This is a genomic window from Thermostichus sp. MS-CIW-40, assembly GCF_054058315.1.
This window is the reverse complement of record NZ_JBSSAC010000008.1, coordinates 1-57,671: the sequence shown is the minus strand read 5'-3', so window position 1 is coordinate 57,671 and position 57,671 is coordinate 1. Positions and strand designations below refer to the sequence as shown.

The 57,671-nt window shown below is 58.4% G+C and carries 45 protein-coding genes (1 of these 45 running past the window's edge); 24 read left to right on the top strand and 21 right to left on the bottom strand.

Features of this window, described 5'->3' with window-relative positions:
• The 4 genes from dnaK to rsgA all read left to right on the top strand — a co-directional run.
• Positions 1–588 carry the end of a molecular chaperone DnaK gene (gene dnaK, locus ACVWXF_RS04365; RefSeq protein ID WP_414329166.1) on the top strand. 1,221 nt of this gene lie to the left of the window's left edge, so the window shows 588 of its 1,809 coding nt (coding positions 1,222–1,809); the start codon falls outside the window, past its left edge; the stop codon is at positions 586–588.
• Between the two features lie 130 nt (positions 589–718).
• Positions 719–1,903 carry a molecular chaperone DnaJ gene (gene dnaJ, locus ACVWXF_RS04360; protein ID WP_011434470.1) on the top strand — a complete coding sequence of 395 codons (1,185 nt, stop codon included), beginning with the start codon at positions 719–721 and terminating at the stop codon, positions 1,901–1,903.
• On the top strand, positions 1,900–2,169 hold the full coding sequence (locus ACVWXF_RS04355) for a sulfurtransferase TusA family protein (protein ID WP_414329168.1): 270 nt from the start codon (positions 1,900–1,902) through the stop codon (positions 2,167–2,169). Before dnaJ ends, ACVWXF_RS04355 begins: the two co-directional genes overlap by 4 nt.
• On the top strand, positions 2,166–3,209 hold the full coding sequence (gene rsgA / locus ACVWXF_RS04350; protein ID WP_414398405.1) for a ribosome small subunit-dependent GTPase A: 1,044 nt from the start codon (positions 2,166–2,168) through the stop codon (positions 3,207–3,209). Before ACVWXF_RS04355 ends, rsgA begins: the two co-directional genes overlap by 4 nt.
• 170 nt (positions 3,210–3,379) lie before the next feature.
• Here the strand turns inward: rsgA and ACVWXF_RS04345 are convergent, their stop codons facing one another.
• The 7 genes from ACVWXF_RS04345 to rpmH form a co-directional block, all read right to left on the bottom strand.
• Complete coding sequence (locus tag ACVWXF_RS04345; protein WP_414382545.1) at positions 3,380–3,961, bottom strand: Uma2 family endonuclease; 582 nt, start codon at positions 3,959–3,961, stop codon at positions 3,380–3,382.
• Positions 3,962–4,146: 185 nt separating this feature from the next.
• A complete protein-coding gene (locus ACVWXF_RS04340; RefSeq protein ID WP_457473745.1) occupies positions 4,147–4,728 on the bottom strand; it encodes a Uma2 family endonuclease in 582 nt (193 codons plus the stop codon).
• A 103-nt stretch (positions 4,729–4,831) separates the two neighbouring features.
• Positions 4,832–5,278, bottom strand: coding sequence for a hypothetical protein (locus ACVWXF_RS04335; RefSeq protein WP_457473733.1), 447 nt, complete (start codon positions 5,276–5,278; stop codon positions 4,832–4,834).
• A gap of 27 nt (positions 5,279–5,305) precedes the next feature.
• Positions 5,306–5,968, bottom strand: a complete 663-nt coding sequence (locus ACVWXF_RS04330) for a hypothetical protein (protein ID WP_457473732.1) — start codon at positions 5,966–5,968, stop codon at positions 5,306–5,308.
• Positions 5,969–6,074: 106 nt separating this feature from the next.
• Entirely contained in the window at positions 6,075–9,617 is a 3,543-nt protein-coding gene (gene smc, locus ACVWXF_RS04325; protein WP_457473731.1) for a chromosome segregation protein SMC, read from the bottom strand.
• Positions 9,618–9,692: 75 nt separating this feature from the next.
• Complete coding sequence (gene rnpA, locus ACVWXF_RS04320) at positions 9,693–10,073, bottom strand: ribonuclease P protein component (protein ID WP_011431672.1); 381 nt, start codon at positions 10,071–10,073, stop codon at positions 9,693–9,695.
• Between the two features lie 90 nt (positions 10,074–10,163).
• Positions 10,164–10,304, bottom strand: a complete 141-nt coding sequence (gene rpmH, locus ACVWXF_RS04315; RefSeq protein ID WP_457473730.1) for a 50S ribosomal protein L34 — start codon at positions 10,302–10,304, stop codon at positions 10,164–10,166.
• Between the two features lie 241 nt (positions 10,305–10,545).
• On the opposite strand from rpmH, the gene dnaA reads away from it, so the two are divergent.
• On the top strand, positions 10,546–11,949 hold the full coding sequence (gene dnaA, locus ACVWXF_RS04310; RefSeq protein ID WP_457473729.1) for a chromosomal replication initiator protein DnaA: 1,404 nt from the start codon (positions 10,546–10,548) through the stop codon (positions 11,947–11,949).
• A 445-nt stretch (positions 11,950–12,394) separates the two neighbouring features.
• Positions 12,395–13,078: a hypothetical protein gene (locus ACVWXF_RS04305; protein WP_148202667.1), complete on the top strand. Its 684-nt coding sequence runs from the start codon at positions 12,395–12,397 to the stop codon at positions 13,076–13,078.
• Positions 13,079–13,206: 128 nt separating this feature from the next.
• Here the strand turns inward: ACVWXF_RS04305 and ACVWXF_RS04300 are convergent, their stop codons facing one another.
• From ACVWXF_RS04300 to ACVWXF_RS04290, 3 genes are all read right to left on the bottom strand, one after another.
• The gene (locus tag ACVWXF_RS04300) at positions 13,207–14,028 is read right to left on the bottom strand and encodes a class I SAM-dependent methyltransferase (RefSeq protein ID WP_457473728.1); all 822 of its coding nucleotides are present in this window, start codon (positions 14,026–14,028) and stop codon (positions 13,207–13,209) included.
• A 107-nt stretch (positions 14,029–14,135) separates the two neighbouring features.
• The gene (gene ftsH, locus ACVWXF_RS04295) at positions 14,136–16,058 is read right to left on the bottom strand and encodes an ATP-dependent zinc metalloprotease FtsH (RefSeq protein WP_457395727.1); all 1,923 of its coding nucleotides are present in this window, start codon (positions 16,056–16,058) and stop codon (positions 14,136–14,138) included.
• A gap of 154 nt (positions 16,059–16,212) precedes the next feature.
• On the bottom strand, positions 16,213–17,088 hold the full coding sequence (locus ACVWXF_RS04290) for an SDR family NAD(P)-dependent oxidoreductase (protein WP_457384989.1): 876 nt from the start codon (positions 17,086–17,088) through the stop codon (positions 16,213–16,215).
• A 226-nt stretch (positions 17,089–17,314) separates the two neighbouring features.
• Here ACVWXF_RS04290 and ACVWXF_RS04285 point away from each other — a divergent pair, with 226 nt between their 5' ends.
• A complete protein-coding gene (locus ACVWXF_RS04285; RefSeq protein WP_011431680.1) occupies positions 17,315–17,902 on the top strand; it encodes a hypothetical protein in 588 nt (195 codons plus the stop codon).
• Positions 17,903–17,924: 22 nt separating this feature from the next.
• On the opposite strand, the gene ACVWXF_RS04280 is transcribed toward ACVWXF_RS04285, so the two are convergent.
• Positions 17,925–20,450 carry a DNA gyrase/topoisomerase IV subunit A gene (locus ACVWXF_RS04280; protein WP_457473727.1) on the bottom strand — a complete coding sequence of 842 codons (2,526 nt, stop codon included), beginning with the start codon at positions 20,448–20,450 and terminating at the stop codon, positions 17,925–17,927.
• Positions 20,451–20,647: 197 nt separating this feature from the next.
• Between ACVWXF_RS04280 and ACVWXF_RS04275 the strand changes: the two genes are divergently transcribed.
• On the top strand, positions 20,648–22,042 hold the full coding sequence (locus tag ACVWXF_RS04275) for a phosphoglucomutase/phosphomannomutase family protein (RefSeq protein ID WP_457473726.1): 1,395 nt from the start codon (positions 20,648–20,650) through the stop codon (positions 22,040–22,042).
• Positions 22,043–22,107: 65 nt separating this feature from the next.
• Here ACVWXF_RS04275 and ACVWXF_RS04270 read toward each other — a convergent pair whose 3' ends face one another.
• A complete protein-coding gene (locus ACVWXF_RS04270) occupies positions 22,108–23,352 on the bottom strand; it encodes an RNA-guided endonuclease InsQ/TnpB family protein (protein WP_457473725.1) in 1,245 nt (414 codons plus the stop codon).
• Between the two features lie 57 nt (positions 23,353–23,409).
• On the opposite strand from ACVWXF_RS04270, the gene tnpA reads away from it, so the two are divergent.
• Complete coding sequence (gene tnpA / locus ACVWXF_RS04265) at positions 23,410–23,850, top strand: IS200/IS605 family transposase (protein WP_457473724.1); 441 nt, start codon at positions 23,410–23,412, stop codon at positions 23,848–23,850.
• Between the two features lie 336 nt (positions 23,851–24,186).
• Here the strand turns inward: tnpA and ACVWXF_RS04260 are convergent, their stop codons facing one another.
• Both ACVWXF_RS04260 and ACVWXF_RS04255 read right to left on the bottom strand, forming a co-directional pair.
• Positions 24,187–25,353, bottom strand: a complete 1,167-nt coding sequence (locus tag ACVWXF_RS04260) for a hypothetical protein (RefSeq protein WP_457473723.1) — start codon at positions 25,351–25,353, stop codon at positions 24,187–24,189.
• Between the two features lie 273 nt (positions 25,354–25,626).
• Positions 25,627–26,031, bottom strand: a complete 405-nt coding sequence (locus ACVWXF_RS04255) for a DUF7933 domain-containing protein (RefSeq protein WP_457473722.1) — start codon at positions 26,029–26,031, stop codon at positions 25,627–25,629.
• Positions 26,032–27,187: 1,156 nt separating this feature from the next.
• Between ACVWXF_RS04255 and ACVWXF_RS04250 the strand changes: the two genes are divergently transcribed.
• Entirely contained in the window at positions 27,188–28,612 is a 1,425-nt protein-coding gene (locus tag ACVWXF_RS04250) for a hypothetical protein (RefSeq protein ID WP_457473721.1), read from the top strand.
• A gap of 59 nt (positions 28,613–28,671) precedes the next feature.
• Here ACVWXF_RS04250 and ACVWXF_RS04245 read toward each other — a convergent pair whose 3' ends face one another.
• The 4 genes from ACVWXF_RS04245 to psaA all read right to left on the bottom strand — a co-directional run bounded on the left by ACVWXF_RS04245 (position 28,672) and on the right by psaA (position 35,522).
• The gene (locus ACVWXF_RS04245; RefSeq protein ID WP_099812798.1) at positions 28,672–30,228 is read right to left on the bottom strand and encodes a phytoene desaturase family protein; all 1,557 of its coding nucleotides are present in this window, start codon (positions 30,226–30,228) and stop codon (positions 28,672–28,674) included.
• A gap of 81 nt (positions 30,229–30,309) precedes the next feature.
• Positions 30,310–30,891: a Uma2 family endonuclease gene (locus tag ACVWXF_RS04240; RefSeq protein WP_457440285.1), complete on the bottom strand. Its 582-nt coding sequence runs from the start codon at positions 30,889–30,891 to the stop codon at positions 30,310–30,312.
• Positions 30,892–30,998: 107 nt separating this feature from the next.
• A complete protein-coding gene (psaB, locus tag ACVWXF_RS04235) occupies positions 30,999–33,233 on the bottom strand; it encodes a photosystem I core protein PsaB (RefSeq protein WP_457473720.1) in 2,235 nt (744 codons plus the stop codon).
• 21 nt (positions 33,234–33,254) lie between these two features.
• Positions 33,255–35,522, bottom strand: coding sequence for a photosystem I core protein PsaA (psaA, locus tag ACVWXF_RS04230; protein WP_457473719.1), 2,268 nt, complete (start codon positions 35,520–35,522; stop codon positions 33,255–33,257).
• Positions 35,523–35,849: 327 nt separating this feature from the next.
• Here psaA and ureC point away from each other — a divergent pair, with 327 nt between their 5' ends.
• From ureC to ACVWXF_RS04215, 3 genes are read left to right on the top strand one after another with little or no spacing between them, the layout of a single operon-like run.
• Positions 35,850–37,568, top strand: a complete 1,719-nt coding sequence (gene ureC / locus ACVWXF_RS04225) for an urease subunit alpha (RefSeq protein ID WP_457473718.1) — start codon at positions 35,850–35,852, stop codon at positions 37,566–37,568.
• Between the two features lie 50 nt (positions 37,569–37,618).
• The gene (locus ACVWXF_RS04220) at positions 37,619–38,725 is read left to right on the top strand and encodes an ABC transporter ATP-binding protein (protein WP_457473717.1); all 1,107 of its coding nucleotides are present in this window, start codon (positions 37,619–37,621) and stop codon (positions 38,723–38,725) included.
• Between the two features lie 45 nt (positions 38,726–38,770).
• Entirely contained in the window at positions 38,771–40,030 is a 1,260-nt protein-coding gene (locus ACVWXF_RS04215) for an ABC transporter substrate-binding protein (protein ID WP_457473716.1), read from the top strand.
• 3 nt (positions 40,031–40,033) lie between these two features.
• Here the strand turns inward: ACVWXF_RS04215 and ACVWXF_RS04210 are convergent, their stop codons facing one another.
• From ACVWXF_RS04210 to ACVWXF_RS04200, 3 genes are read right to left on the bottom strand one after another with little or no spacing between them, the layout of a single operon-like run.
• Positions 40,034–43,012, bottom strand: a complete 2,979-nt coding sequence (locus ACVWXF_RS04210; protein ID WP_457473715.1) for an ATP-binding protein — start codon at positions 43,010–43,012, stop codon at positions 40,034–40,036.
• 18 nt (positions 43,013–43,030) lie between these two features.
• Positions 43,031–43,672 (bottom strand): ABC transporter permease, encoded by a 642-nt coding sequence (locus ACVWXF_RS04205; RefSeq protein WP_414357695.1) that lies wholly within the window; start codon positions 43,670–43,672, stop codon positions 43,031–43,033.
• Positions 43,669–44,460 (bottom strand): hypothetical protein, encoded by a 792-nt coding sequence (locus ACVWXF_RS04200; RefSeq protein WP_457473714.1) that lies wholly within the window; start codon positions 44,458–44,460, stop codon positions 43,669–43,671. The genes ACVWXF_RS04205 and ACVWXF_RS04200 overlap by 4 nt, the downstream gene beginning before the upstream one ends.
• Before the next feature lie 215 nt (positions 44,461–44,675).
• On the opposite strand from ACVWXF_RS04200, the gene ACVWXF_RS04195 reads away from it, so the two are divergent.
• From ACVWXF_RS04195 to ACVWXF_RS04145, 11 genes are all read left to right on the top strand, one after another.
• The gene (locus ACVWXF_RS04195; RefSeq protein WP_011431703.1) at positions 44,676–45,161 is read left to right on the top strand and encodes an ureidoglycolate lyase; all 486 of its coding nucleotides are present in this window, start codon (positions 44,676–44,678) and stop codon (positions 45,159–45,161) included.
• Positions 45,162–45,741: 580 nt separating this feature from the next.
• Positions 45,742–45,888: a hypothetical protein gene (locus tag ACVWXF_RS04190; RefSeq protein WP_187147246.1), complete on the top strand. Its 147-nt coding sequence runs from the start codon at positions 45,742–45,744 to the stop codon at positions 45,886–45,888.
• 16 nt (positions 45,889–45,904) lie between these two features.
• Positions 45,905–47,044 carry a CAP domain-containing protein gene (locus tag ACVWXF_RS04185; protein ID WP_414330507.1) on the top strand — a complete coding sequence of 380 codons (1,140 nt, stop codon included), beginning with the start codon at positions 45,905–45,907 and terminating at the stop codon, positions 47,042–47,044.
• 192 nt (positions 47,045–47,236) lie between these two features.
• Positions 47,237–48,784: a ferredoxin--nitrite reductase gene (locus tag ACVWXF_RS04180; protein ID WP_457473713.1), complete on the top strand. Its 1,548-nt coding sequence runs from the start codon at positions 47,237–47,239 to the stop codon at positions 48,782–48,784.
• A gap of 61 nt (positions 48,785–48,845) precedes the next feature.
• On the top strand, positions 48,846–50,168 hold the full coding sequence (locus ACVWXF_RS04175) for a CmpA/NrtA family ABC transporter substrate-binding protein (protein WP_457473712.1): 1,323 nt from the start codon (positions 48,846–48,848) through the stop codon (positions 50,166–50,168).
• Between the two features lie 145 nt (positions 50,169–50,313).
• Complete coding sequence (ntrB, locus tag ACVWXF_RS04170) at positions 50,314–51,273, top strand: nitrate ABC transporter permease (RefSeq protein WP_457473711.1); 960 nt, start codon at positions 50,314–50,316, stop codon at positions 51,271–51,273.
• Positions 51,274–51,345: 72 nt separating this feature from the next.
• Complete coding sequence (locus ACVWXF_RS04165; RefSeq protein ID WP_457473710.1) at positions 51,346–53,337, top strand: nitrate ABC transporter ATP-binding protein; 1,992 nt, start codon at positions 51,346–51,348, stop codon at positions 53,335–53,337.
• 38 nt (positions 53,338–53,375) lie between these two features.
• Positions 53,376–54,218 carry an ABC transporter ATP-binding protein gene (locus tag ACVWXF_RS04160; protein WP_457473744.1) on the top strand — a complete coding sequence of 281 codons (843 nt, stop codon included), beginning with the start codon at positions 53,376–53,378 and terminating at the stop codon, positions 54,216–54,218.
• 33 nt (positions 54,219–54,251) lie between these two features.
• Entirely contained in the window at positions 54,252–54,833 is a 582-nt protein-coding gene (locus ACVWXF_RS04155) for a Uma2 family endonuclease (RefSeq protein WP_457473709.1), read from the top strand.
• A gap of 86 nt (positions 54,834–54,919) precedes the next feature.
• Entirely contained in the window at positions 54,920–57,055 is a 2,136-nt protein-coding gene (locus ACVWXF_RS04150; protein ID WP_457473743.1) for a molybdopterin oxidoreductase family protein, read from the top strand.
• A gap of 24 nt (positions 57,056–57,079) precedes the next feature.
• Positions 57,080–57,568 (top strand): nitrate reductase associated protein, encoded by a 489-nt coding sequence (locus ACVWXF_RS04145; RefSeq protein WP_457402830.1) that lies wholly within the window; start codon positions 57,080–57,082, stop codon positions 57,566–57,568.
• The last annotated feature ends 103 nt before the right edge of the window (positions 57,569–57,671 follow it).

Genomic DNA, 57,671 nt, shown 5'->3' with positions numbered 1-57,671 from the left:
CGCAACACCACCATTCCCACCAGTAAAACCCAGATTTTCTCCACTGCCACCGATGGCCAGAGTGTGGTGGAGATTCACGTCCTGCAGGGAGAGCGGGCCATGGCCAAAGACAACAAAACCTTGGGCCGCTTTCAGCTGACCGGGATCCCGCCGGCTCCCCGTGGGGTGCCCCAGATCGAAGTCTCTTTTGACATCGATGCCAACGGGATCTTGAAAGTCTCGGCTCGGGAAAAGGGGACAGGAATCGAGCAGAGCGTCAAGATCACCAACAACGGTGGCTTGAGCAGCAGCGAGATCGAGCGAATGCGTCGGGAAGCGGAGGCCTATGCCGAAGAAGATCAGCGCCGGCGGCAGTTGGTGGAAGCCCGCAACCAGTCAGATAGCCTGCTCTACAACTACGACAAAACCCTGCAGGAGCATGGCAATCGCCTCAGCGAAGCTCGAATCCAGCGGGGGGCTCAAGTGGCGGGCACATTGAGGGCATTGCTGGCAAATGATAACGTAGACTTAGCAACTTTACGGAACGCAATGGAAGAACTGCGGGCTGTCCTGCTGGAGATGGGTAGCGAGATCTATGGAGCTCGCTGAGGATTCTAGGCAACTGCTTGCTCTCCCCCAGCTCCGGTGCCTTGTAGGTCTGCTTCGGTTGTGCTGCCTGACAAGTTGCATCTCAAGTGTGTCTGATGTTTTGATCTTTAACCTCTTCTGAAGCGCTTCTATGGCTCGCGACTACTATGAAATCTTGGGGGTTAGCCGCGATAGCTCCAAAGAGGAGATCAAGCGCGCCTATCGACGGTTGGCTCGTAAGTACCACCCGGATGTCAACAAGGAGCCAGGCGCCGAGGAGCGCTTCAAGGAGATCAACCGTGCCTATGAGGTGCTCTCTGATAATGAGCTGAAAGCCCGCTACGATCGCTTTGGAGAGGCGGGTTTGAGTGGAGCTGCCGCGGCAGCAAGTGGATTCCAGGATTTTGCGGGGATGGGTGGCTTTGCCGACATTTTCGAGAGCTTTTTCACCAACTTTGCAGGGGCAGGAGCCAGCTATGCCCGCAGTCGCCAGGGGCCGGTACGGGGCGATGATCTGCGCTTTGACCTCAAACTGGAGTTTCTGGAAGCCATCTTCGGCGGCGAAAAGCAGATTCGCATCAGCCACTTGGAAGTCTGCAACGTCTGTGGAGGCAGCGGGGCTAAGCCCGGTACGGAGGTGAAAACTTGCCCCACCTGTGGGGGCAGTGGTCAGGTGCGGCGGGCAACCCGCACGCCGTTCGGCAACTTTACCCAGGTCTCGGTTTGTCCCACCTGTGGTGGCAGCGGTCAGGTGTTGGAGGAGCCCTGCTACAACTGCAATGGCGAGGGCTTGGCCCAAACCACGAAGAAACTGCGCATTAACATTCCAGCCGGCGTGGATAGTGGCACCCGTTTGCGGGTTTCTGGGGAAGGCGATGCCGGTCGACGCGGTGGCCCGCCCGGGGATCTCTACGTCTACCTATTCGTGGAGCCGGATCCCGACTTCCAGCGAGATGGCCTGACCATTCTCTCGGAGGTGCGGGTGAGCTATTTGCAGGCCATCTTGGGGGCCAAGGTCTCTGTGCCCACCGTGGACTCGAAAGCCGGCCTGGAGGAGGAGGTGGAGCTGACCATCCCAGCCGGATCCCAGCCGGGTACAGTGCTGACTCTGGAGGGCAAGGGGGTACCTCGCATTGGCAACCCGATGTCTCGGGGCGACCACCAAATCACGCTGGTGGTGGAGATCCCCACCCGCATCAGCTCAGAAGAGCGGGAATTGCTCATGCGCCTGGCTGAGCTGCACGGAGAACGCATCAACAAGCGGGATGGTTTCTTGGGCGGGTTGTTGCGGGGGCTGGCCCAGATGCCTGGCAACCGGGAGCGTGAGGAAGAATGACTGCAGAGGCTGTTTCGTCGGAAGAGGTCAAGTTTATCCTTGACCAGCGCGGGATCCCTTGCCCACTTAACTACGTGCGGGCGAAGCTGCGCCTGGAGCGCATGGCTCCTGGAGAATTGCTGGAGCTATGGCTGGATGCGGGAGAACCCCTGGAGCAGGTGCCCAACAGTCTAGCCATGGCCGGGCATCGGATTGAGGGACAGGCAGCTTCCCCCGAAGGCCATTACATTCTCTGGGTGCGTCGCGGCACGCCTGCGTCGCCATGAGCCCGGTGAAACCAGAAGGAAAGGGGGATCCGGGATCCAGTTGTACCGGCTGGGTGCGAGCAGCGCAGGCCAACTTTTATCGCGTGCGGATCGATCCGAGTTTGGCCGCCCTTTTTCCCGAGATCCCGGCTCGGTTTCCGGTTGAAAAGCCCACGCCGGCAGAGATTCTCTGTACCAGTCGGGCCAAGCTGAAAAAAATGGGTCAGCAGGTGATGGTGGGGGACTGGGTGGAGGTGCGCTTGCCGCCTGCTGCCGCCGACCTCTGGCCGGAGCGGGGGGTGATCGAGGCGATCCTGCCGCGGCGCACTCAGCTGCCTCGACCTGCTATTGCCAACGCAACCCAAGTTCTGGTGGTGGTGGCCCTAGCCGAGCCCGACCCTGAGCCCAATGCCCTCAGTCGTCTGCTGGTGCAAGCCGAGGCCAGCCAACTGCGGGTTCAGGTGGTGTTGAACAAATGCGACTGCGTGGATCCAGAAGTGGCGACAACTTGGGTGGAGCGTCTGCAGAGGTGGGGATATGAGCCTCTGTTGGTCAGTGCCCACACCCAAGCTGGGATCCCCCAGTTGCAACAGTGCTGTCGAGATCAGATCTCGGTGGTGATGGGCCCTTCCGGGGTGGGCAAATCCAGCTTGCTCAATCGGCTGCTGCCGGACGTTCGGCTGGCTACTCAGGCCGTCTCCAGACGTTTGGGCCATGGTCGGCACACCACCCGCCATGTGGAGCTGTTTCCTTTGCCGGAAGGCGGTTGGATCGCCGATTCGCCGGGATTCAATGCTGGCGAAGGGATCCCGCCGGTGCATCCTTTGCAGTTGATACGGTGCTTCCCCGAAGTAAGGGATCGCTTGGGCGCCTGTCAGTTTCGCGATTGCCTGCACCATCGAGAGCCGGGCTGTGGGCTCCGAGATCTGGATTGGGAACGACGGACTTTTTACTTGCAGCTTTTGCAAGAAGTCCAGCAGGTGCAAAAGGCATCGGTGGGCCTTATCCAGCCTGGCCAAGATCCCAGTCTCGCCAGAATTGCGCGAAAGACCCCAATCTGAGGACTATAGTCATTCCAAACTAGATTGAGACACTCCTCAAGCATTCCGTGCAGCTTCTGCGACCACTCCCAGCCCCTCTTCCTTTGGGAGAGGGGAGTTAGGAACCAATACACAATACAACAGAAATGTTTCATTCCTGTCTAAAATGACTATAAAACGACTGTAGAATGTCAGGTGGACCAGATCTTGCGGATGGGCAAGGTGAAGCCCGGCAGCACGTCCTCTCCCGATAAGGTTTCCGGATCTTCGACCAATTCCGGCGCTTGCCCTTGTCGGTAGATCATCACCCGCTTGGCCTTGGGATCCAGCAGCCACCCCAGCCGGCAGCCGTTGTCCATGTATTCTTGCATCTTGGCCTGAGTTTGAATCCAAGAGTCGGTGGGCGAGAGGATCTCCACCACAAAATCGGGGCACAGGGGCAAAAATCCTTGACGGACTGAGGGATCCAAAGCTTCCCACTTTTCAATCGGGATCCAGGCCAAATCAGGGGAGCGGTCGCTGCCTGAAGGCAAGGAAAATCCGGTGGAAGAATCAAAGCTTTTCCCTCGGCCCGATTGCCGATTCCAAACATAAACTTCCCCGGCAATTTCGAAGTTAAGATTGCCCGTTTCCCCACCGGTTGGAGACATGATGACCAATTCTCCTTGGGCAGTACGCTCCAGCTTCAGCTCAGGATTGGCGGCACAAAGCCGGATAAAATCTGCTCGGCTGAGGGTTATCAGGGGAGATAGATTCAGAGTCAGAGCAGCCATGGTAGTGTGACTCCGCCTGTTTTTGGCCTATCGCTCAACATTTTTACTGCAGCTGTTTCCAAGGTTGGGAGAGTTCTGCAATTGCGTGGGATCCCTGTCATGCAAGAGATCCATCAGAGTTGGCTGGGTTAAGGGTGTGGAAAAAAGCTGTATCAGGGATCGTAAATCCGTGAAAGCTACTCATATCAAGCCGACCAGATCTTGCGAATGGGCAAGGTGAAGCCCGGCAGCACGTCCTCTCCCGATAAGGTTTCCGGATCTTCGACCAATTCCGGCGCTTGCCCTTGTCGGTAGATCATCACCCGCTTGGCCTTGGGATCCAAAAGCCACCCCAAGCGACAGCCGTTGTCTATGTACTCCTGCATCTTGGCCTGGGCTTGAACCCAAGAATCGGTGGGCGAGAGGATCTCCACCACAAAGTCAGGACACAGGGGCAAGAATCCCTGGCGGGTCTGGGGATCCAGAGCTTCCCACTTTTCCAGCGGGATCCAGGCCAGGTCAGGAGAGCGGTCGCTGCCTGAAGGCAGAGAAAACCCCGTGGAAGAATCAAAGGTTTTGCCTCGGCCTGATTGGCGATTCCAGAGGGTTAGCTCTGTGGTGATCTCTGCATTCCAGTGGCCAACTTCACCGCCAGTGGGGGACATGATCACCAGCTCTCCTCGGGCAGTGCGCTCTAGCTTTAGCTCAGGATTGGCCGCACATAGCCGGATAAAATCCTCTCGCGTCAGAGTCATCAAGGGGCTGAGATTGAGCGTCAAGGCCGTCATGGCATGAACTGGAGCATGCAAAACCGGATTGCTAGAATGACCCCACTGCTGAAGTGCGACAGGAAGAAATTGCGATCCCTGGTCTTAGTTTAAGAGTCTCAATCTAGTTTACTTTTGATTCAATGTTTTCCAGGGCTTGAGGATGGATCCCTGCTGCGATGGCTTGCTGCAATACGTGACGACGCACCTCTTCAGTGTGCCTGTCAAGCACCATTTTCAGAGCATAAAACCGGTTGATGGCAAGCTCGTTGAAATGGGCCAGCGCCGCTGCGGCAAAGGATCCCTCTGCACCCCGATAGAGGTATCGCACCAAGGTATCGGCGGCTTCTATGGCCAGTTCCCCTTCCAGAGAATGCAGAGCTTCTAGATTCTTCTCCACTTCTGCTAGCGAGTTGCCACAAGATACCTGTGTTAGACCCATCGATACCCAGCCCACTAACGGTTGCCGAATCTTGAGCCAGCCGTTGAGCGGCTCCATGACCCGTACTTCAGCACCCTTGGGCAATTGACCGATAACATTGCCTGTAGCTACAGCGGGTGTTAATCGCACATTAGTCGGCGGATTGGGATCCTCTATCTAAGTAATGCAGGGCAGGGGGACATCTGTGTACAAGGTGTCGTCGATCTCAACCTCCTTGCCGGCATTGCGAAGTGTATCAATTAGCCGACTGACAACATCTTTGGGCACCTCTAGCACTGTCGAAAGCCAACTTTGATTAATGCTTGGCCTCGGCCCCCAACCCGCCTGAGCTGCCACTATCCACCGACTACTTTGTTTTTTAAGCAAATAATAGCCATCGATCGCCGGAAGGTCGCCAACTTCGGCAGAGGCTTCGGCTAGGGCATAGTTTTCGACAATGGCGATTGCTCCAGTTTCCAGAGGATGAACCGGCACACCGAACGATCGGGCTGCCGCTTGGCGAAGATACTCGTTGAGAACGGGGTCGGTGAGCACAGCCTGCTCTATGGCCGCACGGTCGTCAGCGCTGCTTGGGTTTAGGGTGGCTGAGGATGGCGAGGTTTGCACAACCCAAGTTCTCGCTGTGGCAGCAGGCAACACTGGCAAAACTTGAAGGGAAGCTGCAGGAGTTTCTGCCTTGGATCCGCCATTGTCCAGGGATTGCGCAGAGGCATTGCCGACCAAAAGCAGCAGCGTTGTTGCTATCGACAATGCTGATGGGATTTTCCTCAAGCTCAATATCGATCGGCAGCTTTGGGATAGAAGAGCTTGCATTTTCATCAACATCTGCTGAAATGGTTTGCCCTGCGGAGTTTTTGGAATCTACGCTCTTCTCTAGATAGCAAGCGAGATGGGATCCCGCCGCGATTGCCGCCTGCTGGGTGCTTTAGCCGACGTGAGCGGTGGGGTTGACTAGGCCGATCACTTGAGTGTAGGCGCCGCGAGCTTGGGTCACTCCAATGGTGCGCTCCGCTTTTTCAAGCATGGGACGGCGCAGGCTGACCACCAAGAATTGCGCCTGGCGGGATTGCTGCCAGATCATGTCGGCCAATTTTTCTACATTGGCCCCATCCAAAAACATGTCCACCTCGTCAAAGGCATAAAAGCTAGAGGGGCGATAGCGCTGCAACGCAAAAATAAAGCTGAGGGCCGTCAAGGATTTTTCTCCGCCCGACATGGCGCTGAGACGACGCACTGGCTTGCCTTTGGGGCGGGCCACCAGGGTCAAACCCCCGGCCAACGGATCCTCTGGGTTCTCCAATTCTAAATAGCCCTCTCCCTCGGAAAGCTGGGCAAAGATGGTCTGGAAATGGCCGTTGATGGCATGGAAGGCATCCAAAAACGCTTGGCGGCGCAGGGTGGAAAAGTTCTCGATGCGCAGCAACAATTCGGTGCGCTCTTGGTGCAGGGTTTCCAGTTTGGCGCTGAGATCCCCTAGGCGGGCCTGGATCTGTTCGTATTCGGCGATGGCCAACATGTTCACCGGCTCCAGGGATCGCAATTGCTCTTCGATTTTGCGTTTTTGCCGTTGCAGCTCGTCCAGGGTCAGGTGGGGGGGCAGGGGGGGAAGGGGATCCGGCAGCTCTTGGGCCGCGGCTTGCAGTTGGGCTTGCAGTTGGGCAAGGATGGCCTCTTTTTCCTGCTGTTGGGTGAGGGCGTGGTAGCGTTCCCATTCCAGGCGTTGGAGCTGCTGCTGTTGGGCGCGCAGTTGAAATTCTTGCCGCTCCCGCTCTTGGCGCAGGTGGGCGAGGCGGGCTTCGATCTGGCCCATCTGTTGCCGTTGCTCGGCAATGTGCTGCTGGATGTGGGCGAGAGTGGCCTGGGCCTGGGCGATTTGCTCTTGAAGTTGGGCCTGACGCCGTTCGCCCTCTTGCAGGCGCTCCTGGTGGTGCTGGATCTGGGCCTGCTTCAGGTGTTGCTGGCTGAGGTTCTCCTGCTGCTGTCGCTCCAGGTGGGCCAGGTGGTGTTGCAGCTCCGCCAGGTGGCTCTCCTGCTGCTGTACCGCCTGCTGCAGTTGCTGCCAGTGCTGGTTGACCGGGGATCCCTCCAGTTGGCTGAGCTTGCGGGCGAGATCGGCCAGGCGCTGTTGCAAGGGATCCCAGCGGAGTTGAATCTGGTGCAGCCGCTCTTGGATCTGCTGGCTTTCGCTTTGCCATTGCGCCAGGGATCCCTGCAGGTGTTGCAGGCGGGCCTGCTGGTTTTGGCAGTCGGCCTGGTGCCGCTCCAGGTATTGCTGGGCTTGCAGGGCGTCCTGGCGGGCCAGGAGCAGGGCCTGGGCCAGTTGTTTTTCGCGGGCTTGGGCGGCTTGGAGGCGAGGGGCGAGGGCGGCCAGCAGCGCTTCCAGATCGGCCAGGCGGGCGCGCAGGGCTTCCCCTTCCGAGTGTTCGCCCGCAGAAAAATGGATCCCAGCTCGTTGGGGGCCGGTGCCGCCAGTGATGGCTCCCGAGGTTTCCAGCAGCTCCCCTTCCAGGGTGACCATGCGGTGCTGGCCGATGTAGGGCCGGGCCAGCTCCAGGCTCTGGAAAACCAGGGTGGAGCCGAACACAAAGCCAAAAACATCTCGGTAGCGCTCTTCAAAGTGCACCAGGCGGATGGCGTAGTCGATCAGACCGTTTAAGTTGAGGGGGGCGGGCGGGCGGGCGGGCTGCAATTTGTTGAGGGGCAAAAAGGTGGCGCGCCCCAGTTTTTCCCGCTTTAAGAGGTTGATCGCGCTGACGGCGACGCTTTCATCTTCCACCACCACAAAGTGCAGTCGGTTGCCTGCCGCAATCTCCAGCGCCAGTTGATACTGGGGATCCACCTGCCCCAACTGGGCCACCAACCCCAAAACCCCCGGCAGACGGGCACTCAGGATGGCTTGGGTCGCTCGGGATCCCTGGGATTCTTGCAACACTTGGCGGCGGGTTTCCCATTTGTCCAGTTGCCGCTGCTTGGCGTGCAGCTCGGCGGCCAGGCGTTCGTGGGTGGCGCGATCCAACTCCAGGCTGGCCTGCAGTTGGGCCAGCTCTTGGGCCAAAGTTTGAACCTGAGCTTCCGACTGTCGGCAAGTGTGTTCCAGCTCGGCGGTGAGGGCCAGGTGGGATCCCAGCCACGCCTCGATCTGGGCAATCTCCGCCTGGATCTCTTGGCTTTGCCGTTCCAGTTGCCGTTGTCGCTCTTGCAGGCGAATTTGCTCCTGTTGGAGAGGCTCCTGTTCGGCGCGGAGTTCCTCAATGTGGCGGGTGAGGTAGCGCTGCTGTTTCACCCAGGCATCGGCGGATTGGGCTAGGGCGCGCAGTTGTTCGCGGCTCTGTTCCAGGCTGGTTTGGGCTTTCCGAACCTGGGCCTGCAGGGATCCCTGGGCTTGGGCCAGTTGCTCTTGTTGGCTGTGCAGGTGTTCCAGCTCCGCCTGCAGATGCTGCTGTTGGGCTTGGCACTCCTGATGTAGGCGCTGCGCTTGCTCGATCTCCTCCTGCCAGGCTGCGATCTGTCGGCTGACCTGTTGCCGCTGTGCTTCGGCGGCGGCGATTTGGGCTTGCAGGTGCAGGTATTCCTCCTCTCCAAGAGCATGGATGCGGCTTTGCAACTCGGCCAGGGCGGCTTCGGCCTGTTGCAAATGATCGTTCAAGGTCTGCACCTGAGCAGTGGCCTGCTCCTGAGTTTCCAGAAACCGCTGAATGGCCGCCTGGGTTTCTTCCACTTGGGCCTGCAAATGCCGCCAAAGCAACACCTGTTGCTGCTGCTCCAGCGTTTGCAACTGCAGCCGCAGTTGCTGATGGTGTTGAGCCTTTTCGCTCTCTTTGAGCAGCCGTTCTCCCTGGGCTTGCCATTCCTGTTCGATGAGCCGAAAGCGCTCAATTTGTTCCCGTACCGCCTCCAGCTTGCTGTTGGCCTGGGCGATCTTGCGGTCGAAGGTGGCCACCCCCGCCAATTCGTCGATGATCTGCCGCCGTTCCTTGGGGTGCATGGAAATGATGCTGGTGACATCCCCCTGTAAAACAACGTTGTAGCCGTTGGGGTAGATGTGCATCGCCTCCAGTTGTTCGTGCAGCTTGCTCAGGGTACAGGGCACATCGTTGATGTAGAAAGTGCTGGTGTAGGGCAGGGAATCGGGATCCTCTCCCTTGCCGGGGCTGACCCGCAGCCGACGGCTGACTTTCCATTCTCTCGGCTGGCCGTCTTCTCCCGGCCCCAGATCGAAGGTGACGGCGACGTGGGTCTCTACCCGCCGGTTGCTGCTGAGGCTGCCAGAATGCACCAGATCCGAAAGCCTCTCTGCCCGCATCCCCCGCGAGGACGATAGCCCCAGCGCGAACAGGATCCCATCCAGGATGTTGGACTTGCCGGAGCCGTTGGGGCCGGAGATGACCGTAAAACCCGGCAACAGGGGCAGCGAGGTCGTGCTGCCAAAGGACTTAAATCGGGTCAGCTCGATCCGCTTGATGTACATCCCGCCCCATATCTAGCGCAGCCAGCAGCAGATGATGGCACCAGGCTAGCACGGGTAGCGCAGCCTGCCCAGCTTCTAAGAAGGCTCAGGATCTGGGCTCGGGCTGACGAGCAGATCGGCCTTTTGCAAAAGACGATGCACCTCTGCCTGTAGCTCTGGCCACTTATAGGTGAGCAGGTTGGGCTTGGAGATGAGCAGTAGCCGGTATCCGGGTTTCAGGTTTGGGCACAGGGGCCGCAAGATTTCTCGCAACCGGCGTCGCAGCCGATTCCGCTTGACAGCAGATTTGCTCACCTTTTTCCCGATCACCAGCCCCACCTGGCTGGGGATCCCTTCGCACCCCGCCGGCATCGGCTGAAACAAAAGGATCAAGCCTGCACCGGAACGGCGCTGCCCCGCCTGGTAAAGCGCCTGGAAAGCTCGCCGATCTCGCAAGCGATAAGGAGCAGGCAGCATTGGGCACTGAAAGGGAATCCCAGGCAGGAGTCAACCCGTCTTGGACGCCGACACCCCAAGAGTTTGAGATGGGATCGGCTCTGCTAACCCTTAAGAAACCGCCAGGCGATAACGCCCCTTGGCCCGCCGCTGCCGCAAGACCTGCCGCCCGCTTGCCGTGCGCATCCTGGCCCGAAACCCAGAGACGCGAATGCGTCTGCGATTGGTGCCACGAAGGGTACGCTGAGTCATGGTGGAGACCAACTCATCCTGTCAACAAGGCCTGCTGCGACTGGCGAGGGAGAAGCCCAGTTCACCGGCAGACAATTAGCAAAGCTTTATCGTAGCAGACTCGACGGAAAATCGCTAGATTGGCCGCCTCACGCCGAGCAGCTAAATTGGGGATCCTACAATCCCAGTCGAGAGAGCAGAGGCACCGGGTTGGCGCCCCTGTCTTTGCTGGGCTTTGGCTGTGTCGCTTTGGGTGTGTGGTGTGGACATCTCCCTAGATCGACTCTGGGACGAAGCTTTGGGGCATCTACAGGTGCAGCTCAGCCGTCCAACTTTTGAGGCTTGGATCAAGACGGCGCGAGCTGAATCCTTGGTGGACAACCGCCTCACCATCTCCACTCCTAGCGAATGGGCGCGGGGCTGGCTGCAAAAGCACTACGCCTCCACCATCACCGAGGTGGTGCAGCGGGTGGCCGGAATCCCTTTGCAAGTGGAGTTTTCCGTCGCTCCCCAGGCTTTGGTCGAGGAAGAAGCTCCTTCAACGGCTGTGGCCTCAACCTCCCGCAAGGCCGGCAGTTTTCCTGCTTCCGCCCCCTTGGGGCTGGAGGTGAGCGGCAGCCTGCCCATGCGAGCCCTGGATCTCAACCCCAAGTATTCCTTCTCGCGGTTTGTGGTCGGCCCCAACAACCGCATGGCCCATGCAGCGGCTCTGGCCGTGGCCGACAAGCCTGGGCGGGCCTACAATCCCTTGTTTCTCTGCGGCGGGGTAGGGCTGGGCAAAACCCACCTGATGCAGGCCATCGGCCACTACCAACTGGAGGCGAATCCGCGGGCCAAGGTCTTTTACGTGTCCACCGAACGGTTTACCAACGATTTAATCGATGCCATCCGGCGAGACAGCATGCAGTCTTTCCGGGAGCACTATCGAGATGTGGATATTTTATTGGTGGACGACATTCAATTTATCGAAGGCAAAGAGTACACCCAAGAGGAGTTTTTCCACACCTTTAATACGTTGCACGAGTCGGGCAAACAGATCGTGCTAGCTGCCGACCGCTCCCCTCACCTCATCCCTCGGCTGCAGGAGCGGCTCTGTTCTCGGTTTTCGATGGGCTTGATTGCGGAAATTCAGCCACCGGACATCGAGACCCGCATGGCCATTCTCAAGAAAAAAGCCGAGTACGAGGGGATGATCCTACCGCCTGAGGTGATCGAATACATTGCTACCACCTACACCAGCAACATTCGCGAGCTGGAGGGCGCCCTCATCCGTGCCGTTGCCTACGTCTCCATTTCTGGCCTGCCGATGAGTGTGGAGACGATTCAGCCCATCCTCAATCCCCCCAGCGAGCCGAAAGAGATCACCGCCGACATGATTACCGATGTGGTCTGTGAAGAATTCGGCATCGACCGAGACAGTTTACTGGGATCCTCCCGCAAGCGCGACATCAGCCAAGCACGGCAAATTGCCATGTTCTTGATGCGCCACTACACCAACCTCAGCCTGCCCAAAATTGGCGACTACTTTGGGGGAAAAGATCACACCACCGTCCTCTATAGCTGTGAAAAGGTCAGTCAGCTACAGCGGCAAAGTCTGCAATTTGAACGGCAACTGCAAAAATTGGTCGAGCGCTTGCGGGTGGTTGCCAACAGCCGGAGCAGCTAGGCTTTCTGTTGTCGCTGGGCCGTCTTTGAGGTGTTGTTGCCGCGCTGTGGAGCATGACTCTAGTCAATAATAAGCTCAACTATACTGAAAATAATGTATAATATGTTCAGTACGGATTACTACCAGTTGATCTTTCTGTTTACTTTCGAGTCTGCCAACATGGTAGCCAAAGCAAAGCAGAAAATTGGTAGTAAGACGACACGGAAACTGCGCTTTGGGTATTCTACTCAAAGCTTTGCGGGATACCGCCATTCTGTTTGGAAACAAACAGAATGCTATCGCTGCATAGTTGAACAGTGATGTTCAGCAGTGTTCAGCGTAAATGTATCAGCACCTCCAGCCTTGCCCGTCTGCGTGGAGAATCCCTCGGAAAGCGGCTACAGTAGGGACGCGATGCATGGGGTTGCAGGCGGTGAGACAGTCTGGCAAAGGGCTTCCCCTGGGTATGCTGCTCCTCTGGGCTGGACTGGTGCCTGGGTGGCCAGTTTGGGCCAATTCCACGCAAGCCAGCATTCAGGATCCGGCGCCAGCCACGCTCTCAGCCGCTTTGGATTTGGGCTTGGATAGCCAACTTTTGGAAGGCAGCCCCGTGTTGCGCCGCTGGCTGCAAAACCCGCCCCATCTCCTGGAAGAAATCCGCAACACCCCTGTCTTGCCCACGCGCTTGCAGGCCGGTTTCGAGTCCTCTTCTCACTGGCGAATCAGCCTACAAGACTTGCGTCTGGGAGATCGCCTCACCCTCAGCGGTGACTATCGCCAATCTTCCGAACATCCCGAAGTGCGCCAGTACGGGTCGGAAATGCGTTACTTTCTGGCCCCCATGGGATCCCGTTTTAATCTGGCGCCACAACTGGGGTATCGGGCTTTGGAACAAAAGAACCGCAGCCTCAGTGGAGTTAGCTATGGGGCTTTTGCCGTTTTGGCCTTGGCTCCGGGAGGTGTAGATTTGACCGGCAGCTACAGTTGGGTTGCCCCCCAGGAGCCGGAAGAAGGACAGGCCACCCTGGCGGAGCTCACTGCTGCCTACGCCATTAGCCCTTCCTTTCGTCTTTCTGCTCGCTATAGCCTGCGCAACTCGACCCTGGATCGGGAGTTTAGCTTTGGCGTTGGGCTGGAGTGGATCCCCTAGCCTGCGCTCTCGCCCTCACTCCCAGGCCCTCTCCCGGTGGAAGAGGAGGGCTGGAGATCGACGCGACTTGGATTTGGGTGATGGCTCCGCTGTGGACTCAATGAATGGCCACCTCAACCCAGCCCAGATCAGAGGCGCACTGCCCGCACAAAGGCCACCCAACCCAAGCTGAGATAACGCTCCAACTGCAGCCCCACCTGTTGAAGGTGCTCGCGCAACTGGGTTTCCGAGAAAAAATGAAGGCCGGTGGCTTCCAGCCATTGCTGCACCATCTGCCCCCATCCCTGTACCTGCTGGCTGTGCATCGAGACAAAGGCCCCTCCCGGTTTCAAGACGCGGGCAATTTCCCGCAAACAGGGATCCAAAGGCAATTCGTTCAAGGTGGCCCCGCTGATCACCGCCCCAAAAGTTCCAGAGGCGAGGGGAAGCTGTTCAGCCCGAGCCCGCATCAGGCTGTAGTGCTGCCAGTGGGGCTGCGCTTGTTGAGCGGCTTCCGCCAATACCCCTGCTGCATTGTCCAGGCCGATCACCGTCCGTTGTGGATCCTTGGCCAGGAGCAAGCGGCTCCAGTACCCCCCGGCAGTGCCCAAATCCAAGATGGGATCTTCCTCCCCCACCAACTCGGCCAGCAGTTGACTCTCCCGCTCGCTCCCAAAGCTCTCCCCCGTCAGCAGCGACAGGGCCCAGGGCCGCCAGAGGCGATCGTAGCCCCAGGCAAACCCAGGCAGATGGGCAATGGCTTGGGCCGGCGTGAGATGCAGGTCCGATGAGCTGCCGATAAAATCCACAGCCCCAGAAGCGGTGATGGGGTAAATTTGGCCACAACTGGGACAATAAACCCGATCTGCCACGGATCCCTGTTCCCGCCCTGGTGCTTGGGTCAGCCCTTCCCGACCGCAGCTCAGGCAGCGATAAAGGTGAACCGGCAAAGCAGAGAGCGAAGAGAGCATGCGACAGCCCAACGCAACCCAAAACTCGCGAGGAAAAGGGGGCAGCTGCCGGGATCCAGCCCCAACAACCCCCCCAGTTGTCTATCTGGCAATGGAGATGGGATCCCTTAGACCAGCTTTGGACTCCGTCCCGCTTCCGGGAATGGACTGGGTAGGCCGACCTTCTCCGGGATGGGCACATACTCTGAGACAATCGCCCGGAATTCGTCGCCATCCAGGGTTTCCCGTTCCACCAAGGTATCGGCCAATCGATCCAGCAGAGGGCGGTGCTCCAGCAAAATCTGCTTGGCTTTCTGGTAACAGCTCTCCAGGATCTGCCGCACCTGGCGGTCGATCTTGGCGGCCACATCCTCCGAGTACTCGACGCGGTTCATCCAGCCGCCGCCCAAGAATACCTCGTTGTTGGGGGGATCCAGCATCAAGGGCCCCAGCTCAGACATGCCAAAGCGGGTCACCATCTGCCGCACCAGATTCGTGTTCTGCTGTAGGTCGTTGCTGGCTCCGGTGGTCACTTCCGAGTAGCCGAAGACGATCTCTTCAGCCGCCCGACCGCCAAAGCCCACCACCACCCGATCCAGCAGCCAAGCGCGGCTGTACATGCCGGAGTCGATCTGCTCCTCGTTGGGCAGTTGCTGGGCAAAGCCACCTGCGCCGCCGGAACGGGGGATGATGGTCACCTTGTTCAAGGGATCCGCGTGGGGCAAAAGTGTCATCAACAGGGCATGGCCACACTCGTGGTAGGCGATCAGGCGCTTGCTCTTGCCGTCCAGAAGCGGCGGCTTGGTCAGGCCAATGGTGATGCGGTCAATGGCGTCCTCAATGTCTTGGTTGGTGATGGCCATGCGCTGACGGCGGGCCGCCAAAATGGCCGCTTCATTGAGCAGGTTGGCCAGATCCGCGCCGGCAAAGCCGGGGGTACGGCGGGCAATCGCCTCCAGGCTGACCTCTTCCGCCAGCTTCTTGTTGCGGGCATGCACCCGCAAGATCTCGTAGCGCCCCTTGAAACTGGGCCGATCCACCGTAATCTGGCGGTCGAAGCGGCCCGGACGCAAGAGAGCCGCATCCAACACATCAGGGCGGTTGGTGGCGGCAATCACGATAATGCCGGTGTTGCCCTCAAAGCCGTCCATCTCGGTGAGCAACTGGTTCAGGGTTTGCTCGCGTTCGTCGTTGCCACCGCCGATGCCGGCCCCCCGCTGCCGGCCCACCGCGTCGATCTCGTCGATGAAGACGATGCAAGGCGCATTCTCCTTGGCCTTCTTGAAGAGATCCCGCACGCGAGAGGCGCCCACCCCGACAAACATTTCCACAAACTCAGAGCCGGACAGGCTAAAGAAAGGCACTCCTGCCTCGCCGGCAATGGCCTTGGCCAGAAGGGTTTTGCCCGTCCCCGGCGGCCCCACCAACAACACACCCTTGGGGATCTTGGCCCCAACAGCGGTGAAGCGCTCCGGCTTCTTCAAGAAGGTGACCACCTCTTGCAATTCTTCTTTGGCTTCTTCAATCCCGGCCACATCGTCGAACTTAACACCGGTTTTGGCTTCCATCTGAAAGCGGGCCCGCGATTTGCCGAAGTTCATTGCCTGCCCAGGGCCGCCCGCTCCAGCACCGGCACGCCGCAGGAAAAAGAACAACCCTCCCAACAGCAATAGCGGGATCACCAGGTTGCCCAGAAGCGCCCAAAAGGCGCTGCCATTGCGGGTGGGTACCACTGCCACTTCGATCCCCTGCTCAGTGAGGCGGTCCACCAGTTGCGGTACGGTGTTGGGCAGCAGGTTCACTCGGTAGCGGGTGGAATGCTGGGTCTGGGGATCCACAGCCGTAACTTCAGCTACCAGATTGTTGTCCGTGAGGCGCACATCCGTAACCCGCCCCTCCTCGACGTAGCGCAAAAAGCGATCGTAGGTGAGGGCCGAGGCCAAAGCTGCATGGGCGGGTGCAGGCTGCAGCACCAGGCCGGATCCCTGCCAGAGACAAAAGCCCAGCAGGAGGGCGATCAGCCAGCGCTGGGGAGATAGAGGCTTGTTCATAGGGAAGAGAACGCTCGGTTATTAAAAGTCCTTTAACAAACTTAACCTGTCCATCCTGGAAGGCACAACCCTGCCCCCGCACCAAGGAGAACTCAATGGGCTTGAGATCTTGTAGGGATCCCTGCCCCATCCGATGCCCGCCACAAGCCTGCAGTTAGGCCGAGCCGGGGGATCCCAGACCATCCAGCCCATAGACGCGCCGCCACATGGAGTCAGCCAGAGCAGCGGGCATGAGCCGCATCAGCCCCAACGCCACCTTACCCCCCGTGAAAGCGGTGTAGCGGTCGGAAGGGTGAGGATCGGTCATCGCCCTCAAGATCGGCTCCGCCACTTTTTCCACCGGCCAGGCCATTTTGCTGAACGAGCTGGCCAGCTCGGCGGTCTTGTCCAAGATCGCCTTGTAGGGGCCGTTGGGGTTGACAACGGCAGCAAAGGTTTCTTCCGCCACGCGGCCAAACTCGGTGGCTACCGGCCCCGGCTCGATCAAGATGACCTTGATGCCGAAGGGGGCCACTTCCACCCGCAGGGCGTCGCTGAGGGCTTCGACAGCAAACTTGGTGGCGCTGTAAACGCCGCTGAAAGGCATGGACAGCTGGCCGGCCACCGAGCTGAGGTTGAGGATGCGGCCACTGCCCCGTTCCCGCATTTGGGGCAAGAGGGCACGGGTGAGGGCGTGCAAGCCAAATACATTCACCTCAAACTGGCGCCGCATGGCCGCCACATCCACCTCTTCCACCGGCCCCATCTGGCCATAGCCGGCGTTGTTCACCAGGATATCCACCCGGCCAAAATGATCCAGAGCCTTTTGGGCCAGCGCCTCCACCTGGGCCGTATCGGCCATGTCGGTGGGCACCACCAGCGCCTCCGCTCCCCGACTCTCCACCAAGTCTTTGACGTTTCGCAGCAGCCCTTCCCGGCGGGCCGCCAGCACCAAGCGAGCCCCGCGTTTGGCCGCCTCCAGAGCGACGGCTTCCCCAATTCCAGCAGAGGCACCGGTAATCAGCACCACCTGATTTGCAAGTGAAGGCATGGTTTCCTTGATCCAAACTCTTCAACATCCTAGAAGAACGACTGGGATCCCTGGAGAGGGGCAGCCTCGCCTTCCGAACTTCTGGATTCGGCATCCGCTATCATGGCTACATTGGGTAAACCCAGAAAACAGCCGGGACAAAGCCCGATAGACAGGTCTCTGCTTGGGCTGAAGTCCTATGGCGCTTTGATTTAAAGTAGAGAGTTGTGTATAGGGTGCAGCGACTGTGAAGTACTTCTGCAGGCGAGTTGGCCGAGGTCGATCTCTCTCCCCGGAAGAGCGTTGGGTTGTTACTGAGGTTCGATTGGCTCAATTGCTCAGGGCAGCGGAAGCCAACTTGCGGGCCAATTCTGAGTTGCGCCAACAGCAGCAGGAGCAGCAAAAGCAACTGGAAGCCGAGCGCCGCCACAGCGAAGCCCTGAGAGACTCGACCGCCGATTTGCGCACCAGCGTAATGGAGCTGCGGGAAGGACAGGCCCTTTGGCAGAGCCATGTGGAAGAGCTGCGCTCTTGTCTGCGGGAGCTGCTCAAGGAACAAAGCGAACTGGTGCAGATTGTTGCCCAGCAGCAGCACATCCTGAAGGATTGTCAGGAAGTCATCCGCGCCATGCTGGAGCAAATGCGAGATGACCACCGAGACTTCCGCTCTGCCATCAGCATTTTGCTGGAGGAGCTGCACCAAACCGTGCGCTGTTTGGTTATCAGGTCAGGTGGCACCCTACCCAAGCCCGTTCGCCATCCCGAAGTGCCGGAGACGGATCCCGGCTCCCCGCCGACCGATTCGGCCTCGCCTGGGGAAGGCTCTTCGTCCTAGGGATCTTCTGCTCCCCCAAGAGCTATCCCACATCGCCTTCCGGCAGCCACTGCGGCCAGAACAGGCGCAACTCCCTGACCCGCTCCCCTTTGACCAGGAGGGATCCGCCCCCGGATCGGCTTTGCAGCGGGATCTCGGCAGGAGAGAAGGAGTACACCTGTTCAGACTCCGTGATCACATCCAGTTGCAGATGGGAAGGCCTCTCCAGCTCGGGGGGGAGACCCACCAAGCCCACCAGCACATCCCCTCGGTCGGAGAAGTGAAAGGCCGGCGCGCCCACCGGACTCCGCTCCAAGATGGGGATCTCGCTCAGGGGCAAGCGCTTCAGGTGGCCCAACCGGCTGGCCAGAACCAGGATCCCTTGGGAGGGCACCAGCGCCATACCTGCAATCTGTTCGGCGCGCCCCAAACGCAGGGCCGGCGATCCCATAGCCGCTCGACCCATCAGGGGAATCTGTTGGACATCCAGCCGCAGCACCCGTCCCCCTGAAGTAGCCAGGACGACGCTGTAGCCTTGGTGGCCGGGATCCCAAAGGGCTGCCCAGCCCAGCTCATCTCCCTCTTTTAGCTTTAGGACAGTGGATCCCCGTTGGGTAAGGCCCATTAGCTCTGCCAGGGCCACCCGCTTGATCCGCCCCTGCCGGCTGAGCACCACCAAACTTGCCTTGCCCGGATCCGGATCCAACGTGAAGGTGGCGACGATCGGCTCAGGGTTGGGAAGAAGGGTAACTAGAGGCACCCCCCGTGAAGAGCCAGTGCTGAGGGGGATCCCTTCGATGGGCAGGGTGAAAGCTTTGCCGCCGGCGGTGAGCACCAAGATTTCCTGCTCCAGCGTGACGCATTCCAGGCCGACCAGCACATCTTCCCCCAGTTCCCGTTGCGCCGGGTTGCTGCGGGAGCGACGGCTAGGCAGAGGCAGGCGGCGCACATAGCCCTTGCGGGTGAATTGCAGCAAGAAGTGGGTCTCTTCCGTCTCTTCGCCGCTGGGGATTTGGGCCACTTCCGCTTCCAGCTCCGAGGCCGAGAGGATCTGGGTGCGCCGGGGATCCCCGAAGGTCTTTTTCAGGTGTCGCAGCTCTTTTTTCAAATAATTCAAGAGCTTGCGGCGGTCGCTGAGGAGCCCTTGCAGTTCTTCAATGCGGGCCTGCAGCTGGGCGTGTTCCTGGTGCAGCCGTTCCCGCTCCAATCCCGTCAGGCGACGCAGAGGCATGGCCAAAATCGTCTCTGCCTGCTGGGGGGTACAGCCCAGGCGAGTTTGCAATTGGGCTTTGGCCGTGGTGCCATCGGGCGCTTGCCGCAGCAGCTCGATCACCCCCTCCAGATCCGCCAACGCCAGCAACATTCCTGCCACCTCTTCCGCCTTGCGCTGCACCTGCTGCAACTCGGCACGGAACATCCGGTTGAGGGTGGCCTCGCGAAATTGCAAAAAGTGTTGCAGGATCTCCTTGAGGCTGAGCTGCCGCGGTTCCCCGTTCACCAAAGCCAGCAGGATGGCTCCAAAGTTGCTTTGCAAAGGGGTGAGCTTGTACAACTGCTGCAAAACCGCTTGTGGATTGGCTTCTCGCTTCAGCTCCACCACCACGCGAATGCCGCTGCGATCCGACTCATCCCGCAGATCGGCGATGCCGCTGATGCGGTCTTGGTTGGCCAACTCGGCCACTTTCTCGATCCAGGCCGCTTTGTTCACCTGATAGGGAAACTCGCTGATGACTAGAGCAGGCCGCCGGTGGCGTCCTTTGCCCGGCTGGATCTCCTCGAAGCGGGCCACCCCCCGTAGAGTGATGGAGCCGCGCCCGGTGAGGTAGGCTTCGCGGATCCCTTGGGTGTCCAGGATTTGGCCGCCGGTGGGAAAATCCGGCCCTGGGATCCACCGCAACAGCTCCTCAGGGCTGAGGTCGGGATGGTCGATCAAAGCCAACAGGCCATCCACCACTTCCCCCAGGTTGTGGGGTGGGATATTGGTGGCCATGCCCACAGCAATGCCGGCAGAGCCGTTGAGCAGCAAGATGGGCAGGCGGGCCGGCAGGACGGTGGGCTCCGCCTGGGATCCGTCGAAATTGGGCATGAAATCGACGATCTCTTCCGACACCTGCTCCAGAAGCGCTGTGTGGCTCAGCTCCGCCAGCCGACACTCCGTGTAGCGCATGGCCGCCGGTGGGTCATCATCCACAGAGCCGAAGTTGCCGTGCCCCGCCACCAGGGGATAGCGGCTGGAAAAGTCTTGCACCATGCGCACCAGCGCGTCATAGACCGCCTGATCCCCGTGGGGGTGATATTTCCCCAGCACATCCCCCACCACCCGTGCGCATTTGCGGTAGGGGCGATCCGGCGTCAGGCCCAGCTCGTGCATGGCGTAGAGGATGCGGCGGTGTACCGGCTTGAGGCCATCCCGCACATCCGGCAAGGCCCGCCCCACGATCACGCTCATGGCGTATTCCAGGTAGGAGCGCTGCATCTCCCCCTGCAAATCGGTCACAATCACCCGACCCAGACGGGATCCCCCACCCGAGCCAAATCCCAGTCCGTCGAGAGTCAGTTGCTGAGTCATGGCACAAAGGAGCGGAACGCTTTCCAGGTTACTCTAGCCGCTTCTGCGGGCCCCGCGAGAGGGATCCCATCTCATCCCATCTCACATCCCATCTCAATAGAGATAGAGAAGAAGCGAAGAAGTTGAGAGCAGACCGAACCCCGCAACTCCCGCCTCGTGCTATGACTTGAAGCGGCAGCACCCACCGCAACACCACTATGGCCGATACCCCGATCCGTTTTGGCACCGACGGCTGGCGAGCCGTGATCGCCGATGGCTTTACTTTCCAAAACTTGACCGTTGCAGCCCAGGCCAGCGCCCAAGTCTTGGCCCGCACCTACCCCGGCGAAGGGATCCTGGTCGGCTACGACAACCGCTTTCTTTCGGAACGCTTTGCCGCCCACACTGCTGAGGTGGTGGCCCGCCTGGGGATCCCAGTTTACTTCTCCACCTGTGTGGCCCCAACGCCGGCCTTTAGCTGGGGTGCCAAGGAGCGAGGCTGTCACGGCGCTTTGGTGATCACCGCCAGCCACAACCCCCCCCACTATTCCGGCCTCAAGGTCAAGGGAGGATTTGGTGGATCCGTGCCCCCGGAAGTTACTGCTGCCATCGAGCAGGAGCTGCAAAGCCTCCAGCCTCTGGGATCCCACAAGGCCCCCATCCACACCTGGGATCCCTGGCCCGGCTACCTGGCTCAGCTCAGCCGCTTTGTGGATCTGGAAAAGCTCAAGGGATCCCCGGCCAAGATTTGGGTGGATGTCATGTGTGGCTCTGGCGCTGGCGGCCTCAAGCGCCTCTTGGGGGAGAAGGTCATTGAGTTGCAGGCGCATCGGGATCCCTTGTTTGGGGGATTTCCCCCCGAGCCCTTGCCCCAAAACCTGCAGGCTTCCGCTCAGATCATCGCGGCGGATCCCGCCCCCTTGAAAATGGGCTTGGTCTTTGATGGGGATGCCGACCGCATTGCGGCTCTCGATGGGCAAGGCCATTTCCTCAGCCCGCAGATCCTGATCCCCATCTTGATCGACCACCTGGCCGGGCGACGCGGCTTGCGGGGCGAGATTGTCAAAACCATCAGCGGCTCTGAGCTGTTTGTTAAAGTTGCCGAGCGCTATGGCCTGCCGGTTACGGAAATGCCGGTGGGCTTTAAGTACATCGCCGAGCGCATGATGAGCACCCAGGTGCTGTTGGGCGGGGAAGAATCGGGCGGCATCGGCTACCTGGGCCACATTCCCGAGCGGGATGCTCTGCTTTCGGCCCTCTATCTCATCGAAGCGGTCGCGGAAACCGGCCAAGATCTCAGCGCCCTTTACCGAGCTTTGCAGGAACGGGAAGGGTTCACCTCTGTTTACCTGCGCCGCGATCTCCACCTCGCGGATCAAAACCAACAAACTGAGTTATTCAAACGGCTACAGATGGATCCCCCGGCTGAGATTTTGGGGCAGAAAGTGATCAAGCATTTCGACAAAGACGGCCACAAATTTACCCTTGCCGACGGCAGTTGGGTGATGATTCGCGGCAGTGGCACCGAGCCTCTGCTGAGGTTGTACTCAGAAGCCAAAACCCCGGAAGAAGTGAATCGCCTGCTGGATTGGGCAGCAACATTGGCAGCTTAGTTCAGATCCGAGTACCAAGCCCTACGATACTGATCCGAAAAGCACGGAGTGACATACTCCCGCACTCATGCTGACGCAAAGCGCTCCGCGCCGCTAAAGCGAAAGAGTGCGGGCTTCTCAGTGACTCCTGTGAAGGACGTTTCCTGAGCTTTAAGAACGGGATGCCCCACCGCTCTGTATTTGATGTTTATCGCCGCGTTGTGGTCTCGGTGCAGTTCCAGTCCACAATGTGGGCAAGAGTGCCACCTGTCTTGAATGGTCTTCGGTACCTTTTGGCCGCACCGAGAGCAGTTTTGGCTTGTGCCGTTTGGATCCACTGCGATCACCCTCAGCCCAGCTCTTTCAGCCTTGACTGCGAGAATCCGCAGGAATTGCCCCCACCCGGCATCATAAGTAGATTTCGCTAGTCGGGTTCTCGCAATACCTTTGATGTTGAGCGCCTCATACGCAATATGCTTTCCCTTGCTTACCAGCTTCTTGGCTGTTTTGTAGTGGAAGTCTTTACGCTGGTTGGCCACCCTGAGATGAGCCTTGGCCACCCGCTTCAGGGCTTTCTTACGGCGGTTTGACCCTTTCTGCTTGCGGGATAAAGACCGCTGCAGCCTCTCCAGCCGCTTTTGGGCGCGGCGGTAATACTGGGGCACTGGGACGGACTCCCCCGTATCGGTCGTCAAAAAGGAGTCCAGCCCCATGTCGATCCCTATCGTGTTCTCCAGTGTTGGCAGGTCAGGAGTGAACTCGGGGACAGACGTATCTTGCAGGCTTAATGTCACATACCACCCGTCCGCTTTGCGGGTGATGGTAGCAGTCTTGATGACAAAACCGTCAGGCAAAGGACGGTGCTGAATCAGCTTAACTGTGCCAATCTTGGGCAGATGAATGAACTTCCCCTGAAGGCAGTCCTGCTTCATCTGGGGGAAGGTGAAGGAACGATACCGGCCCACCCCCTTGAATCTCGGCCTCCCTATCCTCTTGCCGTTGCGGTCGCCTTTCAGCCAGCGGTCGAATGCTTTGTGCACTCGCTCTACGCAATCTTGGAGGACTTGCGAGTGGACTGCTTGGTATTCGGGGAACCTTGCCTTGGTGTTCACCAAGTCTCGTTTTTGGGAGTAGACATCCGGCCTGTCTCTCAGCTCAGGCAAATGACAGATTAAAGGGCAAGCTTTGATATCACAGCGGTTTTGCTCCCACCAGTTAAACCGCTCTGCCAGCCGATAGTTGTACTGCTTGCGCAACAGCTCCAGCCACTGATCCATCAGGGCAACCTGGCTGGGCGTAGGCCGCAGGCGGTACTGATAGGCAGTCCTCATCTTAAGCGTGCCTAGAAACCGCTACACTGATTATAGCACCAGTAAGGATTAGCAGCCATGAAGCATGATTTTGTTTCCAGCGGCAGAGCTGTATCTGATTTGAAGGCACACTTGGTCTTAACCACCAAGTACCGACGCAAGGTATTTACTAGAGAAATGTTGCAGCGATTGCATGAAGTTATGTATGACCTCTGCCAAAAGTGGGGTTGCAAACTTATTGAGTTCAACGGCGAGGCAGACCATGTTCATCTGCTGTTCCAGTACTACCCGCAGGTGGATCTGTCCAAATTGGTAAACAACATCAAATCCGTCTCTAGTCGCAGGATGAGAAGCGAGTTTGCGGATTACATCAGCAAGATATATCGGAAAAATGTACTGTGGAATGAATCTTATTTCATCGCTTCATGTGGTGGGGTGACGGTCTCGGTTTTGTGCCAGTACATTGAAAACCAAGGAACTCCCGCCTCCCATCCCGACCCAAGCGCTCCGCGCCGCTAGCACGTTCGCTTCAGCGGGCCGTAGGCCATACGTCCTGCGGACAGAGGGCGGGGCTTCTCGGCGGACTAGCTAAGCGCGCCCAGCCCCTGAGGAGACACGCTGGGGACTTTGGATTTGATGTGATCAGTTCCATCACCCCCTCCTAGCTTTGCACAGATTTCTTAGAGGCGATATTTGCTACTCGACTTTGACCGCTGCAAACTTCTGAGCTGCAATTGGGGGAGTCGAAGAGTTAGTAACCGTTACCAGTGCAGCAGAAGAAAAGCCGATTGGGTGTAGCTCAACAGTCTCACCCAAGATGGTCTTGGACATTCATACAAGCCAGGCATGTATCGTCTACTTAACTGTAATGTTCACACGTGCCTGCGCCGAGATAGGAGGACTAGAAGAGTCCGTAACAGTCACCAATGTCAAGAGAGTAGAGCCAATGGGAGGAGTGTCTTTGGTGGCTGGACACTGCACCTTGATTGCCCCCGTTGGCCTGTCAAACGAAAAGCCAGCTGGCGGTGGAGGTTCAGGCTCTGCCTTGAAAGTTAGGGGGTTAAGGACTTTACCTTGGGTGGTAATTTGTGGATTTACGATGACTAGCTTACCAAGGTTGTTGGTGCAATCTACTGAATCCCCATATTTAAGCTCGATAGAACCTACAGCTGATTTCACAGGAATCACAAAGTTAATATCACTGGTCAGGAAGTTGCTGGCAGTAGTTAAGGATGGGTTAAGCTTAATAGTGATGGAGCCAGTGAATACCCCGCCCGTTAGTCGAATAACTCCGAATTCTTGAGGCCCTTTGCTACCTTCCTTAAAGAGGAGAGTAGAGGTCGAAACAGTGAACGGAGCGCCCGCCCCAAAGGGGTTAGGAGTTCCGCTGACATCCAAAACAACCTGCCCACCAATCGGAGGGGCTGCGAGTTCGACCCTGACAACCTTGGTAGCCCCAACTATGTCATTATCGAGAAACTCTATCGTCGAAGGGGTAACCGTAATGGTAGGCGGCGCTTTCTGCAATACCTTAACCGGCACAAGAACATTCACACTGCCCACCGGGTAATTGACAGCTGTTGTGGCAGGGTCGCGGGTAACTATTATGGTGGCATTGCCTTCCTGAGTGGCCGGGATCAAACGGGTTAATGTAACTGTGGGCTTATCCTCGGATCTCGGTGGAATGACAACAGTTACGAAAGAGGCAGCCGTTGTAGAAATGCCCACCACCTGTGGGTTATTGCTTTCCACCTTCAACACCAAACTGCCATTAGCAGGAGCTTTGGAAGGCGTAAGGGTTATAGTTTCGGTAGAACCAACAGTTGTGCCTTCCGCAAACACAACTTTTTCCGGCGTGACGCTGACTGTTTCAACAGGGAACGGAGTGGGGGGAGGAGGAGGGAAAGGAGTAGAAGGAACAGGGGTCTCCGCCTTAATGGTAGGGAGAGGAGCGGGAGAGGGGATGGGAGGAATGGTTGGGGCCGCAACGGGAGTTTGGATGACAACAGTGGGAGCCGGCAAAGGGATCCCTGGCGCTATGGGAGGTAAGCCTACCTCGGTGCCTCCGGTAGGCACGCTAGGAGTTTGAGGGGGGATTATTGGCCCAGGAAGAAGGCTGGTTACGCTCCTATCCTCCTTTGCCTGTTGGCAGCCAATCAAACTGGCTGTGGTGAAGAAAACAGCCCAGATACTGCCCAAAGTGTGCAACCAATCCTTCTTGATCTTCATCTCCTCGCACCTTCACTCACCAAGTTGACATTGCAGAGTTGGCCGAACTCGCAGCGAATAACACCGTTACGGATTAACCACCAGATTGATGGGAGGAGCTGCACTGGGTAGAGTCTGATTGTTCGACACAAATAGCAGCGGCAATGTGTAGATCCCAGGAGCCGTTGCTTGAATGGAGACGTTCACCTCGCAAGTAGCACCTGCTGCCAGAACTCCGCCCGAAAGGTTGATGATCCTTGTTCCCGGTATTGCGCCCAAAGTGCCCCCGCAGGTATTTGGATTGGCAATGCCGGCAGGTGTGGGAGGATTGGCCACGACCAGCCTCTCTGGCAAGACTGCCTGGAAGCTGAGACCACTCAAGGGAATAGCGCCAGCCACTCGGTTATCGACTACAAAGGTGAGGGTAACAGGTGTATTGACCGGCGCTGGATTGGGCCGTAGGAAGCGAGCAAACAGGGGCGAGGGTCCCACAGGAACCGGCGTTGGCACAGGAGTGGGGCCTGAGGTAGGCGTAGGTACAGGCGGCAGAGGAGTAGGAGTTGGAGTGGGAGTTGGCTGAGGAAGGTTGCCACAGGGTGGAATTGCAGAGCCGCGAACCTCGCTTCGAGTTTCCCCTGGATTGAAAATTGAGTCATCAACCCGCAAAACTTGTCCAAATCCGTCCCGGATAGTTAGAACGAAAACAATGTCATCTCCTGTCAGTATCTCCCGGCCATCGATATTCCTAATTCCCTTTGAAAAAATCCTCAAGTCATCGAAAAACCTAGGATCCGTTGGAAACGTGTAGCTAAAGTTGAAGCCGTTAGCGTCAGTGAACGTGTTGCCTCTCCCAATCAGCAGGTTCCTAAACTGACTCAGGGCCTCAGGCCGGATTACGCTGGTAACATCCGTTCCACAAGTGATGTTCAAGACCTGAATGTCTACACTCGCAATTGTTCCTCGGACAATCAGGTTGGTCAAGTCCACTCTGTAAGAGAGCGATGCAGACGGCTGATCGACATCAAAACCACCCCCCGGCCCAAATTGCGGCGGATCCGGTAAGTCGGGCTGAATGGGCGGCGGCGTGATGGGGGCAAAGTCCGGCCCGGGGCGAAAGGTGATGGGCGTGAGGTTGGGTGAAATGGTAGGGGCAACCGCCACCGGAGGGGGTGTAGCTCTGTCGGCAGTCAAGAGGGGCGGCAGCCCACCAGTAGTCTCGCTGCTACAACCAGTGACCAGGGCCAGCGAAGCCCAAGTTACCAGAAGGGAAAGGCCACCGCCGCCAAGGGCTGAGCCAGAACGTCGTTTCATTGGGGAAGTCTCCACTCACTCACACCACAGCAAATCTTTCCGACAGCGTCCAGCCGGGATCCACTGAATTTACCCCTGTACATTGACAAGCAAGATTACGAGGTATCCCGTTTGAAAGGGGGATGACTGCTGTTAGTTCTACTGCATTCCAGGGCGTTGTCAAGCGACCGGCAGAGCAAATCCAAGAAATTTTTCCGGAAATGGCCCATCCCCTAGATATGGGGTATCATAGCCTCGAGCAGGGGCGGCCAGCTTACCTGTAGCGTTGGGGTTGGGTGCCTTTCCCTCCATTTTGTGTGTGGATTTCCCCAGATTAGGGTGTGTGAGGAAGTGCCTTATGAACTTCAAAGGTCGCTCATTAGCGGTTTTGTGTGGAGTCTTGCTGCTAGGCGGCTGCGGCGAGGTTAATGAGTCCCCGACCTTGCCTGGGCCCGTCCAGGTGGATCCCACGGCGTTTGTCTCGGCGCAGGAGTACCGCTTTACCCCCGGCTCGGTGCTGGAGACCACCAGCCTCCGGTTGGACTACGTCAATCCGAGGTTTGACAATGGGATCCCTGTGCGTACCAACCCCTTGCAGGGAAGCGGTGAAGCTCGCATCGCCAATGTTGAAGCCCGCATCTTGCCCGTGAACGAGATCCCAGCCAGTGAGCTGACAATCGACTCCACCCTTCGCTCCAGCACGCTGGCCATCCAAATTGGGCGAACCACACCGCTGGTGAATATCACTGCCTTTGGACCCAACGACGGCAGACTATCTACGCAATTTAGTATCGCCGGGCTGGTTGCAATTTCGACAAACCCCAATGATCAGCGCATTCGAGTGAACACAACCTTTAGAGCCGCCAGTGAAGGTACTGTCTTGACTCTCACCGTGCGCCGCATTTTGGTGAGTAGAAATGGTAATCAAGTCGTCCTGGAGGGAGATTCTTCCCTGATTGTCCCCACTGTGGGTGTATTGTTTGAAAACGGTGGCCCTGGCCCCGGTGGTGAGATTTTGGCGCCTGGCTCCTTTGTCAACCCTCCTCCACCCCAAGGTCCTGTAGTCGCTATTCTCCAAACAGGCAGTTTCTCCGCGAGCTTTGTGGTGCGGCAGCGGGGGGTTGCGGGCGATGGCACTCCTGAGGATGCCTTGGCTCTCTTTGCCCGCCTGAACTTCCGGCCCAACCAGGCGGAGATTGTCTATCGCCCTGCCCAGGTGGGCACCCAGTCGGTGTTGTTTGCCCCGGATCCGACGCGGCCCAATATCTTGCCCAATCAGTTGGTGCGCATCCGGCGCCTACTGAACGGTCGGGTTCAGGCGGAGTTTGATCCGGCCAACGTCAGCACAGTCCTCAACTTTGTCCAGGTCAGCCCGCCGCCACGACCTTTCCCCACACCGATTCCCCAGTTACCTGTCCCTGGGCGTCCAGATGCTCCTACAGCCTTTGATTACTTTTTCTCATTACGAACTGAAAGGGAAGAAGGCGAGGGTACTCCAGTTGTTTTGCAGGGCATCGTGCCTGCAACGGGGGATTTCGTCTTCCGCACCTTGGCCGGAGCACAGTTATCAGGGCCGTTTAACCGGCTTGATATTGGTGGGGGAACACAAAGAGGAAATCTGAACCTTGTCTTCGATTCAACGACCTCTGCTGAGCGCATTTCCGGCCAGTGGTTTTTGGAACAAGAGTTCCCCACCGGCAACATTGAAGATGGGACGGAAAACCAGGAAGGGGCCATTTTGATCATCCGTGGGTTCTTTGAGGGAACTGAGGTGCGGCTGTAACCCAGGCAACCCGTTTGATCCCAGAGCAGGGATCCGCTCTGGCTTGGCCTTTTCGTCGGTCAGAGCTTGGGTAGATCGCTGAGCACCACCTGCGCGCAGTTGTGGCCAGGGATCCCGGTCACTCCGCCTCCTGGGTGCGCCCCTGAGCCGCAGAGGTAAAGGCCGGGGATGGGGGAGCGATAGTCGGCCAGGCCGGAGATGGGCCGCAGGTTGTAGCTTTGATCCGGCGTCATTTCCCCGTGAAAAATGCTGCCCCCTACAAGGCCGAAGCGGGCCTCCAGATCCACGGGCGACAACATCTGCCGTGCGATCACGGCGTTTTTAATGTTGGGGGCAAATTGGGCAATTTTGTCGATTACCCGATCGGCAAATTCCTCCCGTAGGCCATCGTTCCAGTCTCGCCCTTTGGGTTGGTAAGGCACAAACTGACAGAAACAGGAGAGGATGTGCTTGCCTGGGGGAGCCATTGTCGGGTCGGTGGGGGATTGGCTGTAGATCTCGATAAACGGATCCCGGGAAGGGATCCCGTATTTGCAATCATCCCAAGCCCGCTCCAGATAGGCCACCGAGGGAGCAATGTCTACCGTGGCGGAACTGACCACTTCTGGGGGCACTTCAGCAGGGGCCGCCGTGTAGCGAGGCAATTCTTCCAAGGCCAAATTGAGCTTGTACACCGGGCCTGAGGTGCGGTAGTGCCGTTCTAGCCGGTCACGCAAGTCTGGGGGCAAAGAGGAGCAGAGTCGCAAAAAGGTGATTTGGGGATGGGCATTGGAGAGAACCGCCCGCGCCCGCACGGTTTCCCCCGATTCGAGGATAACCCCAGCGGCCTGCCCACTCTCCATCAAGATCTCCGCCACTGGAGCAGACGTGCGGATCTCCACCCCCAAGTCCAGAGCTGCCTTGGCCATCGCTTGAGTAATGGATCCCATCCCACCGCGCACATAGCCCCAGACCCCACGCGAGCCAATGGCGCGACCTACCGCATGGACTAGCCAAATGTAGGGCGTACCTGGAGTCATCGGCCCGGCAGAGGTGCCGATCAAAGATTGGGGAGCCATCGCCGCCTTGACTTGCTCCGACTCGAAGAATTCATCCAAAAGATCGGTGGTCGAGAGGAGCATGATGCGGCGGAAATCGTCTTCATAGCCAGCAGCTGCAAAGCGATCCGCCAGTTGGCCCAGTGAAATCGGCGGCTGCATTAAGGTTGGCTCCACCACCTCGTTCACCCGATCCCAAAACTCCTCCCAGCGGTCGTAGGCTTCCGCATCTTTGCGGGAAAACTTGGCAATTTCCGCTTTGCTCTTGGCGCGGTTATCGGCATACAGGAAGAGGTGCTGCCCATCCGGGAAGGGCATGAAATAGGAAGGTTGCTTGGCATAGACCTCAAAGCCATAGTCCGGCAGGCGCAGATCGCGGATGATCTCCGGGCGCAGCAAACTACAGGAGTAGGAAGCCACCGACACGCGAAAGCCCGGGTGAATTTCTTCTGTAATGGCAGCACCACCAACGGTGTGATAGCGCTCCAGCACCAGCACTTTTTGCCCCGCTTTGGCCAAATAGCAAGCGCTCACCAGCCCGTTGTGGCCGGCCCCAATCACCACCGCGTCGTAGCTCATCGACAATCCTTTTACAAATGCTTCCCCACCCACAATACTCCTGCCAGCCAAGACTCGATCTGCCGGCAAGGGATCCCTGCCTTAACCGATGGAAAAAACCCGATCCAGACTCAACTCTCCAGCCCGGATCCCAGGGATCCCAACTTTCTCCTTGGGGGTGTAAGCCTCTCTTTTTTGGTAAACTCCCGACTCTATTGGCAAGCTGTACGTCTCTAGGCAGTTCTCTTGCAAGTTCAAGATCCAGTAGTTGGGGATCCCGGCTTTGGCGTAGAGTCCGAGTTTGACTTCCCGATCATAGGTAAGGGAAGAATCAGCCACTTCGATGATGAGATAGATGTCTTCGGGCTGAGGATGCCGAGAGCGGTACTCATCCTGCTGAAAGCGCACAATGGCAAAGTCGGGCTCTGGCTCGTGATTGGGGGGCAGTTGCACCGGATCCTGGGTGCGCACAATAGCTTGCTCCTGCACAAGGCCCACCAACAGTCGGTACAGGCGGCTACAGTAGGCGGCGTGCCTCTCCCCTTTCGTCATCTTTTGAACCAGGAGCCCGTCAATCAGCTCCAACTGATTGGGCTCTTCAATCTGTCCAGACTCAATCAGCCGATGAAACTCCTCAAAGGTATATCGCCTGATATAGGGATCCAATCGGGCGGCTAGAGTCATCGACCAAACTCATCAGACCCTAAACTTCATATCACTACTCTACCAACTCACAAAAAAGGGATCCCTGGACCAGCCGAGGGATCCTTATTCAGCAGGTTATGGGCTTGCTACCCCGACTGAGAGGCTGTCGAGGCGATAACAAAGGCCGCGTAGGTCAACACGTAACCCACCGTGAAGTGAGCCAGACCCACCAGACGACCTTGGACAATCGACATGGCCACCGGCTTATCTTTCCAGCGGATCAGCTTGGCCAAGGGAGTGCGCTCGTGCGCCCACACCAAGGTCTCGATCAGCTCTTGCCAGTAGCCGCGCCAGGAGATCAAGAACATAAACCCGGTCGCCCACACCAGGTGGCCGAACAGGAACATCCAGGCCCACACCGCCAGATTATTCATCCCATAGGGGTTGTAGCCGTTGATCAACTGAGCAGAGTTGGCCCAGAGGTAGTCCCGCAGCCAGCCCATCAGGTAGGTGGAGTTCTCATTGAACTGGGCGGTGTTGCCGCTCCAGATCCCCAGGTGCTTCCAGTGCCAGTAGAAGGTGACCCAGCCGATGGTGTTCAGCATCCAGAACATGGCCAGGTAGAAGGCATCCCAGGCGGAGATGTCGCAGGTGCCGCCCCGACCCGGGCCATCGCAGGGGAAGCTGTAGCCGAAGTCTTTCTTATCCGGCATCAGCTTGGAGCCGCGGGCGTCCAACGCCCCCTTGACCAGGATCAAGGTGGTGGTGTGCAGGCCCAGGGCAATGGCATGGTGCACCAGGAAGTCGCCAGGGCCAATGGGCAGGAAGAGGAACCCATTGGGGTCGTTGATGGCTTGCAGCCAGCCCGGCAGCCACACGTTGCCGTAGTTGGGCCATGCCGTAGAGGCGATGCTGTTGGGATCCGACAGCAGCACGTTCATGCCGTAGAGCATCTTGCCGTGGGAGGCCTGGATGAACTGGGCAAACAACGGCTCGATCAGAATCTGCTTCTCCGGCGTGCCGAAGGCCTGCATCACATCGTTATGGACGTACAGCCCCAAGGTGTGGAAGCCCAAGAAGAGCGACACCCAGCTCAGGTGGGAGATGATCGCCTCTTTGTGATCCAGCACCCGAGCCAGCACGTTGTCCTTGTTGGCTTCGGGATTGTAATCCCGCACCAGGAAAATGGCTCCATGGGCAAAGGCCCCCACCATCAAGAACCCAGCAATGTACTGGTGATGGGTGTAGAGAGCCGCCTCCGTGGTGTGATCCATGGACATGAACACGTAGGGGTTGAGGGAGTACATGTGCTGCGCCACCAGCGAGGTCACCACTCCCAAGCAGGCCAGGTGCCAGCCCAACTGGAAGTGTAGAGACTCGTTGTAGGTGTCGTAGATGCCCTCATGTCCACGGCCCAACAAGCCCCCGAACGGCGTGCCCTTGGGTGGGTTGTGAGCCGCCATGATCTCCCGCATAGAGTGGCCAATGCCCCAGTTGGTGCGGTACATGTGGCCGGCCACGATGAAGATCACCGCGATGGCCAGGTGGTGGTGGGCCATGTCCGTCAGCCACAGAGACTGCGTGTTGGGGTTAAAGCCACCCAAGAAGGTGAGGATGGCCGTGCCCGCCCCTTCTGCGGTGCCCCAGACGTGGTTGGCCGTGTCCGGGTTCTGGGCATACACCCCCCAGTTGAGGGTGAAGAAGGGCTTCAGGCCCGCCGGGTGGGGCAGCGTGGTGAGGAAGTTGTCCCAACCCACGTGCTGCCCGCGGGACTCGGGGATGGCGACATGCACCAGGTGGCCAGTCCAAGCCAGGGAGCTGACGCCGAACAGGCCAGCCAGGTGGTGGTTGAGACGGGCTTCAGCGTTCTTGAACCAGCTCAGGCTGGGGCGAAAACGGGGCTGTAGGTGCAGCCAGCCGGCAAACAGAAACACCGCCGCCAACAACAACAGGCCGATGGCACCGACGTAGAGATCGCCGTTGGTGCGCAGGCCGATGGTGTTGAACCAGTAGTACAGGCCAGAGTAGGCCGCATTGACGGGGCCGCCGCCACCGGGCTGGGTGAAGGCTTCCACCGCTGCCTTGCCGAACTGGGGATCCCAGATGGCGTGGGCGATGGGCGTCACACCGGTGGGGTTGGCCACCCATTGCTCGTAGTTGCCCTGCCAGGCGATGTGGAAGACGTTGCCGGAGGCCCACAGGAAGATGATTGCCAGATGGCCAAAGTGGGTGGCAAACAGCTTTTGGTAAAGCCGCTCCTCCGTCATGCCATCGTGGGTCTCGAAGTCGTGGGCAGTGGCAATGCCATACCACAGACGTCGAGTGGTGGGATCGCTGGCCAGGTCTTGGCTGAATTGGGGAAAACGAGTTGCAGTTGTCATGATTCTCTCTTCCTCCTTGCCTTAGCCGAGTGCGCCGAACCGTGCCAGGAAGAACGCCCACGTGGTGACGATTCCGCCCAGCAGGTAGTGGGCCACACCGACCGCCCGACCCTGAATGATGCTCAGGGCGCGGGGTTGAATGGCCGGAGCGACTTTCAGCTTGTTGTGGGCCCAAACGATTGACTCAATGAGCTCCTGCCAATAGCCGCGACCGCTGAACAGGAACATCAGGCTGAAGGCCCAGACAAAGTGAGCGCCCAAGAAGAGCAGCCCATAGGCCGACAGCGCCGAGCCGTAGGAGTTGATCACCTGCACCGATTGCGCCCACAGGAAGTCCCGCAACCAGCCGTTGATGTTGACGGCGCTGGCCGCAAAGTTGCCGCCGGTGATGTGCTCAATCGTGCCATCGGCGTTGACGGTGCCCCAGATGTCGCTCTGCATCTTCCAACTGAAGTGGAAGATCACGATGGAAATGCAGTTGTACATCCAGAACAAGCCCAAGAACACGTGATCCCAGCCGGAGACCTGGCAGGTGCCGCCCCGACCTGGGCCATCGCAGGGGAAGCGGAAGCCCAATTTGCCTTTGTCGGGGATCAGGCGAGAAGAGCGGGCAAACAGCACCCCTTTGAGCAGGATCAGCACCGTGATGTGGATGGTCATGGCGTGAATGTGGTGCACCATGAAGTCCGCCGTGCCCAGCACCATCGGCATCATGGAGACCTTGCCGCCCACGGCCACCACGTCGCCGCCGAAGATGGGGCTAACCGACGCGCCCACATAGGGAGCTGTGCTGGCAATGGCCGAAGTGTGCAGCGACTGAATCCACTGGGCGAAGATGGGCTGCAGTTGGATGCCGGTGTCCGAGAACATGTCCTGCGGACGGCCCAGGGCTTGCATCGTGTCGTTGTGGACGTAGAAGCCAAAGGCGTGGAAGCCCAAGAACAGACACACCCAGTTGAGGTGGCTGATGATGGCGTCGCGGTGGCGCAATACCCGATCCAAGACGTTGTTGCGGTTCACCGCCGGGTCGTAGTCGCGCACCATGTAAATGGCCCCGTGGGCAGCACCCCCCACCACGAAGAAGCCGCCTATCCACATGTGGTGGGTAAACAGGGAGATCTGGGTGGCGTAGTCGATGCCCATGTAGGGGTAGGGGTTCATGGCGTACATGTGCTGGGCCACGATGATGCTCAGGGATCCCACCATGGCCAAGTTGATGGCCAGTTGGGCATGCCAAGAGGTGGTGAGCACTTCGTAGAGGCCCTTGTGGCCTTCGCCGGTGAAGGGGCCTTTGTGGGCTTCCAGGATCTCTTTAATGGAGTGGCCAATGCCCCAGTTGGTGCGGTACATGTGCCCGGCCACGATGAAGAGCACGGCAATGGCCAAGTGGTGGTGGGCTTGGTCGGTCAGCCAGAGGGCACCGTTCTGCGGATCCAGGCCACCCTTGAAGGTGAGAAACTCCGCGTACTTGCCCCAATCCAAGGTAAAGAAGGGCACCACCCCGCTGAAGATGCCCCAATCCACGCTGGGGAACATCTCCTTCATCAGGGCCGGGTTGAGGATGAACTCGTGGGGCAAGGGCACCTGATTCGCCGGCACGCCCGCATCCAACATCTTGTTGATGGGGATGGACACGTGGATTTGGTGACCGGCCCAGGCCAAAGAACCCAGCCCCAGCAGGCCCGCCAGGTGGTGGTTGAGCATCGATTCCACATTTTGGAACCACTCCAGCTTGGGAGCCCGCTTGTGGTAGTGGAACCAGCCGGCAAACAGGCACAGCCCGGCCATCACCAAGCCACCAATAGCGGTGCAGAGGAGTTGGAACTCGTTGGTGATGCCGGCAGCTCGCCAGAGGTGAAATAGACCAGAAGTAATGCGGATCCCTTCGAAGCCGCCGCCCACATCCCCATTCAGGATCTCTTGGCCGAAGATGGGCCAGACCACTTGGGCGCTGGGCTTGACGTTGATCGGATCCGCCAGCCAAGCAGAATAGTTGGAGAACTGAGCTCCGTGGTAGTACATGCCGCTCAGCCAGACGAAAACCACTGCCAAGTGGCCGAAGTGAGCGGAAAAGATCTTACGAGAGACGTCTTCTAAGTCGCTGGTGTGACTGTCGAAGTCATGAGCAAGAGCATGGAGGTTCCAGATCCAGGTCGTGGTCTTGGGGCCACGGGATAGGCTGCGGTCGAAGTGGCCCGGCTTGGCCCATTTCTCAAATGAGGTGGGAACCGGATCCACATCAACCGACACCTTGACCTTCGGCTCTCGCTCCTTTGGCGTAGTTGTCATCAAGAACTCCTCTCTTGCGACAAGGAACGAAGCATCCCTACCCCTTGGCAGAAGATTCCCCCAGGGCAGGACTTACCTGGCATTATAGGTCAGGGTTTGTGAGCCCTCAGTTGCTTCACAATAATTAAACGAGGGATCCCTTGTCCCATCGAGGCTGGAGTCGATTGGCAATTGTTTTTTCGATCATAGATGTAAATATATGTAACGAATTTTCAGTCGACCCAATGGGTTCTAATGAAGGGTTGAAACCAGACAACAAGCAGCAAGGGATCCCCTGGGTGGGGATGTGTGGTAAAACCCTGGCAGCCCTTTTGCAGATACCACCCTATGACCCTAGAGATTCCCCGTCGCCAATACGTCAGCAACTACGGCCCCACCGTAGGGGATCGGGTGCGCCTGGCGGATACCGAACTGATCATCGAGGTGGAGGAGGATTTCACCACCTACGGCGAGGAGATTAAGTTTGGGGGCGGCAAAACCATCCGCGATGGCATGGGGCAATCGCCGACGGCCACCCGCGCCAACGGGGCCTTGGATCTGGTGATCACCAACGCCCTGATCCTGGACTGGTGGGGCATTGTCAAGGCGGATGTGGGCATTCGCGATGGCTACATTGTCGGCATTGGCAAAGCCGGCAACCCCAACATCCAAGCGGGGGTGACGCCGGGCATGGTGGTGGGCCCCAGCACCGAGGTGATCGCCGGGGAGAACCTGATCCTGACAGCGGGAGGGATCGATGCCCATGTGCATTTCATCTGTCCGCAGCTGTGCGAGTTTGCCATCGCCTCGGGAGTGACCACCCTTTTGGGGGGCGGAACCGGGCCGGCCACAGGCAGCAACGCCACCACCTGCACCCCTGGAGCTTGGAACTTGGGCAAAATGTTGCAGGCGGCGGAGGGGTTCCCCGTCAATTTGGGCTTCTTTGGCAAGGGGAACGCGGCTTTTCCCGAGGCTCTGCGGGAACAGGTGGAAGCGGGGGCCTGCGGACTCAAGATCCACGAAGATTGGGGATCCACGCCGGCGGTGATCGACAGCTGTTTGCAAGTCTCGGATGAGTACGACATCCAAACCCTCATCCACACCGATACTTTAAATGAATCGGCTTTTGTGGAAGATACCATCGCCGCCATCAATGGCCGCACCATTCACACCTTCCACACCGAAGGGGCCGGGGGTGGGCATGCCCCCGATATCATTCGCATTGCCTCCGAGCCCAACGTGCTGCCCAGCTCCACCAATCCCACCCGCCCCTTTACCCGCAACACCATCGAAGAGCATCTGGACATGCTGATGGTGTGTCACCACCTGAGCAAGAATGTGCCGGAGGATATTGCTTTTGCCGAAAGCCGCATTCGCCCCCAAACCATTGCCGCCGAAGACATCTTGCATGACATGGGGGTGTTCAGCATCATCTCTTCCGACTCCCAGGCCATGGGCCGGGTGGGGGAGGTGATCATCCGCACTTGGCAGACGGCTCACAAGATGAAGGTGCAGCGGGGGCCTCTGCCGCAGGACAGCAGCCGCAACGACAACTTCCGGGCCAAGCGTTACGTGGCTAAGTACACCATCTGCCCCGCCATCGCCCAAGGACTCAGCCACGTCATCGGGTCGGTGGAGGTGGGAAAACTGGCGGATCTGTGTCTGTGGAAGCCGGCCTTTTTTGGGGTTAAGCCGGAAATCGTCCTGAAGGGGGGCCTGATTGCCTACGCCCAAATGGGGGATCCCAATGCTTCCATTCCAACCCCGCAGCCGGTGTACCCTCGCCCCATGTTCGGCAGCTTTGGCCGCGCCTTGACCGAGACCAGCCTCCTCTTTGTCTCCCAGGCTGCCCTAGACCTGGGGATCCCGGAAAAACTGGGGATTCAGCGCCGGGCCGTAGCGGTCAAAAACTGCCGCGAGATCGGCAAAGCGGATTTGAAACTCAATACCGCCACTCCTCACATTGAGGTGAACCCGGAGACCTATGAAGTGCGGGCCGATGGAGAGCTGCTCACCTGCGAGCCGGCAGAGGTGCTGCCCATGGCACAACGGTACTTTCTGTTCTAATTTTGGGAGAGTTTGAGAGCTCTATTGAGCGTTTGATCGGTAACCCAAGCATGGGCCACCTTGTTCTCCGCCACCTCAGCAAGCGCTTCCACAAGGGAGGGATCCCTGTCCTCAGGGATTTGTCTTTGAGCGTGGAGGCAGGGGAGATCTTCGCCCTGCTGGGGCCGTCGGGCTGCGGCAAGTCCACCACCCTCAATCTCATCGCCGGCCTGCTGGAGCCGGATCCCTTGCCCTATCCGGGGGAAATCTGGCTGGACGGGATCCCCCTCAACCCTCTGCCGCCGGAACGGCGCGGCGTGACTTTGCTGTCCCAACACAGCCGCCTGTTTCCCCACCTGAGCGTGGGGGAGAATGTTGCTTTTGGCCTGAAAATGCGGGGCATTCCCCGGGCAGAGCGGGAGGCTGCCGCCTGGCGCATGTTGGAGCGGGTGCAATTGGCCGGATTGGCTCAGCGTCGGCCCAGTCAGCTTTCTGGCGGACAAGCGCAGCGGGTGGCCCTGGCGCGGGCTTTGGTGATTCGGCCCAAGGTGCTGCTGTTGGATGAACCTTTATCGGCCCTGGATGCCAACCTGCGCCAAGAGATGCAGGCCCTCATCCTGGAGCTGCAGGCGGAAACAGGGGTGACGACGGTGCTGGTTACCCACGATCAAGCAGAAGCCACAGCCATGGCCCAACGCATCGGCCTGATGTTTGAGGGGCAGCTACACCAGGTGGGATCCCCTGTGGAGTTCTATCAGCAGCCGCGCTCCGAGCGCATTGCCCGCTTTTTTGGCGGGGTCAATTTTTTCGATGCGCAGGCGGAGGGTCACCAACTTCGCCTCAACAACGGGATCCGCTTGAAAAGCGCCGTGCCACTTCAAGGTCAGGTGCGGCTGACGGTGCGTCCGGAACAGGTGCAGGTGCTTCCCCAGCCGCCCGGCTTGGCCGACAATGTTTTCTTGGCCCAGGTGATGGCGGAACGCTTTGCGGGCACCCAGCGACGGCTGACCTTACAAACCCCTTGGGGCAGTCTGCAGGCTTGGGTGGCTCCCCACCAAGTGTTTGCGCCGGGGCAGACGGTGTGGATCCACTTGCCGACAGAGGCTCTGTGGCCTGTGGAGATTGGCGGGGATCCCTCACCCCCGGCCCTTTTCCCAAAGGAGGAGGGGAGAGTTTAAGTTGAATCTGGAACCTGAAAGTTGGATGGGGATGGTGGCAAGGCTATGCAACCCAAAAGCGTTATCTGGAAGCGGCGGCAGGTGTTGGCCGGCCTGGGATCCCTGGGAGCTTGGGCGTTGAGTCAAGGCTCTCCGTTGGCCCAGAATACCTCACAGAGTTCGGTAGATCTGGGATCCCTGAGCTGGGCGGATATTCTGGAGCGGGCGCGGGGCAGCTCTGTCAACTGGGCCATGTGGAGCGGCAGCGAGGCCATCAATGGCTTCGTGGATGGCTGGGTGAAAAGCCAGTTGCAGGAGCGTTATGGCGTTCGCTTGAACCGGATCCCGCTCACGGATACCGTTGAAGCAGTCAACAAGGTGATTGGGGAGGTGCAGGCCGGTCTGCGCAGCGGCGGCAGCATCGATCTCATCTGGATCAATGGCAACAACTTCCGCACCCTCAAGCAGGGGAATTTGCTCTTCGGCCCTTTTGCTGAGAAATTGCCCAGCTTGCCCTTCTACGATCCCGCCGATATTGCAACGGATTTTGGCCTGCCCACCGAGGGCTATTCTGCACCCTACACCGGCAACTACTTTTTGATGGCCTATGATGCCGAACGGGTACCCAATCCCCCCCAGAGCCACGCCGAACTGTTGGCTTGGGCAGAGGCCAACCCAGGGCGATTTACCTACGTGGCCCCGCCGGATTTTCATGGCAGCCGCTTTTTGTTGAGCGCCTTCTATGGTGTGACCGGGGGCTATGCTCAGTACAGCGGGCCGGACTTCGATGCCGATCTCTGGGCGCGACAATCCCCTGCCCTGGTGGAATACCTGAGAAAGCTGGATCCCTTCCTGTGGAGACAGGGCCAAACCTACCCGCCCACCTTTGCCCGCCTGGCGGAGCTCTTTGCCAACGGCGAAGTGTGGCTCATCCCCACCTTTATCGATCAGGTGATCTTACGCAAGGGCAACGGCCAATTTCCCCCCAGCACCACCCCCTATGGGATCCCGGGCACCAGCTTGATCGATCCCTCGTTTACAGCCATTCCCATCAATGCGGCCAATCCTTGGGGGGCGATGGTCTTGGCGGAGGTTTTGGCCAGCCCGGAGGGGCAATTGGAAAAGTTCAAGCCGGAGGTCTGGGGGGATCTGCCGCTCATTGATGTCAGCCGGTTGTCTGCCGACTACCAAACAGCTTTTGCCCAACTGGAGGCTGCTGCCGGGATCCCCATTCAAGAGGCCATTGCTGGGGCAGTGCCCATCGTGAACTCCGAATACACGGTGCAACTGGAGGCCCTCTGGCAGCAACAAGTCTTGCCGGGATAGGGGTCACCCAGCCTCTCTCTCTTGGGGATCCGACATTGCGGGCAATGGCGGATCAGGATCCTCACCTTGGGGCAACCAAACTTGGAAATGCGTCCATCCATCCGAGCTGTTGACGGAGATATTCCCCCCCATATGCTCCACCAGTTGCTTCACCAAAGCCAGCCCCAGGCCGGTGCCGCCGTGCTTCCAGCGATCCGATTGCGGGATCCGGTAAAACTTTTCAAAGATGCGGGGCAGCTCTGCTGTTGGGATCTCGCTGCTGTTGCTGCAGACGAAGAGGATCCCCTCTCCTTCTGAGACAGCCCGCAGGTGGATGGATCCCTCGGGGGCCGTGTACTTGATGGCGTTGTGCAGCAGCTCGCGCAGAATGCGCCCCAAGCAGGTGGGGTCGGCCCAAAGCGAGGGGATCCCTGCCTCCAGGTGCAGTTGCAGGTGTTGATGTTTGGCTTGGGCCAAAGGCTGAGCCCCGGCCAGCAAATCTTGTAAATACCGCGGCAGAAAAATATTCTCTGGTTGCAGCAGATACGTCCCGGCTCCCAGCCGTCGCATATCCAGCAGGTCGTTAATGAGCTCGATTTGCCGGTTGCACTCTTTCAGGGCAATGGTGAAGTAGTGCCGCTGTTTCTCGGGGTTATCGCGGGTCATTTGCAGCATTTGCAAGGCCATGCGCACATTGGTCATGGGGGTGCGCAGCTCGTGCGAGACGGTGCTGAGGAAATCATCCTTCAGCAGATTCAGCCGCTCCAATTCCTTCACCTGCGCTTGGGCTGCTTGGTACAAACGGGCTTGGCGGATGGCCAGGGCACATAGGTTGGCCACCTGATAGGCCAGTTGAATCTCGTCTTCGGAAAACTCTTGCTCCGGCAGCCGCTCCAACAGCAAAGCTCCCAGCCGCTTCTCTTTGTCCCAAAGGGTGCAGGCCAGCAGCCGCACCCAGCGTCCTTCCTTCCGACAACAGCAGTGGATTTCCCATTTCTGCTGTGAGGAAGAATGGGACTGCAGCAGGCGCAAGAACTCCGGGTCGCTGGCGTAGTCTCGGCCATGCAAGGGATCCGCCCCGCCATCTTGAGCCACGTCAGAAGAGAGAGAGGGGGAGTAGCAGTAGCCAGGGATCCAGGTTGACCCATCTTCTAAAAGCAGCAGGATTTGGCAGCAGGTCAGGCTTAGCGCTTCGGCAAGGGTTTTGACCACTTCTTCCAGGATTTCCCCCTCGTTTAGGCTGACCACCATCCGGCTGCTGATGGCGCGCAGCACCCCCTCAAAATACAAGGCCTGCTGCAGCTTGGCCGTGCGCAGCTCCACCTGGGCTTCTAGCTCCCGGTTGAGGGCTTGCAACTGCTGTTCTGCCCGCTTTTGCTCGGTGATCTCCCGCCCCACCGATAGGATCTCCACCAGGCGGCCTTGGCTGTCGAAAATGCCCTGATCTACCCAGCTAATCCAGCGGGACTGGCCGTTTTCTCCGGGGTACTCCCGCTCGCTGCTGTAAAAGGGGCTTTCGGGAGTGAGGGCGGCAAGAGCTTGCAACACCTTAGCCTGCTCTTCTTCCGGCAGCCGATCCCGCCAAGGTTGGCCCACCACCTCCTCTGCCCGCCGACCGAAGAAGCGCAAACAGGCAGGATTGACGAAGGTGATGCAGGTATCGGGCCGAAAGCGGCAAATGAGCTCTGTCTGCTGTTCCACCAGAGCGCGGTATTCTTGCTGCTGCTGCCACAGACGATCCAGCAGGGCCTGCTGAGCTGCTGCCGCCTGCTGCCAGGCTTTGGTTAGCGTCTGCACCTCCTGGATGGGGCCGGGATCCAAAGGGGGCCAGGGCTGGAAGCCGCTTTGGATAAATTGCTCGGCTACTTGGGTGAGGCGGCGCAGGGGACGCAAGAGGGCTTCGCCGAGGAGGATCCCTGTCCCCAGCATGCTCAGCAATAGCCCACCCCCCAGCAGCGCAGCCTGTTGGGCGCTCCGACGGACTTCGGCCAGAAGGGTTGCCTCTGGGATCCCATGCACAAAATAAAAGCCCAGCCTCCCTTTACTCTGGAGGGACTCCACCTCCACCCAGTAGGGGATCCCGCCAACCACGAGGCGCAGCGAATCTTGGGAAGAGGCCGTCCCCCAGGAGCCCACCTGCTCTTGCACGGCCACCAGCAGCGGATGGGGAGCAGGCCCCGCCGTACTGGCCACCACCTGTCCTTCCTCGTCCAGCAGAAAACTCACCTCTGCAGGAGAACGGCCTTCTAGCCGCTCCAGAAAAGCCTGAAGCTGCTGAATGGACAGGGAAGCCACCAAGCTGCCATAAACCCATCCCTCCGAGTCGGTCAGAGACAGGGACGTCACGATCAGCCGCTCCGCCTCCTGGGTGGAAGACTCGGCAAAAAATCGGGTTGCCACCCAAGTATCGTGGCTCCCTTCCGGCTGCAGGAGCTGGGGAAACCAGAACAACCGCCTCAAATCCACAAAGCCTAACTGCCTCCTCAGGCCAGTGGGATCCCCTGTTTCCGGATCCCGTTGGCGGCCCTGGGCGGATCCCGGCAGCAGGCTGGGGGTGTGGTAAGTCCAGATCGAGCCATCGGCGTGACGGCGGGCGATCACAAACCCCCCTTGAGCCGAGACAAAGCCGACATAGCTGAGCTCAGGAAATGGCTGCAACTGGCGGGCAAAGTGAGCTTCCAGCACCTCTAGATCGGCTGGGCTGGGGGTTGTCAAATCGGGCAGCAGCCCCCCTCTCACTGCCCCTTGATTGAGGGCATTGATCTGAAGGGGAATTTGCAAATATCTGGCAAGATGCTCTTCGGTGCGGTCGGTAACTTCCCGCCTCAGTTGCTCCGTCAAGCGCAGCGCCAGGTGTCGCCCGCCCTGCCAGGAGAGATAGGCCACTCCCCCCACTCCCCCTGCTACTGAGAGCACTAGGGGCAGCAGCAACGCCACCCGCAAAGGAATGGAGCGGAAAGGCCACCGGGATCGCACTTCAGAAGAACTAGAGGAAGACGGCATGGGATCCCTCACAGAACCTCAGGCTTGGGGAGGTTCCAAAGCCCGCTGCAGAGTGCCAAGGCCGATCTCGGCCGCAATAGCCAGAAGGGCCACTGGAACCGCCCCCACCAGCAAGATGGCGTTGTCATAGAGAGCAAACCCTAGGGTAATGAAAGTACCCAGCCCTCCTGCGCCGATAAACGCTGCTAGCGTAGCACTGGCAATCACCTCAATGGTAGCCGTTTTAACACCAGCCAAGATCACCGGTAGGGCCAAAGGGATCTCCACGTGCCGCAGTACCTGGGCAGGAGTCATGCCCATGCTCAGGGCAGCTTCCCGCAGGGCCGGCTCAAGGCTGCGGAAGGCCACATCCGTGCTGATCAGAATGGGGGGCAAAGCCAGGAGGGTTAGCGCGACGACTGCCGAACGGAAGCTAAGGCCAAAATAGGGGATGGCCAAAAACAAAATGGCCAAACTGGGGATCACCCGCAGGCTGCTAAACGCATTGATCACCACCAGGGAAAGCATCTGGGAGCGGGAGCTGAAAAAGCCCAGCGGCAAACCCAACAGCAGCCCCATTCCCAAAGGCACCGCCACCAGTTGCAGGTGTTGGACGAAAGCTTGAAACAGCATGTCGCTGTGGTTCTGGGCGTAGCTGAGGGAGCGGGCCAAAAGGCTCATTGCCAATCCGAGTTGCCGTCTGTATCCTGCCTATCTTCCCTAATGGTGTCTGGATCCCTGCTTGGGGCCTGGTTGGCTTCTCGCTCTTGCAAACGGCGGATTTGGGAGCGCACCTGCAGAGCAATCTGTAAAGCAGCCTCCAGGATACGACCCTGTTCGCTGGCCTGCTCGCTCACCTGTAGGGCCGTCAGCGCTGCCAAGTTATCGCCGAAGAACTCGCTCTGCTGCTCGATCAGGTCTTCGTTTTGCCGCAAGATCCGTTCGGTTTTCAAGGCACGGATGAGATCGGCCCGGGTCAGCTTCAGCGCTTCGATCACCTCAGCCCTCTGGGCCAGCTTCACCTCGGGGTTGCCCGCTTCCACCAACTGATCATTGACATGGATGGCCTGGATGATTCGGTTGTAGCGATCCACCTCCCCCAGCAAATTCAACAGCAGCGGCATGCGGCGGCTGCGGAAAATCCAATAGGCTTGGCCCAGAGCGGCAATGGCCGCCAGGATCCCCCATTCCACCAGCCAAGTGCCCCAAGTGGCCTGTAGGCCAGGGATCCAAATCCGCCCCACCAGAGTCAGCAGGGATCCCCCTGTCCAGAAGGTCAAGAAACGCAAGAACAAGTCCAGCGTCACCAGCAAGCGTAGGAGATCCCAGAAAGCGGAGAACTGGCGCAGGCGATCCTTAAAGCGACGAGCAGGCTGAGGCCGATACAACCAAGCCACCGGCACTTGAGAGAGGCTTTCAACTTGAGCTGGGGAGATGATCAGCTCTTGTAAGTCCCGCTGCATCGCCATTTGCTCTGCTGAGGCTGGGAAGTTTTCCCATTGTACTTGCGACCTTGAGCAGCTTGGGCTTGCTCAGGGATCCCTTCCCAGAAGGGAAGCTGCCTGGCCAAGTCTCGATAGAATGGGGTTCGCTGGGCTGTTTGCGTCTTCACGCCCTCGTGCTCACGTTGTAGGGCAACAGTGAGACACAAGACAGCTCGTCAAACGCAAAGGAGAAGAGCAGGGTGACCAGCCAATTGCGCCAACTGAAGGCCCATCTCGCTGAACCGGAAAACTTTGCCCCCTACGGACAGGTCATTTGCCCCACTCCCGATCACAAACCCTTCGACAGTCAAGATGCTCAGTTGTTCTTGAATCAAGGGCAGCCCCGCTTTTACATCATGCGCTTGCCTCGCCGCGGCCTCAAGTTTACTCAGATCACCCACCACATCCGCTGCACCCAGTGCCTGGGATCCCTGAATGGCAAGGAGTGGTTTATTGGTGTTGCACCCCCTGCCGATGAGCTGCACGTGGATCAGATTCAAGCCTTTCGGGTGCCTGGGGATCGCTTTATCAAACTGGAGATGGGTACCTGGCATGCCGGCCCCTATTTTGACCACGAAGAGTTCATCGATTTCTACAACTTGGAGCTGGCCGACACCAACATCACCGATCACGAAACCATAAACTTACTCCAAACCTACAACCTGGAGTTCCAGATCACCCCCTGACAAGCTTTTGGGGATTCCTTATCAATCGGGCAAAAAGCAGCATTGATCATTGATCACAGCAATCTTTCGCTTGAGCGCAAGAAGAGCATGCCTCTAACCCCCAAAACCCTGAACTTTGCTGAATTTACTGAGCTTTAGGCGGTTTGGCAAAAGTCATTGAGAGGGATATAGTAGACCAAGTTTCCCCCTGATCCTTGAGTCCACCGCAACGGTTGCCGGGAAGTGAAGGGGGAAAGCGCTCGGGGGGTATTCCTCAGGGCTTTGCGGGATACCGCCTTCCTGTTTGGACTCCGTCCCGCTGACGCGAACAGAGATAGGCAGGATGCGATCGCTTCTTTCCTGAACCATGTTCAGGAGAGTTCAGCGTGAATGTATCAGTTGTGGGGATCCGTACTCCACTATGGGTGGAGAGAAAAAGTGGGCTTGGATCCCAGTCCTGGTGGATGTAGCCGACTTGGGTGAGCGTTCCTTGACTTGGGCTTAAGTTATACCCTTGTCGCCATGGATCTTGGTGCTGTAACCCACCTGGCCAGGTGATAGAACAGGGTCAAACCCAGCAGCATTTGGGAGGTTTGTTGTCATGGCTACGTTGCAACCCAAAGTGACCCACCAGCTTTTGGCGGCCTTAGCCCTGTTTGCCTGTCTGGGCTTGTTGCCTGCTTGTGGCGAGAGCAGCAGCAGCACCGTCAGCCCCCCCAGCATCACCCCCACCCCCACCGGCTCATAATTCGGCTGGTTTTTGCATGCCCTTGCAGCGGTTGCCCAAGTTGGTTCAGCTTTGGGCTTTGAGGATCGCGGGGATCTTTTGTCTTTGTCTGCTGGCGGCCTGTGGAGGATCCCCTACCTCGATGGAGCCACCGCGGGCAGGGGAAGTGCCGATTGCCAGCTTCCTGTGCCGGTTGGATCGCCAGACCCGCAGCTTCACGGGGCCTATTTACGCCGAACAGCCCCAGGTTGCTACCTGCAACCCCGGTCGCCTTACGCCTGCAGCAGCCCAAAAGATGATGGATCGGCTGAACTTTCTGCGGCTGTTGCACCAGTTACCGCCGGTGAAGCTCAATCCTCAGTTCCTAGAAGCCGCCCAGCAAGCGGCCTTGATGCAGGTAGCCAATGGTACTCTCAGCCACCAGCCGCCCCCTTCTTGGCGCTGCTTTACCCCTGCTGGGGAGGCGGGATCCCGCTTCAGCAACCTGGCGGTTGGGCCCATCCTAGAGCTGAACGGCCCCGATCCAGGCCGGGTGTTGGCGCGGCAGGTGGACATCTATTTTGCCGAGCCAGGTCGAGAAAACTTTGTGGATGTGGGGCATCGCCGCTGGAACCTGTATCCTCAGTACGCCCAGGGGGCCTACGGCATTGTCTTTGACCCACGGGCTGGACGGGTGACCCAGGCCAACGCCAACTGGATCTTCGGTTTTGACGAGTCGGTGCCAGATCCAGAGTTCATCGCCTTCCCGGAGAAAGACGGCTACCTCTACCGCCTAGAAGGGTTTTCCGGCCAGCCCCTGTCTGCCTACCGCTGGTCTTTCTCGGTGCCCAGCCGTGGCGGCAAGGCTGATCTCAGCCAAGCCCAAGTCCGCATCACCGATGCCCTCAGCGGCGAGCCGGTGCCTGTTGGAGATCTCCGCGTGGGGGATCCCGCCTTTGGCCTGGAAACTTTGACCTACTCCGTGGGTTCGATCCAGCCCAATCGCAACTACACCTTCGAGATCAGCGGCATTCGCCTCAACGGTGGCCCCCCCCGCAGCTACCGCTACACCACCGCTCTCTACGACTGCGATCCCCAAACTTCCCAACGGCCCGCACCCCTCACCGAAGGGCTGGGGATCCCGCCCCGTCTGCTCTGGCAGATGGAGCCTTTCAACTCTTTCAACCCTCTCAACTAGCTTTTCCTCACCCCCAGCCCCTTTCCCAAAGGGGAAAGAGGGGTCTGCTGCTCCTGGAAGCCTGACTTTATGCATAAAGCGCACTTCGAGAATGACAAAACTGCATAACCTGTTACAAAGTGTAACTGCCAATACCAAAGTTAACGGTTCGTTATCGCTAGGGTAGCCAGTGTTCACCCCACGGCAGCGATCATGGCGAACCAATTTGAACGCCTCAAAAGCGAAAAGGATGGGCTGGCGGTCAAGGCCGAGCTGGAGGCGTTTGCCCGGATGGGTTGGGAGAACATTCCTGAAGACGACCGGGATCACCGCCTCAAGTGGCTGGGGATCTTCTTTCGCAAGCGCACCCCAGGTCAGTTCATGCTGCGGCTGCGCCTGCCCAATGGGATCCTAACCAGCGGCCAAATGCGCATGTTGGGCGCAATCATCCACCCCTATGGAGAACAGGGCGTAGCCGACATCACCACCCGGCAGAACCTGCAACTGCGGGGCATCCCCATCGAGGAAATGCCCCAAATCCTGGGCTACTTGAAGGAGGTGGGCCTGACCAGCATCCAGTCGGGCATGGACAACGTGCGCAACATCACGGGATCCCCTCTGGCTGGTATTGACCCGGATGAGCTGATCGACGTGCGCGGCCTCACTCGCAAGGTGCAGGACATGGTTACCAACAACGGCGAGGGCAACCCTTCCTTCAGCAACCTGCCGCGCAAGTTCAACATCGCCCTCTGCGGTTGTCGTGACAACTCCGTGCATGCGGAGATCAACGACCTGGCCTTTGTGCCCGCCTTCAAAAATGGCCGCCTGGGCTTCAACGTCCTGGTGGGCGGCTTTTTCTCTGCTCGCCGCTGCGCCGAGGCAATTGGCCTAGATGTCTGGGTGGATCCCCGCGATGTGGTTCCTCTGTGCGAGGCGGTGCTGCTGGTCTACCGGGATCACGGCCTGCGGGCCAACCGGCAAAAGGCGCGGTTGATGTGGCTCATTGACGAGTGGGGCCTAGAGAAGTTCCGGGCGGCTGTGGAGCGCCAGACTGGCCACCCTCTGCTCAGGGCAGCGGAAAAAGATGAGGTGGTCTGGCACAAGCGGGATCTGCTGGGGGTGCATGCCCAGAAGCAGCCGGGCCTCAACTTTGTCGGCCTGCATGTGCCGGTGGGGCGGCTCAACGCCCTGGAGATGATGGAGCTGGCCCGCTTGGCGGAGGTGTACGGCTCCGGGGAGCTGCGGCTGACGGTGGAGCAGAACGTGCTCATCCCCAATGTGCCCGACTCCCGAGTGGCCCCGCTCCTCAAAGAGCCGCTCTTGAAGAAGTTCTCCCCCAACCCAGGGCCCTTGCAGCGGGGGTTGGTGTCCTGTACGGGCAACCAGTTCTGCAACTTTGCCCTTATCGAGACCAAAAACCGGGCTGTGGCCTTGATGGAGGAGCTGGAGGCGGAGCTGGAGATCCCCCAAACGGTGCGCATCCACTGGACGGGCTGCCCCAACTCCTGCGGCCAACCCCAAGTAGCCGATATCGGCCTTATGGGCACCACTGCTCGCAAGGACGGCAGGGTGGTGGAGGCCGTGGACATCTACATGGGGGGAGAGGTGGGCAAAGACGCCAAGCTGGGCGAATGCGTGCGCAAAGGGATCCCTTGCGAAGACCTCAAGCCGGTCTTGGTGGAGCTGCTCATTGAACACTTTGGGGCCAGGCCGCGTCAGCATCCGTCCGCCGCCCAGGCTTCTGTTTTGGTAACCCGCTAGCGGTTCTGTTGCCGTCCTGAAAGTTTTTCTTTCTTCGTCGTTGTAAATCTTGGAGGTTTCGATGTCTAAGCTGTTCAGCACTTCCTCTCCCGTCTCCCGTCGGCAATTTTTGGCCGGGGTGGCTGCTCTCACGGCTGGGGCGGCCACGGCTGGGATCCCGCGCGCCCAATCGCAATCCTTGGGCAAAGGCTACTGGGTGGCGCAGGCCGATACTCCCGAAACCACCAGCGCCAAGCTGGGGTTCATCGCTCTAACCGACGCGGCCCCCCTGATCATCGCCAAAGAAAAAGGGTTCTTTGACAAGTACGGCATGAAAGACGTGGAGGTGGTCAAGCAGGCCTCTTGGGGCACCACCCGCGACAATTTGGTGCTGGGATCCGCCGCCGGCGGCATCGATGGGGCACACATCCTCACCCCCATGCCCTACCTCATCACCACCGGCAAAGTTACCGATGGCAAGCCGGTGCCTATGTACATTTTGGCCCGTCTCAATCTGGACGGTCAGGGCATCAGCATTTCCAACCAATATCGGGATTTGCAAATCGGCCTGGATAGTTCCCCCCTCAAGGCCAAGTTTGCCGAGGTCCGAGCTGCCGGCGGGGATCCCAAATGTGCGATGACCTTCCCCGGCGGTACCCACGACCTATGGATGCGCTACTGGCTGGCCGCAGGCGGGATCGATCCCACTAGCGACGTCTCCATCATTGTGGTGCCGCCGCCGCAGATGGTGGCCAATATGAAATCCAGAACCATGGAAGCCTTCTGTGTGGGCGAGCCTTGGAATGCCCAGCTGGTGAACCAAAAAGAGGGGTATACTGCCCTCACCACCGGCGAGCTGTGGAACGGCCACCCGGAAAAGGCCTTTGCCCTGCGGGCCGACTGGGTGGATGCGCACCCGAAAGCCACCCTTGCCCTGTTGAAAGCGGTGCTAGAAGCCCAGATCTGGTGCGACCAGATGGAAAACAAAGAGGAGATGTGTCGCATCATCGGCGACCGCCGCTGGCTGGGGGTGCCTGTGCCCGATATCTTGGGCCGTTCTCGGGGCACTTTTGACTACGGCACCGGCAAGGTCGTTGAAAACAGCCCCCACCTGATGAAGTTCTGGCAGGACTACGCTTCCTACCCCTTCAAGAGCCACGATCTCTGGTTCTTGACCGAAAACATCCGCTGGGGCTATCTACCTGCCGACACCGATACCAAAGCCTTGGTGGAGCGGGTGAATCGGGAAGAACTCTGGCGAGAAGCTGCCAAAGCCATTGGTCAGGGGGCAGCCATTCCCCCCAGCACCTCTCGAGGAGTGGAAACCTTCTTCGACGGGGTGCAGTTCGATCCCGAAAATCCTGCCGCCTACCTGGAGAAATTGGCGATTAAGAAGCTGGCCTAATTTCCCAACTTTCCCCAGCAAGTTAGCTGCAAACCCTCTGTCCAGGAGAGAAGGGATCCCCGAATCCCCACAAAGAGTGTTCAACTGAAACCCCTTCTCTCTTGGGATCCTCTTAAGTTGACTTCAACCTTACTCCCAGCAAGCCATGAGGATTTTCCACTCTGCCCTACAGTTGGGCTACCACCTCTTTCGGATCCTGCTTCCTCTATTGGTTAACCTAGGCCACTGGCTGCTGAAAACCGGCCAAGGTTCTGTTCTTCAGTCCAGTACCGGAATCGGTTCCCCCGCCAGTTCTGCACCTTCTTCTGCTTGGCGGCAAAGAGTCCAAATCCACAAAGCGCTGCGTCGCATTCTGTTGCCCGCTACGGCCATTTTGCTCGTCCTGATTCTCTGGCAAATCATTTACAGCCGCCCCGGAGCCAACTTGCCCACCCCTCTCCAGGTTTGGCAGGACACCTGGGATCCCCTCATTAAAGATCCCTTTTTTGACTATGGCGGCAATGCCAAAGGGCTGTTCTGGCAAATTTGGGCCAGCTTGCGGCGGGTGTTCATTGGGTTTGCCCTGGCCGGCTTGGTGGGGGTTGTGGGCGGCATGATCATCGGGGTCAATCGCTGGCTGTACGAGGCTTTGGATCCCATTTTTCAGGTGTTGCGCACGGTGCCGCCTTTGGCCTGGCTGCCGATTTCTTTGGCTGCCTTTCGAGATGCCAACCCTTCCGCCATTTTTGTAATCTTCATTACGGCCCTCTGGCCCATTTTGATCAACACTGTTGTCGGCGTACAGCAGATCCCTCAGGACTACCGCAACGTGGCCAGAATTGTGCGCATGTCCGGCTGGAAGTACTTTTTCAAAATCGTTTTCCCGGCAACTGTGCCCTACATTTTTACCGGCTTGCGCATTGGGGTGGGCTTGTCTTGGCTGGCCATTGTGGCAGCGGAAATGTTGATTGGCGGTGTGGGCATCGGGTTCTTCATCTGGGATGCCTGGAATAGCTCCCGCATCAGCGAAATCATTCTGGCTTTGATCTATGTTGGGATGGTGGGTCTTCTGCTGGATCGCATCACGGCTTGGATTGGCTCGCTGGTGGTGGCTGAGGATCACTAAATGAGCTTGGCCGAGTTTTAGATTGGTTGCTGACAATTTCTCCATGCTCTCAGAAATCATCTCAGGGGAATCATGAAGACTCAGCCTTACATTGAAGTGGATCATGTCGACAAGGAATTTCTCCTCGACAACGGAGAGGTCTATCCTGTCCTGAAAGACATCCACCTGGAGATCCAAAAAGGGGAATTTGTCTCGCTAATTGGCCACTCCGGCTGTGGCAAATCGACCCTACTCAACATCATTGCTGGCCTGGAAAAGCCTTCCCGCGGAGGCATTCTCCTGGAGGGCCGACAGGTTACAGATCCCGGCCCAGATCGCATGGTGGTGTTTCAGAACTATTCCCTGCTGCCCTGGCTGACGGTGCGGGAGAACATTGCCCTGGCCGTGGACGAGGTGCTGGGATCCCTTCCCAAAGCAGAGCGAAGCCGGATTGTGGAAGAGCACATCCGCCAGGTGGGGTTGCAGGGGGCAGCCGACAAGCGACCGGCCCATCTGTCAGGAGGGATGAAACAGCGGGTAGCCATTGCCCGGGCTTTGGCCATCCGTCCGCGGGTGCTGCTGTTGGATGAGCCCTTTGGCGCTCTGGATGCCTTGACGCGCGGCAACCTGCAGGAGCAACTGATGGAGATTGCCCAGGCGGAGCAGCTCACCTGTGTCATGGTTACCCACGATGTGGATGAGGCGCTGCTGCTTTCGGATCGGGTGGTAATGATGACCAATGGCCCGGAGGCCCGCATTGGCCAGATTTTGCGGATCCCTTTTCCTCGGCCCCGCCATCGTTTGGAAGTGGTGCGTCACCCCGACTACTACAGCCTGCGGGGAGAGATGATCTACTTTCTCAACCAGCAAAAGCGGGCTCGCCAAAAAACGCCTGTTCGCGTGGCCATTGCCAAACACGGCCTGGAGAAGGTCAATTTGGAGGTTGGCTTTGTGCCCCTCAACGACTGCGCCCCGCTGGTGGTGGCGCAGGAAAAAGGCCTGTTTCAAAAGCATGGCCTGGAGCAGGTCACCCTGGTGCGGGAGCCAGGCTGGAAGACCATCTGGGAAGGGATCCGCTCCGGTCGGCTGGACGCGGCCATGGTGGTGGCCGGGATCCCGTTGGCTTCCACGTTGGGGGTGGGGGGAGTTCCGGTGCCTTTGATTACCGCGCTAACCCTCTCCCGCGGCGGCAACGCCATTACCTTTGGGCGCAGACTTTGCCTGCAGGGTGTTCTCAGTCCCTGGGATCTGCGCCAACACCTCCGGCAAACTCCTGACGTGGTTCATACCCTAGGGGCGGTGCACCCGGCCTCAATGCAAAACTTCTTGCTGCGCCATTGGCTGGCTAGCGCGGGGGTGGATCCGGATCGGGATGTCACGTTAACCGTGATCCCGCCGCCGCAAATGGTGGCCCACCTCAAGGCCGGCAACATCGATGGCTACTGCGTGGGCGAGCCCTGGAACTCCCGCGCCGTGCGGGAACAGGTGGGGGTTATCGTCGCCACCACCCCTGAAATCTTACCCAGCCACATTGAAAAAGTGCTGACAGTGCGCCAGGATTGGGCGCAAAACTACCCCCGTACCCATGTAGCTCTGGTCAAGGCACTACTGGAGGCTTGTCACTACTGCGATCAGCCGCAGCACCGTTCTGAGATCTTGGAGTGGCTGGCTCAGCCCCAGTATGTGGGCGTGGCCCTGGAGGATCTGCAGCCGGGGTGGACGGGTATTCTGCAGCGGGGAATTGCCGATGAATCCCAAGCCCTCACCGGTTTTCACCAGTTTGCCAACGGGCGCAACACCTGTCCGGAAAGATTGGAACACCTCTGGATCCTGACGCAGATGGCTCGCTGGGGACTCTGCGCTTTTCCCCGCAATTGGGTTTCGGTTCTCGACCAAGTTCTGGACAGCGAAACCTACGCCCTAGCCGCCAGAGAACTGGGCCTGCCGGATCGGGCCCACGACCGCGGAGCTTTACTCTTTGGCGATGGATCCCGCTTTGACGGAGAGGATCCCGTTGCTTACCTGGAGTCGGTGGCCATCCGGCAGGATCTGAAGCTGCAGGAGTACCAGCTCAGCGAAGTTTAGCTTTTGTTACCTTAAACTCTCGATTGGAAAACACCATGATGACCAGCTCCCGCACGTTCTCCTCACCGCTATCTTCTGCTTCTCCGGTTGCAGGACTGCCCCTTCTTTGTCTTCAGAATGTGGGCAAGACCTACTTCACCTCAGCAGGGCCCTTCGTTGCGCTGGAAAATATCAATCTGGAAGTGGCCGCCGGTGAGTTTGTTTGCATTATCGGCCACTCGGGTTGTGGCAAATCCACCTTGATCAACATGGTGGCTGGGTTTTCCACCCCCACTTCGGGATCCATCGCCCTCAAGGGCCAGCCCATCACTTCCCCAGGGCCGGATCGGATGATGGTGTTTCAACATTATTCCCTTTTGCCCTGGCTAACGGCTTTTGAAAATGTTTATCTGGTGGTGGATCAGGTTTACCCAAACAAATCCCGGCGGGAGAAAAGGGAAATCGTTGAAGAACACCTAGAATTGGTAGGTTTGGCGGAAGCAGCCCACAAGCGGCCCAAGCAGCTTTCTGGAGGCATGAAGCAAAGGGTAGCCATTGCCCGTGCTCTTGCCGTTCGTCCGCAAGTTTTGCTCTTGGATGAGCCTTTTGGGGCCTTGGATGCCATTACCAAGGAAGATCTACAAGATGAGCTGCTGGCCATTTGGCGGGATCACCGCTGCACAGTTTTGATGATTACCCACGACATCGACGAGGCTCTCTACTTGTCAGACCGTGTGGTGATGATGACCAACGGCCCCGCTGCCCATATCGGCGAGATCTTGACCATTCCCTTCGAGCGACCGCGCATCCGCTCCCGCATTATGGAAATGCCCGAGTTCTACGAATTGCGTAACCGCGCCCTTGACTTCCTCTATCGTCGCTTTGCCCATAGGGAGGATTAAGCTAGGAATCAAAACGCTTGGGGAGGGAAGTTGATGGCCGCTGCTCCGGTTCAGGTAGCTCCAACCGATCTCCCAATGGAGAAGCGGGTCTCTACCCTGCCCAAAACCCTTGCCGACTATCTGGCCAATCCGGTTGCCCAAACCAAATGGGTAGATGGCTACATTGTGGAGAAAGTGGGGCAAACTTTAGGGGATGCAAAGCTCCAAACCCGACTTCTCTTCCGTTGGGCCGGTTATGTCGAACATCAGCAATTGGGAGGCATGGTTTTGGTGGAGGCTCCCTGCCAAACGACAGGCAAAGTCAGAAGACCTGATGTTGCCTACCTGTCTCCAGATTTAATCCAGCAATTTGGAGAGGATATTGCCACTTTGCCGCAGAGCTATCCCCTCACTGGAGAGATCCTCTCCCCAACCGACTCTGGAGAGGACATTTTCTTGAAAGCCCAGGAGTATCTCAGCTCCGGTGCGCTGGAAGTCTGGCTGGTTTTTCCCAAAAGCAAATTTATTTTTATCCAGACTCAGGATCGCCACCTTTGGCTAACCGAACAAGAGACTGCCAAAAGCCAGGTTGTATTGCCCGGATTTGAGATCCAAGTGGCCGATCTCCTCGGCTAAGAGATCCTTAACCTGATGGCCTATCGGGATCCAAAATGCAAGACACTCATCCATCCTGACAGGGATCCCAACTCATGGTGACCGCGATGGAGTCGGAAAAAGCTGTCATCAAAACCCTATGTCCCTACTGCGGCGTAGGGTGTGGATTGGAGGCGGTTTCGACAGCCTCAGGTGACTGGAAAATGAGAGGCGACCGGGATCATCCTTCCAGCTTGGGGATGGTCTGTGTAAAGGGGGCTACGGTTCTGGAGGCAGTTGGTCGAGATCGGCTGCTCTCTCCCCTGTTTCGGGAGAGCTTGGATCAGCCCTTTCGCCGCATTTCTTGGGATCAGGCTTTTGAGGAGATGGTTTCTCGGCTGCGCCGCCTCAAAGACAATCCCCACTCCATAGCCATGTATGGATCGGGGCAGTTGCTCACTGAAGACTATTACGTTGCTCAAAAGCTCATTAAGGGCTGCCTGGGCACCAATAATTTTGACACCAACTCGCGCCTGTGCATGTCCTCAGCCGTCTCGGCCTACACCCAATCCCTGGGATCCGATGGCCCCCCCTGCTGCTACGAGGATCTCGATCTCTGCAATCTGGCTTTTCTGGTGGGCACCAACACCGCCGAGTGCCACCCCATTCTTTTTAATCGCCTGAAGAAGCGGCACAAGCCCGGATCCCCCCTCAAAATGGTGGTCGTGGATCCCCGGCGCACTCAGACAGCAGAAGCTGCCGATCTCCACTTAAAAATTCGCCCCGGTACGGATATCGATCTTTTCAATGGGATTGCCCATTTGTTGTTAAAGTGGGGATCAATGGCTACCGATTTTATCGAGGGCTGCACCCAAGGTTTTGCCGAATATGCAGCTTTGCTGGCCGATTATGAACCGCAGATTGTGGCCCAGCGCTGTGGAATTGCCACCGAGGATTTGATCGAAGCAGCCAAGCTTTGGCAGGGATCCCAAAGGGTTCTCTCCCTTTGGTCGATGGGCCTAAACCAGTCCAGCGAGGGCACCGCCAAGATCACCAGCCTAATCAATCTCCATCTCCTAACTGGGCAAATTGGCCGACCGGGGACCGGCCCCTTTTCCTTGACCGGCCAGCCCAATGCCATGGGCGGTCGAGAGGCAGGGGGGTTATCTCATCTGCTGCCGGGATATCGGCTGGTGAGCCATCCCCAGCATCGGGCAGAGGTGGAGCAGGCTTGGGGTTTGCCCAGCGGTTCCCTCTCTCCCTGCCCAGGGCTGAGGGCCACCGAGATGATTGCCGCTCTGGAGACGGGATCCCTGCAGTTCTTTTGGATTGTGGCCACTAATCCTTTGGTGAGCTTTCCGGATCTGGAACGGGTCAAAAAAGCCCTGAAAAAGTCTCCCTTTACTGTTTACCAAGAGGCTTATTACCCTACGGAAACGGCAGAATATGCCCATTTGCTTTTGCCTGCCTGTCAGTGGAGCGAGAAAACCGGGGTGATGACCAACTCCGAGCGCAGGGTTACCCTTTGTCAAGCCTTTCGAGACCCCCCTGGCGAAGCCCGACCCGATTGGGAGATCTTTGCTGAAGTGGGGCGCAGGTTGGGCTTTGAAGCGCAATTTTTCTTCCAAACCGCGGCAGAGGTTTATGCAGAATTTGCCGCCCTTACCGCAAATCGCCTCTGCGATCACTCCGGCCTCAGCCATGCCCTTTTGGCAGAACAAGGCCCTCAGCAATGGCCTTATCCCAAAGAAAGAACCTCGGCCCCTAAGTCCACTCGCCTCTACACAGATTGGCGTTTCCCGACCCCCGATGGCCGCGCCCGCTTTATCCCCCACCATTCCCGTGGCCTAGCAGAGCCGCCGGATCCCCAGTTTCCCTACGTATTAACCACGGGCAGGCTTTACGGCCATTGGCACACCCAAACCCGCACCGGCAGGATTGAAAAAATCAAGCAAATGCACCCCCAACCCTTTATTGAAATCCATCCTCGCGATGCGGAAAAACTGGGCATCCAAGATGGAGATTGGGTTCAAGTGCGTTCTGCCCGCGGACGGGCCTATTTCCCGGCCAAGATAACTGCCAACATTGCTCCCGGTACGCTATTTGTACCCATGCACTGGGGATCCCTCTGGGCAGAACAAGCCGAGTGTAATGCCCTTACCCATGACATCAGTTGTCCCGATTCCGGCCAGCCGGAATTAAAAGCCTGTGCCGTTGCTCTTGAGAAAGCCGACCCACCGCTCAAGCAATCCCCTCAACTCTAGATTTGGTTCCTAATCGAGGTTCCCATGACTCTGTTTCAGTTTGAGCAAGATTTTGCCGACTCTCTGCGATGCATCCCCATGACCTTGCGCCTAAAGCTGGATTTGTGCGGGATCAAGCTCAAGCTCCATCAATGGGCCAAGTTTTCCCTAGAAGAGCGGCGGAAGTGTGTTGATTGGCCCTCTGAATCTCCACAGGATCTAGAAGAACTCCGCAACCATCTGCGCCATTTGGTTCGCTCCATCTGCCACGAAGAGGTGCAAGAGATTCCCATTGATCCCCAGCCTGAATGGCAAAATCCCAACCAGATCCCAATGGCTGTCCAACAAAAAGCTCAAGACCTGGGGATCCGGCTTGCCCTCGATTTCTGGAGAAACTTGCACGATATCCAGAGATTTGCCTTGCTGAAGTTGAGCCGATCCCATCACGAAAACAAAAATTTCTTGCCCGCTCTGCGAGAGTTTGGCCTGAAGATGGCGAGGGATGGTGATTGCAGTTACTCTGAATCTATTTGAGAGAGATAGTCTGATACATTTACGCTGAACACTGCTGAACATCACTGTTCAACTATGCAGCGATAGCATTCTGTTTGTTTCCAAACAGAATGGCGGTATCCCG

What these genes read in the sequence shown, in the direction of transcription:
- dnaJ (WP_011434470.1), top strand. Translation starts at nt 719, where the DNA reads ATGGCTCGCGACTACTATGAAATCTTGGGGGTTAGCCGCGATAGCTCC.
- ACVWXF_RS04355 (WP_414329168.1), top strand. Translation starts at nt 1,900, where the DNA reads ATGACTGCAGAGGCTGTTTCGTCGGAAGAGGTCAAGTTTATCCTTGAC.
- rsgA (WP_414398405.1), top strand. Translation starts at nt 2,166, where the DNA reads ATGAGCCCGGTGAAACCAGAAGGAAAGGGGGATCCGGGATCCAGTTGT.
- ACVWXF_RS04345 (WP_414382545.1), bottom strand. Translation starts at nt 3,961, where the DNA reads ATGGCTGCTCTGACTCTGAATCTATCTCCCCTGATAACCCTCAGCCGA.
- ACVWXF_RS04340 (WP_457473745.1), bottom strand. Translation starts at nt 4,728, where the DNA reads ATGACGGCCTTGACGCTCAATCTCAGCCCCTTGATGACTCTGACGCGA.
- ACVWXF_RS04330 (WP_457473732.1), bottom strand. Translation starts at nt 5,968, where the DNA reads ATGAAAATGCAAGCTCTTCTATCCCAAAGCTGCCGATCGATATTGAGC.
- smc (WP_457473731.1), bottom strand. Translation starts at nt 9,617, where the DNA reads ATGTACATCAAGCGGATCGAGCTGACCCGATTTAAGTCCTTTGGCAGC.
- rnpA (WP_011431672.1), bottom strand. Translation starts at nt 10,073, where the DNA reads ATGCTGCCTGCTCCTTATCGCTTGCGAGATCGGCGAGCTTTCCAGGCG.
- rpmH (WP_457473730.1), bottom strand. Translation starts at nt 10,304, where the DNA reads ATGACTCAGCGTACCCTTCGTGGCACCAATCGCAGACGCATTCGCGTC.
- ACVWXF_RS04305 (WP_148202667.1), top strand. Translation starts at nt 12,395, where the DNA reads ATGCTGCTCCTCTGGGCTGGACTGGTGCCTGGGTGGCCAGTTTGGGCC.
- ACVWXF_RS04300 (WP_457473728.1), bottom strand. Translation starts at nt 14,028, where the DNA reads ATGCTCTCTTCGCTCTCTGCTTTGCCGGTTCACCTTTATCGCTGCCTG.
- ftsH (WP_457395727.1), bottom strand. Translation starts at nt 16,058, where the DNA reads ATGAACAAGCCTCTATCTCCCCAGCGCTGGCTGATCGCCCTCCTGCTG.
- ACVWXF_RS04290 (WP_457384989.1), bottom strand. Translation starts at nt 17,088, where the DNA reads ATGCCTTCACTTGCAAATCAGGTGGTGCTGATTACCGGTGCCTCTGCT.
- ACVWXF_RS04280 (WP_457473727.1), bottom strand. Translation starts at nt 20,450, where the DNA reads ATGACTCAGCAACTGACTCTCGACGGACTGGGATTTGGCTCGGGTGGG.
- ACVWXF_RS04275 (WP_457473726.1), top strand. Translation starts at nt 20,648, where the DNA reads ATGGCCGATACCCCGATCCGTTTTGGCACCGACGGCTGGCGAGCCGTG.
- ACVWXF_RS04270 (WP_457473725.1), bottom strand. Translation starts at nt 23,352, where the DNA reads ATGAGGACTGCCTATCAGTACCGCCTGCGGCCTACGCCCAGCCAGGTT.
- tnpA (WP_457473724.1), top strand. Translation starts at nt 23,410, where the DNA reads ATGAAGCATGATTTTGTTTCCAGCGGCAGAGCTGTATCTGATTTGAAG.
- ACVWXF_RS04250 (WP_457473721.1), top strand. Translation starts at nt 27,188, where the DNA reads ATGAACTTCAAAGGTCGCTCATTAGCGGTTTTGTGTGGAGTCTTGCTG.
- ACVWXF_RS04245 (WP_099812798.1), bottom strand. Translation starts at nt 30,228, where the DNA reads ATGAGCTACGACGCGGTGGTGATTGGGGCCGGCCACAACGGGCTGGTG.
- ACVWXF_RS04240 (WP_457440285.1), bottom strand. Translation starts at nt 30,891, where the DNA reads ATGACTCTAGCCGCCCGATTGGATCCCTATATCAGGCGATATACCTTT.
- psaB (WP_457473720.1), bottom strand. Translation starts at nt 33,233, where the DNA reads ATGACAACTGCAACTCGTTTTCCCCAATTCAGCCAAGACCTGGCCAGC.
- psaA (WP_457473719.1), bottom strand. Translation starts at nt 35,522, where the DNA reads ATGACAACTACGCCAAAGGAGCGAGAGCCGAAGGTCAAGGTGTCGGTT.
- ureC (WP_457473718.1), top strand. Translation starts at nt 35,850, where the DNA reads ATGACCCTAGAGATTCCCCGTCGCCAATACGTCAGCAACTACGGCCCC.
- ACVWXF_RS04220 (WP_457473717.1), top strand. Translation starts at nt 37,619, where the DNA reads ATGGGCCACCTTGTTCTCCGCCACCTCAGCAAGCGCTTCCACAAGGGA.
- ACVWXF_RS04215 (WP_457473716.1), top strand. Translation starts at nt 38,771, where the DNA reads ATGCAACCCAAAAGCGTTATCTGGAAGCGGCGGCAGGTGTTGGCCGGC.
- ACVWXF_RS04210 (WP_457473715.1), bottom strand. Translation starts at nt 43,012, where the DNA reads ATGCCGTCTTCCTCTAGTTCTTCTGAAGTGCGATCCCGGTGGCCTTTC.
- ACVWXF_RS04205 (WP_414357695.1), bottom strand. Translation starts at nt 43,672, where the DNA reads ATGAGCCTTTTGGCCCGCTCCCTCAGCTACGCCCAGAACCACAGCGAC.
- ACVWXF_RS04200 (WP_457473714.1), bottom strand. Translation starts at nt 44,460, where the DNA reads ATGGCGATGCAGCGGGACTTACAAGAGCTGATCATCTCCCCAGCTCAA.
- ACVWXF_RS04190 (WP_187147246.1), top strand. Translation starts at nt 45,742, where the DNA reads ATGGCTACGTTGCAACCCAAAGTGACCCACCAGCTTTTGGCGGCCTTA.
- ACVWXF_RS04185 (WP_414330507.1), top strand. Translation starts at nt 45,905, where the DNA reads ATGCCCTTGCAGCGGTTGCCCAAGTTGGTTCAGCTTTGGGCTTTGAGG.
- ACVWXF_RS04180 (WP_457473713.1), top strand. Translation starts at nt 47,237, where the DNA reads ATGGCGAACCAATTTGAACGCCTCAAAAGCGAAAAGGATGGGCTGGCG.
- ACVWXF_RS04175 (WP_457473712.1), top strand. Translation starts at nt 48,846, where the DNA reads ATGTCTAAGCTGTTCAGCACTTCCTCTCCCGTCTCCCGTCGGCAATTT.
- ntrB (WP_457473711.1), top strand. Translation starts at nt 50,314, where the DNA reads ATGAGGATTTTCCACTCTGCCCTACAGTTGGGCTACCACCTCTTTCGG.
- ACVWXF_RS04165 (WP_457473710.1), top strand. Translation starts at nt 51,346, where the DNA reads ATGAAGACTCAGCCTTACATTGAAGTGGATCATGTCGACAAGGAATTT.
- ACVWXF_RS04160 (WP_457473744.1), top strand. Translation starts at nt 53,376, where the DNA reads ATGACCAGCTCCCGCACGTTCTCCTCACCGCTATCTTCTGCTTCTCCG.
- ACVWXF_RS04155 (WP_457473709.1), top strand. Translation starts at nt 54,252, where the DNA reads ATGGCCGCTGCTCCGGTTCAGGTAGCTCCAACCGATCTCCCAATGGAG.
- ACVWXF_RS04150 (WP_457473743.1), top strand. Translation starts at nt 54,920, where the DNA reads ATGGAGTCGGAAAAAGCTGTCATCAAAACCCTATGTCCCTACTGCGGC.
- ACVWXF_RS04145 (WP_457402830.1), top strand. Translation starts at nt 57,080, where the DNA reads ATGACTCTGTTTCAGTTTGAGCAAGATTTTGCCGACTCTCTGCGATGC.